The 53705-nt window shown below is 64.2% G+C and carries 55 protein-coding genes and 4 tRNA genes (2 of these 59 only partly in view); 22 read left to right on the forward strand and 37 right to left on the reverse strand.

What is annotated here, in order from left to right:
* Positions 1–199, reverse strand: partial view of a hypothetical protein gene (locus tag HNQ39_RS11985; RefSeq protein ID WP_184195942.1) — the 5' portion only. Its footprint begins 50 nt before the window's first position; the window shows 199 of its 249 coding nt (coding positions 1–199); it begins with the start codon at positions 197–199; its stop codon lies beyond the left edge, outside the window.
* A gap of 65 nt (positions 200–264) precedes the next feature.
* Here HNQ39_RS11985 and polA point away from each other — a divergent pair, with 65 nt between their 5' ends.
* Positions 265–3135, forward strand: coding sequence for a DNA polymerase I (gene polA, locus HNQ39_RS11990; protein WP_184195945.1), 2871 nt, complete (start codon positions 265–267; stop codon positions 3133–3135).
* Between the two features lie 26 nt (positions 3136–3161).
* On the opposite strand, the gene HNQ39_RS11995 is transcribed toward polA, so the two are convergent.
* Together HNQ39_RS11995 and HNQ39_RS12000 are read right to left on the reverse strand one after the other, a co-directional pair.
* Positions 3162–4505, reverse strand: coding sequence for a GAF domain-containing sensor histidine kinase (locus tag HNQ39_RS11995; RefSeq protein WP_184195948.1), 1344 nt, complete (start codon positions 4503–4505; stop codon positions 3162–3164).
* Between the two features lie 21 nt (positions 4506–4526).
* Positions 4527–6218 carry a DUF885 family protein gene (locus HNQ39_RS12000; protein WP_184195951.1) on the reverse strand — a complete coding sequence of 564 codons (1692 nt, stop codon included), beginning with the start codon at positions 6216–6218 and terminating at the stop codon, positions 4527–4529.
* Between the two features lie 123 nt (positions 6219–6341).
* Between HNQ39_RS12000 and HNQ39_RS12005 the strand changes: the two genes are divergently transcribed.
* The gene (locus tag HNQ39_RS12005; RefSeq protein WP_184195954.1) at positions 6342–7133 is read left to right on the forward strand and encodes an Npun_F0296 family exosortase-dependent surface protein; all 792 of its coding nucleotides are present in this window, start codon (positions 6342–6344) and stop codon (positions 7131–7133) included.
* On the opposite strand, the gene HNQ39_RS12010 is transcribed toward HNQ39_RS12005, so the two are convergent.
* The 6 genes from HNQ39_RS12010 to HNQ39_RS12035 form a co-directional block, all read right to left on the reverse strand.
* Positions 7130–7513 carry a hypothetical protein gene (locus tag HNQ39_RS12010; RefSeq protein ID WP_184195957.1) on the reverse strand — a complete coding sequence of 128 codons (384 nt, stop codon included), beginning with the start codon at positions 7511–7513 and terminating at the stop codon, positions 7130–7132. The two genes, HNQ39_RS12005 and HNQ39_RS12010, sit on opposite strands and share 4 nt — an antisense overlap.
* Positions 7498–7728 carry a DUF6304 family protein gene (locus HNQ39_RS12015; RefSeq protein WP_184195960.1) on the reverse strand — a complete coding sequence of 77 codons (231 nt, stop codon included), beginning with the start codon at positions 7726–7728 and terminating at the stop codon, positions 7498–7500. The genes HNQ39_RS12010 and HNQ39_RS12015 overlap by 16 nt, the downstream gene beginning before the upstream one ends.
* Positions 7729–7753: 25 nt before the next feature.
* Entirely contained in the window at positions 7754–8446 is a 693-nt protein-coding gene (locus tag HNQ39_RS12020) for a hypothetical protein (RefSeq protein WP_184195963.1), read from the reverse strand.
* Between the two features lie 157 nt (positions 8447–8603).
* Complete coding sequence (gene ppc / locus HNQ39_RS12025) at positions 8604–11369, reverse strand: phosphoenolpyruvate carboxylase (protein WP_184195965.1); 2766 nt, start codon at positions 11367–11369, stop codon at positions 8604–8606.
* Positions 11370–11441: 72 nt separating this feature from the next.
* Positions 11442–11525: transfer RNA gene (locus HNQ39_RS12030), tRNA-Ser, on the reverse strand.
* Between the two features lie 15 nt (positions 11526–11540).
* A tRNA-Arg gene (locus HNQ39_RS12035) sits at positions 11541–11615 on the reverse strand.
* A gap of 301 nt (positions 11616–11916) precedes the next feature.
* Here HNQ39_RS12035 and HNQ39_RS12040 point away from each other — a divergent pair.
* The 3 genes from HNQ39_RS12040 to HNQ39_RS12050 are packed head-to-tail and all read left to right on the forward strand — an operon-like array spanning position 11917 to position 14015.
* Entirely contained in the window at positions 11917–12144 is a 228-nt protein-coding gene (locus HNQ39_RS12040) for an RNA chaperone Hfq (RefSeq protein WP_184195968.1), read from the forward strand.
* A 54-nt stretch (positions 12145–12198) separates the two neighbouring features.
* A complete protein-coding gene (locus HNQ39_RS12045) occupies positions 12199–12882 on the forward strand; it encodes a Tic22 family protein (protein ID WP_184195971.1) in 684 nt (227 codons plus the stop codon).
* Complete coding sequence (locus HNQ39_RS12050; RefSeq protein ID WP_184195974.1) at positions 12879–14015, forward strand: THUMP-like domain-containing protein; 1137 nt, start codon at positions 12879–12881, stop codon at positions 14013–14015. The genes HNQ39_RS12045 and HNQ39_RS12050 overlap by 4 nt, the downstream gene beginning before the upstream one ends.
* On the opposite strand, the gene HNQ39_RS12055 is transcribed toward HNQ39_RS12050, so the two are convergent.
* Complete coding sequence (locus HNQ39_RS12055) at positions 14012–15691, reverse strand: GGDEF domain-containing protein (RefSeq protein WP_184195977.1); 1680 nt, start codon at positions 15689–15691, stop codon at positions 14012–14014. The two genes, HNQ39_RS12050 and HNQ39_RS12055, sit on opposite strands and share 4 nt — an antisense overlap.
* A gap of 45 nt (positions 15692–15736) precedes the next feature.
* On the opposite strand from HNQ39_RS12055, the gene HNQ39_RS12060 reads away from it, so the two are divergent.
* Complete coding sequence (locus HNQ39_RS12060; protein ID WP_184195980.1) at positions 15737–16420, forward strand: DUF998 domain-containing protein; 684 nt, start codon at positions 15737–15739, stop codon at positions 16418–16420.
* 11 nt (positions 16421–16431) lie between these two features.
* Here HNQ39_RS12060 and HNQ39_RS12065 read toward each other — a convergent pair whose 3' ends face one another.
* From HNQ39_RS12065 to dut, 3 genes are all read right to left on the reverse strand, one after another.
* Positions 16432–17013, reverse strand: a complete 582-nt coding sequence (locus tag HNQ39_RS12065; protein ID WP_184195983.1) for a CHRD domain-containing protein — start codon at positions 17011–17013, stop codon at positions 16432–16434.
* 101 nt (positions 17014–17114) lie between these two features.
* Positions 17115–17603, reverse strand: a complete 489-nt coding sequence (locus HNQ39_RS12070) for a tetratricopeptide repeat protein (protein WP_184195986.1) — start codon at positions 17601–17603, stop codon at positions 17115–17117.
* Between the two features lie 4 nt (positions 17604–17607).
* Complete coding sequence (gene dut, locus HNQ39_RS12075; RefSeq protein WP_184195988.1) at positions 17608–18060, reverse strand: dUTP diphosphatase; 453 nt, start codon at positions 18058–18060, stop codon at positions 17608–17610.
* A 42-nt stretch (positions 18061–18102) separates the two neighbouring features.
* Between dut and HNQ39_RS12080 the strand changes: the two genes are divergently transcribed.
* Together HNQ39_RS12080 and HNQ39_RS12085 are read left to right on the forward strand one after the other, a co-directional pair.
* Complete coding sequence (locus HNQ39_RS12080) at positions 18103–18900, forward strand: TerC family protein (RefSeq protein ID WP_184195991.1); 798 nt, start codon at positions 18103–18105, stop codon at positions 18898–18900.
* Positions 18900–19688 carry a sugar phosphate isomerase/epimerase family protein gene (locus HNQ39_RS12085; RefSeq protein WP_184195994.1) on the forward strand — a complete coding sequence of 263 codons (789 nt, stop codon included), beginning with the start codon at positions 18900–18902 and terminating at the stop codon, positions 19686–19688. Before HNQ39_RS12080 ends, HNQ39_RS12085 begins: the two co-directional genes overlap by 1 nt.
* On the opposite strand, the gene HNQ39_RS12090 is transcribed toward HNQ39_RS12085, so the two are convergent.
* Positions 19650–20885 carry a GHMP family kinase ATP-binding protein gene (locus HNQ39_RS12090; protein ID WP_184195997.1) on the reverse strand — a complete coding sequence of 412 codons (1236 nt, stop codon included), beginning with the start codon at positions 20883–20885 and terminating at the stop codon, positions 19650–19652. The genes HNQ39_RS12085 and HNQ39_RS12090 overlap by 39 nt on opposite strands.
* Entirely contained in the window at positions 20875–21495 is a 621-nt protein-coding gene (locus tag HNQ39_RS12095; RefSeq protein ID WP_184196000.1) for a 2,3-bisphosphoglycerate-dependent phosphoglycerate mutase, read from the reverse strand. Before HNQ39_RS12095 ends, HNQ39_RS12090 begins: the two co-directional genes overlap by 11 nt.
* Before the next feature lie 307 nt (positions 21496–21802).
* Here HNQ39_RS12095 and HNQ39_RS12100 point away from each other — a divergent pair.
* Positions 21803–21874: transfer RNA gene (locus tag HNQ39_RS12100), tRNA-Val, on the forward strand.
* On the opposite strand, the gene HNQ39_RS12105 is transcribed toward HNQ39_RS12100, so the two are convergent.
* Entirely contained in the window at positions 21848–22120 is a 273-nt protein-coding gene (locus HNQ39_RS12105) for a hypothetical protein (protein ID WP_184196003.1), read from the reverse strand. The two genes, HNQ39_RS12100 and HNQ39_RS12105, sit on opposite strands and share 27 nt — an antisense overlap.
* 67 nt (positions 22121–22187) lie before the next feature.
* Between HNQ39_RS12105 and HNQ39_RS12110 the strand changes: the two genes are divergently transcribed.
* A complete protein-coding gene (locus HNQ39_RS12110) occupies positions 22188–22919 on the forward strand; it encodes an SDR family NAD(P)-dependent oxidoreductase (RefSeq protein WP_184196006.1) in 732 nt (243 codons plus the stop codon).
* Between the two features lie 125 nt (positions 22920–23044).
* Here the strand turns inward: HNQ39_RS12110 and hisG are convergent, their stop codons facing one another.
* A complete protein-coding gene (hisG, locus tag HNQ39_RS12115; RefSeq protein ID WP_184196009.1) occupies positions 23045–23917 on the reverse strand; it encodes an ATP phosphoribosyltransferase in 873 nt (290 codons plus the stop codon).
* A gap of 142 nt (positions 23918–24059) precedes the next feature.
* Between hisG and HNQ39_RS12120 the strand changes: the two genes are divergently transcribed.
* Positions 24060–24281, forward strand: coding sequence for a hypothetical protein (locus tag HNQ39_RS12120; RefSeq protein WP_184196011.1), 222 nt, complete (start codon positions 24060–24062; stop codon positions 24279–24281).
* Between the two features lie 6 nt (positions 24282–24287).
* On the opposite strand, the gene HNQ39_RS12125 is transcribed toward HNQ39_RS12120, so the two are convergent.
* On the reverse strand, positions 24288–25502 hold the full coding sequence (locus HNQ39_RS12125; RefSeq protein WP_184196014.1) for an MFS transporter: 1215 nt from the start codon (positions 25500–25502) through the stop codon (positions 24288–24290).
* A gap of 45 nt (positions 25503–25547) precedes the next feature.
* Positions 25548–25621 (reverse strand) — tRNA-Arg (locus tag HNQ39_RS12130).
* Between the two features lie 73 nt (positions 25622–25694).
* Here HNQ39_RS12130 and HNQ39_RS12135 point away from each other — a divergent pair.
* Complete coding sequence (locus HNQ39_RS12135; RefSeq protein ID WP_184196017.1) at positions 25695–26849, forward strand: GNAT family N-acetyltransferase; 1155 nt, start codon at positions 25695–25697, stop codon at positions 26847–26849.
* A gap of 2 nt (positions 26850–26851) precedes the next feature.
* On the opposite strand, the gene HNQ39_RS12140 is transcribed toward HNQ39_RS12135, so the two are convergent.
* Positions 26852–27166, reverse strand: coding sequence for a hypothetical protein (locus tag HNQ39_RS12140; protein ID WP_184196020.1), 315 nt, complete (start codon positions 27164–27166; stop codon positions 26852–26854).
* A 31-nt stretch (positions 27167–27197) separates the two neighbouring features.
* Positions 27198–27734 (reverse strand): hypothetical protein, encoded by a 537-nt coding sequence (locus HNQ39_RS12145; RefSeq protein ID WP_184196023.1) that lies wholly within the window; start codon positions 27732–27734, stop codon positions 27198–27200.
* Between the two features lie 134 nt (positions 27735–27868).
* Here HNQ39_RS12145 and HNQ39_RS12150 point away from each other — a divergent pair, with 134 nt between their 5' ends.
* From HNQ39_RS12150 to HNQ39_RS12165, 4 genes are all read left to right on the forward strand, one after another.
* Positions 27869–28249 (forward strand): BlaI/MecI/CopY family transcriptional regulator, encoded by a 381-nt coding sequence (locus tag HNQ39_RS12150; RefSeq protein WP_184196026.1) that lies wholly within the window; start codon positions 27869–27871, stop codon positions 28247–28249.
* A complete protein-coding gene (locus tag HNQ39_RS12155; protein WP_184196029.1) occupies positions 28242–29987 on the forward strand; it encodes a M56 family metallopeptidase in 1746 nt (581 codons plus the stop codon). Before HNQ39_RS12150 ends, HNQ39_RS12155 begins: the two co-directional genes overlap by 8 nt.
* Positions 29988–30080: 93 nt before the next feature.
* Positions 30081–30716: a metallophosphoesterase family protein gene (locus HNQ39_RS12160; RefSeq protein ID WP_184196033.1), complete on the forward strand. Its 636-nt coding sequence runs from the start codon at positions 30081–30083 to the stop codon at positions 30714–30716.
* 69 nt (positions 30717–30785) lie between these two features.
* Positions 30786–31547, forward strand: a complete 762-nt coding sequence (locus HNQ39_RS12165; protein ID WP_184196034.1) for an MTAP family purine nucleoside phosphorylase — start codon at positions 30786–30788, stop codon at positions 31545–31547.
* A 12-nt stretch (positions 31548–31559) separates the two neighbouring features.
* Here HNQ39_RS12165 and HNQ39_RS12170 read toward each other — a convergent pair whose 3' ends face one another.
* The 10 genes from HNQ39_RS12170 to hemA form a co-directional block, all read right to left on the reverse strand.
* A complete protein-coding gene (locus HNQ39_RS12170) occupies positions 31560–32279 on the reverse strand; it encodes a 3-keto-disaccharide hydrolase (protein WP_184196037.1) in 720 nt (239 codons plus the stop codon).
* A gap of 12 nt (positions 32280–32291) precedes the next feature.
* Positions 32292–33317: a ferrochelatase gene (locus HNQ39_RS12175; RefSeq protein ID WP_184196040.1), complete on the reverse strand. Its 1026-nt coding sequence runs from the start codon at positions 33315–33317 to the stop codon at positions 32292–32294.
* Entirely contained in the window at positions 33314–34420 is a 1107-nt protein-coding gene (locus HNQ39_RS12180) for a chlorite dismutase family protein (protein ID WP_184196043.1), read from the reverse strand. Before HNQ39_RS12180 ends, HNQ39_RS12175 begins: the two co-directional genes overlap by 4 nt.
* On the reverse strand, positions 34417–35712 hold the full coding sequence (hemL, locus tag HNQ39_RS12185; RefSeq protein ID WP_184196046.1) for a glutamate-1-semialdehyde 2,1-aminomutase: 1296 nt from the start codon (positions 35710–35712) through the stop codon (positions 34417–34419). Before hemL ends, HNQ39_RS12180 begins: the two co-directional genes overlap by 4 nt.
* A 160-nt stretch (positions 35713–35872) precedes the next feature.
* Positions 35873–37231 (reverse strand): protoporphyrinogen oxidase, encoded by a 1359-nt coding sequence (gene hemG, locus HNQ39_RS12190; RefSeq protein WP_184196049.1) that lies wholly within the window; start codon positions 37229–37231, stop codon positions 35873–35875.
* A complete protein-coding gene (gene hemE / locus HNQ39_RS12195) occupies positions 37228–38265 on the reverse strand; it encodes a uroporphyrinogen decarboxylase (RefSeq protein ID WP_184196052.1) in 1038 nt (345 codons plus the stop codon). The genes hemG and hemE overlap by 4 nt, the downstream gene beginning before the upstream one ends.
* 106 nt (positions 38266–38371) lie before the next feature.
* Positions 38372–39352 (reverse strand): porphobilinogen synthase, encoded by a 981-nt coding sequence (gene hemB, locus HNQ39_RS12200; protein WP_184196055.1) that lies wholly within the window; start codon positions 39350–39352, stop codon positions 38372–38374.
* A gap of 124 nt (positions 39353–39476) precedes the next feature.
* Positions 39477–40250: a uroporphyrinogen-III synthase gene (locus tag HNQ39_RS12205; protein WP_184196058.1), complete on the reverse strand. Its 774-nt coding sequence runs from the start codon at positions 40248–40250 to the stop codon at positions 39477–39479.
* Positions 40251–40437: 187 nt separating this feature from the next.
* Entirely contained in the window at positions 40438–41334 is an 897-nt protein-coding gene (gene hemC, locus HNQ39_RS12210; RefSeq protein ID WP_184196061.1) for a hydroxymethylbilane synthase, read from the reverse strand.
* Complete coding sequence (hemA, locus tag HNQ39_RS12215) at positions 41335–42612, reverse strand: glutamyl-tRNA reductase (RefSeq protein WP_184196064.1); 1278 nt, start codon at positions 42610–42612, stop codon at positions 41335–41337.
* A 130-nt stretch (positions 42613–42742) separates the two neighbouring features.
* On the opposite strand from hemA, the gene HNQ39_RS12220 reads away from it, so the two are divergent.
* Together HNQ39_RS12220 and HNQ39_RS12225 are read left to right on the forward strand one after the other, a co-directional pair.
* Positions 42743–43330: a glycerophosphodiester phosphodiesterase gene (locus tag HNQ39_RS12220; RefSeq protein WP_184196067.1), complete on the forward strand. Its 588-nt coding sequence runs from the start codon at positions 42743–42745 to the stop codon at positions 43328–43330.
* A 140-nt stretch (positions 43331–43470) separates the two neighbouring features.
* Complete coding sequence (locus tag HNQ39_RS12225) at positions 43471–44421, forward strand: ankyrin repeat domain-containing protein (protein ID WP_184196070.1); 951 nt, start codon at positions 43471–43473, stop codon at positions 44419–44421.
* Here the strand turns inward: HNQ39_RS12225 and HNQ39_RS12230 are convergent.
* On the reverse strand, positions 44418–44765 hold the full coding sequence (locus HNQ39_RS12230) for a DUF1493 family protein (RefSeq protein ID WP_184196073.1): 348 nt from the start codon (positions 44763–44765) through the stop codon (positions 44418–44420). The two genes, HNQ39_RS12225 and HNQ39_RS12230, sit on opposite strands and share 4 nt — an antisense overlap.
* Between HNQ39_RS12230 and HNQ39_RS12235 the strand changes: the two genes are divergently transcribed.
* Entirely contained in the window at positions 44764–45474 is a 711-nt protein-coding gene (locus HNQ39_RS12235) for a fasciclin domain-containing protein (protein ID WP_184196076.1), read from the forward strand. The genes HNQ39_RS12230 and HNQ39_RS12235 overlap by 2 nt on opposite strands.
* On the opposite strand, the gene HNQ39_RS12240 is transcribed toward HNQ39_RS12235, so the two are convergent.
* The 3 genes from HNQ39_RS12240 to HNQ39_RS12250 all read right to left on the reverse strand — a co-directional run bounded on the left by HNQ39_RS12240 (position 45443) and on the right by HNQ39_RS12250 (position 47691).
* A complete protein-coding gene (locus tag HNQ39_RS12240) occupies positions 45443–45925 on the reverse strand; it encodes a MarR family winged helix-turn-helix transcriptional regulator (RefSeq protein ID WP_184196079.1) in 483 nt (160 codons plus the stop codon). The genes HNQ39_RS12235 and HNQ39_RS12240 overlap by 32 nt on opposite strands.
* Positions 45926–45950: 25 nt before the next feature.
* Positions 45951–46823 (reverse strand): hypothetical protein, encoded by an 873-nt coding sequence (locus HNQ39_RS12245; protein ID WP_184196082.1) that lies wholly within the window; start codon positions 46821–46823, stop codon positions 45951–45953.
* A gap of 88 nt (positions 46824–46911) precedes the next feature.
* On the reverse strand, positions 46912–47691 hold the full coding sequence (locus tag HNQ39_RS12250) for a sugar phosphate isomerase/epimerase family protein (protein ID WP_184196085.1): 780 nt from the start codon (positions 47689–47691) through the stop codon (positions 46912–46914).
* A gap of 40 nt (positions 47692–47731) precedes the next feature.
* Here HNQ39_RS12250 and HNQ39_RS12255 point away from each other — a divergent pair, with 40 nt between their 5' ends.
* Positions 47732–48676, forward strand: coding sequence for an ROK family protein (locus tag HNQ39_RS12255; RefSeq protein ID WP_184196088.1), 945 nt, complete (start codon positions 47732–47734; stop codon positions 48674–48676).
* Complete coding sequence (locus HNQ39_RS12260) at positions 48673–49947, forward strand: PP2C family protein-serine/threonine phosphatase (RefSeq protein ID WP_184196092.1); 1275 nt, start codon at positions 48673–48675, stop codon at positions 49945–49947. Before HNQ39_RS12255 ends, HNQ39_RS12260 begins: the two co-directional genes overlap by 4 nt.
* On the opposite strand, the gene HNQ39_RS12265 is transcribed toward HNQ39_RS12260, so the two are convergent.
* Positions 49944–50732 carry an SDR family NAD(P)-dependent oxidoreductase gene (locus HNQ39_RS12265; RefSeq protein ID WP_184196095.1) on the reverse strand — a complete coding sequence of 263 codons (789 nt, stop codon included), beginning with the start codon at positions 50730–50732 and terminating at the stop codon, positions 49944–49946. The genes HNQ39_RS12260 and HNQ39_RS12265 overlap by 4 nt on opposite strands.
* A 236-nt stretch (positions 50733–50968) precedes the next feature.
* Between HNQ39_RS12265 and HNQ39_RS12270 the strand changes: the two genes are divergently transcribed.
* Entirely contained in the window at positions 50969–53326 is a 2358-nt protein-coding gene (locus HNQ39_RS12270) for a hypothetical protein (protein WP_184196098.1), read from the forward strand.
* On the opposite strand, the gene HNQ39_RS12275 is transcribed toward HNQ39_RS12270, so the two are convergent.
* On the reverse strand, positions 53309–53705 hold the end of the coding sequence (locus HNQ39_RS12275; protein ID WP_184196101.1) for a sugar phosphate isomerase/epimerase family protein. The gene runs 596 nt beyond the window's last position; only the last 397 of its 993 coding nucleotides appear in the window; the start codon falls outside the window, past its right edge — the gene reads right to left on this strand; the stop codon is at positions 53309–53311. The two genes, HNQ39_RS12270 and HNQ39_RS12275, sit on opposite strands and share 18 nt — an antisense overlap.

Here is a 53705-nt window from a genome sequence, read left to right on the forward strand (position 1 = left end):
CGGCCCGATTGTGGGGCCGCACCTTCCCGGCTGCTACCTGAGCCAGCGCCTCGTCTACTTTATCCCAATCATCCTGGGTGAGCTCAATGTCATCCTCAGCAAAAGCTGCGTCGATAAGCTCACCTGCGCGACGGAGCGCTTGTGGATCTCCTACAAGCCGTCGGGCGGTCTCTGGGGAAACATTTATCATCAGTGTCATGATCGTTTTGCTCTTTCTCTTGGCTCTCGCTGACATTTTATCAGTAGCAGGTAAAATACCCGCAAATGGCTAAAACACTCGTTCTCCTCGACGGTAACTCGCTGCTCTTTCGGGGCTTTTTTGCGGTGCGCTCCCTGACCAACTCCAAGGGCCTGCCCACCAACGCGCTCTTTGGCTTCACGCAGATGCTCCTCGGGGTTGTGGAGAAGCACCACCCGGACCTGATGTTCTGCGCCTGGGACACGCACGATCCCACGTTTCGCCATGAGCTGTTCACGGAGTACAAGGGGACGCGCCAAGACACACCGGATGATCTGATCCAGCAAGGCCCGTATGCACGCCGCCTCGCTGATGTCTTCCGGGCGATCTCGCTGGAGGCACCGGGCTACGAGGCCGACGATATCATCGGAACGCTGACCATCCAAGGCGTGGCGGCAGGCTATGAGGTGCTGATTGTCACCGGAGACTCGGACATGCTGCAGCTGGTGCAGCCGGGCGTCACGGTGCTGACCATGATCAAGGGCATCACGGACACGGTGATCTACGACGAGGCCGCGGTGGAGGCGCGCTACGGGCTCAAGCCGGTCCAGCTCACCGACTACCGCGCGCTGAAGGGCGACTCCAGCGACAACATCCCCGGCGTCCCCGGTATCGGTGAGAAAACGGCCACGACGCTGCTGCAAGCGTTCCCGACCGTGGAGGAGCTGGAGGCACGCCTGAGTGAGGTGACTCCGGTGCGCATCCAGGAGAAGATTCGCGAGAACTTAGAGAAGATGCGCCTCTCCAAAGACCTCGCGGTGATCCGCAAGGACATCCCGCTGCCGGAAGCCGCCGCACTGCCTAGCCCCACCGAGTGCCCGGACTACTCCCCAGACTACGCCGCCATAAAACTCTTCTTCGATGAGCTGGAGTTCCGCACCCTCGCGCGCCGGGTGGAGGCGATGAGTGCAGGTTCCCCGACCAGCCCCCCCCGCCCCCACCCAGCGGGGGAGCCTGAAGTGGAGGTTGTGGCGGAGGCGAAGGCGGTCTTGCTGACCATCACCGAGGTCGAGACAGCTACCGATGTGGCCGAGCTTCTTGCCGCCGCAAAGGCGGCCGGCAGAGTCGCGCTTCGCCTCCACACCGATGAAGCCTCCGCGCTGGATGCACGGCTCTATGGGGTCGCCATCGCTACCGGAGCCGGGCGCGTTTTCTACTGCCCCCTTGCCCCCCCCCCCCTCGCCCCCCCCGTCCCCGCAAGCGGCGGAGCCGAGCTAGGCGGCCTCTTCGACACCCCCCCAGCCCCAACTCCCCCTTCCTTCGTCCCGACGAAGTCGGAAACAGAGCGAAGGAAGGGGGCCGGGGGGATGGATGCTGGGATGGATGCCCTCCTCACCGACCCCACGATTGGCAAGCTCACCTACGACGGCCGCACCGATATCACGATCTTGCAGCGGCATGGCTTCACGCTAAGTGCCCTTGCCTTTGATGCAGAGCTCGCGGCGTATCTGCTCTTTGCTGGTCAGCGGGCGACCTACCCGCTGCGGGACATCGCGCAGAACCTTGCAGGGCGTGAGCTGCCGCCTGCGCTGGAGAAAAAAGAGCGTGCGACCCTCGACGCAGCGACGGTGTTTGAGCGCGATAAGCAACTGGCGATTGCCGCGGCGGAGACGATCTTCGCTTTGCACGAGACGCTGGAGCCGCGCCTGGAAAAGGATAAGCTCGACGGCCTCTTGCGAGAGCTGGAGCTGCCCTTGGTGCCGATTTTGGCGGAGATCGAGCGCACGGGGCTGCTCTTGGACAAGTCACTCTTAGAGAAGATCGCGGCAGGGATGGGCGAGCAGATCACGGCGCTGGAGAAGTCAATCCACGCGCTGGCGGGGGAGCCGTTCACGGTGAACTCACCCAAGCAGCTGGCCGAGGTGCTCTTTGAGAAGCTGAAGCTGCCGTCGGGGAAGAAGACCAAGACGGGCTACTCGACCGATGCGGATGTCCTGGAGCCCCTTGCGCTGGAGCACGAGATTGTCGCGCAGGTGCTGCAGTACCGGGAGCTGGCGAAGCTCAAGAGCACCTACGCCGACGCGCTCCCGGCGCTGGTGCGAAGCGATGGGCGGGTGCACACGTCGCTGAATCAGACGGTGGCGGCGACTGGTAGGCTTTCGTCGTCGAACCCAAACCTCCAGAACATTCCCATCCGAACCCCCGTGGGACGGGAGATTCGTAAGGCGTTTGTGGCGCCGCCGGGGCGGATTCTGCTCTCGGCGGACTACTCGCAGATCGAGCTGCGGATCTTTGCCCACGTGGCGGAGGACAAAGATTTAAGAGACGCGTTCTCGTCGGGCGAGGACATCCACAAGTACACGGCGGGGAAGGTGTATGGGATCGAGCCGAGCGCGGTGACGGGTGATATGCGGCGCGCGGCTAAGACGGTGAACTACGCGGTGCTCTATGGCATCTCGGACTTTGCGCTGGCGCGGCAATTGAAGATTCCGCAGAGCGAGGCGAAGGCACTGAAAGAGTCCTACTTTGCACGCTTCCCCGGCGTGAAGGCCTATCTCGATGGCACGATTGAGTTTGCCCAGAAGAACGGCTATGTCCAGACCCTGATCGGCCGTCGGCGCTGGATTCCCGATATCAACAACCGGGTCTTTAACTTCCGCCAGGCAGCGGAGCGTGCGGCGGCGAACATGCCGATCCAAGGGACGAGCGCGGACATCATGAAGCAGGCGATGCTCTCGGTCTGGGCGATGCTCCACGAGACGCAGCTCCCCGCACTCCTGCTCTTGCAGGTGCACGATGAGCTTCTGTTTGAGGTAGACCAGGACGCGGCAGGGGAGCTGGGAGCGAAGGTCAAGGCCTGTATGGAGAGTGCCTACCCGCTGACGGTCAGCCTGGATGTGGATGTGAAAACGGGACCGTCGTGGGGGGACACGACCGTGGTGGAGCTGGCCCCCTGACCCCCATGCATGGGGGCTGGGGGGCACTACCCCGGCGACTCAGGGACGGGGGGAACCGGCGGGACAGAGATAATAAAGGTCGAGCCCACGCCGACCGTGCTCTCTACGGAGATGCTCCCACCGTGCTCACGCGCCACCCGCGCGGAGACACTGGTGCCTAGGCCCGTGCCGCCCACCTTGGTAGAGACCGCTTGGTTGGTAAAGAGCTTCTTGCGAATCTCCTCGGGGATGCCGCGTCCGGTGTCCTGCACCTCGATAAGGAGGTTGCCGCCCGGCGACTTGGGGCTGCGTGTGCGGACGGTCACCGTGCCACCGGCGGGCGTCTCCGGGAGCGCGTTGTTGACCAGGTTGTACAGGCAGTCATAGAAGCGGTCGTAGTCGAAGGGGGTGTGGGGCAGGGCGCGGTCTAGGTCGGTCTTGAGGCTGATGCCCTTGTCCGTGGCGGTGCGCTTGAGGGTCTTGACGACGTCGTTGACCACATCGTTGAGACAGCCCTCTTCAAAGACCGGCGGAGGCAGCGTCCCTTTTACCATCCCCGCGATGTACTGGGTGCGGCGGCGCACACGCTTGGCCGCGGTCAGGAGATCGTCGAGGAGCCAGGAGTACAGGCCCTCCACGCCGCCCACCGCATCGGCCACCTCCGCGCCCCAGGTCTCGCCCTCGGGGCACTTGCTGGTGATACTGGCGACCTGCTGGAAGAGATCATCGAGCATCGGCTGGAGGGTCATGACACCGGTCTCGATGGGGGTCATCATGTTCTTAATGTCATGGGAGATCTCCCCGACACGGTTGCCAATCTCCGCGTTGCGCTGCGCCTCCAAAAGCTGGGCGTGCTCAATGCCCGTGGCGGCCTGGGCACAGAGAACTTCAAGGACTTCAAGATCGTGCTGGGTGAAGGGGACCGTCGGGTTCATCACCTGCATCACCCCAATCGGGGAGCCCCCCGTGCGCTTCACCGGAACCGTCATCATCGACTGGGTCTGGTAGCCGGTCTGCTTATCGACATTAGCGTTGAAGTCCTCGCGCTTGCTCACATCGCCGATCAGCACGGGGGTTCCGGTACGAAACACCGTCCCCGCCACCCCCTGCGATGCCGGGATCGACTTGCCCATGAGCTGGTCCGCGATAGGGCCGATCACGTAGCGAAAGACCAGCGTGTCGTTCTGGGAGTCGTAGAGGTAGACCGTCCCCGAGTCCGCGCGGAGCACCTCCAGCGCGATCTTCAGGGTGGCCTGCACCATCGTGTCCACACTGGGGTGTGAGAAGAGCGCATCGCTCGTGCGCCGAATCGCCTCGATCTGCCGCTCCCGGTGCTCCAGCTGCGCCTGCATCTCCTGCGGCGTCAAGACTCCCTGTGTGACACTTTCCATCTGTGGGCCATTATACCCGAGCTAGAACCTCCAAAAAGGGGCATTTTTCACAGGGCGGCTGCCGGTCACCGCGGCGCGGAGCAGCTCGATGGGGATCGGGCCCTCGTGGAGGAGGGAGTCGTGGAGCTGCTTGAGAGTCTGCCTTTGGCTGTCCCCTTGCTCCTTGGCGAGTGCCCGAAGCTGGAGCCCACCGATCATGTAGGCACACTGGTAGAGCGGGGAGTAGGCCCCGCCGATAAAGCGCCGTACCTCGCTCGTGGCGGAGAAGCGCTCGTGCCCGACCCGCTCGACCAGGAAGTCGATCATCTTCTCGGGAGTCATGGTCTTGAGGTGAAAGCCCAGCGAGACCAGGATGCGGGCGCAGCGGTGCATGCGCCAGAAGAGCATCCCCACCCGGTCCTCGGGGCTCCGTGCCCAGCTCTTATCCCAGAGCTGCATCTCCCAGTAGAGCGCCCAGCCCTCGACCAGAAACGGGGTGGCGAAGCGCTGGCGGTAGGGGCGGTAGCGCTCGGACATGTAGGACTGCAGGTGGTGGCCGGGGATGAGCTCGTGCGGGGTGACAATGCGGGTGAAGTGCTCGTTGTTGGCGCGCAGGCTCATCTCCTTATCGGCGTGGTCCATCTCCGCCAGGGGGTAGGCTACCAGCATCTTCTGGCCTCCGTAGGCGGCAAAGGGCAGGTTGCGCTGCACCTGCTTGCTGCTCATCTCCAGCCGCCAGGTCTCGATACAGAGCGGCTCCAGGGTGACCAGATCGTTCTTCTGCAGGAAGGCAATCGACTCGCGCACCTGCCCGGCGACCAGGGTGTCCTGCTCCCCCGGCGCGGCATGGAGCGTCTTCACTCTCTCCAGCGCCGCCTTGGTATTCTCACCGAGGCCCATTTCTTTCGTGGCCTTCTTGAGCTCCGTCTCACACCAGGCAAACTCCCGCTCCGCGAGCTTCATCAGCTCCTCGGGGGTGTAGGGAATGCGCTCGTAGGCCAGGTCTGCCAGGAGGGCATCGCGCCCGATCGGGTCCCCGATCAGCGGGTCGTCGTCGCGGCCCTTTACCTTGGCGGTCTCCTCTCGCAGCGCCCGGCTGTAGTCGGCGAGCTCACGGCGGAGAGCTTCGTAGGGAGTCTTGCACCACCAGGTCACCAAGGGATGGAAGCCATCGTAGTGGGCGTACCAGGTCGCCAGGGTGCGTGCGAGGCCATCGAGGGCGCGCGCCGTGCGCAGGGCAAGGGTGGGGGAGATATTGCGTTTCTGCGCTCGCGCTGCCTTGAGCTCTTTTGAGAGCGCATCGAGCGTGGCGGCAAAGCGCTCGCCATTGGGTGCCTCCACACGGCCCCGCGCCTCCTCCAGCGCGACCAGCTTGGGTGCAAAGGGAATCAGGGGGAGCATCTCCGCCTCGCGCTGGGCCGCCAGGGCCGCCTGCGCGTCTTCGTGCTTCAGGTAGCCATCCAGGAGCAGCCAGTCGATCCTTGCCCCGGTGCCCAGCTTGTCGTAGTCCAGCGCATCGAGTGTCTTGCGCCACTCCGCACGAAACGCGGCCATGCGCTTCTGGAGGGTGGGGGAGAACTCCGTGTCGTAGAAGCGGTTGAGACCCGCCTCGTCGGTCTGAAAGCGCCGGAGCAGCGGCTCCAGGCTGTCGTCGGTGGCACGGGAGGGCTGTGCGTAGGCGGGCGAGAGCACGACAAGGGCAGCGATGGCGGCAAAGAGGGCTTTGGAGAGCATGCCCCATTATACTTTCCTGGTAGTTTTACTGCCTAGTGCTATTTTGAGCCGCTCCGAATAATCCAATTGTTCGTGCAATGGAATGAAAGAAATTGATATTTAATGATTAATAATGCTCGTTTAATGGTCGCTCTCTCTGCTCTCTTCTCTGTTCTCCTGGGAGGCAGTGCGGCCCATGCCCAGATTGGGATCTACCTGAATGCTCCCCGGACCTCCAACTCGATCTTCTCCAACACCAAGGTGGAGACCTTCAACGCGCTGGCGACCGGGAATATCACCAGCGACTACACGTCGGTGATCGGCACCTACCACGCGACCGCCTCTGCGCCGCTCAATATCGAGCGGGGAAATGTGGCATGGGCGTTCGATGGCACCAAGCACATGGCGGTGGGGGCGCAGTCGGGCTCCACGGGGGCGGTGAGCCTTCTCTTTGCCAACCGGCAGAGCTACTTTGGCTTTGGCTGGGCCGCCGGCGATAGCCAGAACCGCATGGATTTTTATCGGGGCAACACGCTGCTGGGCTCGTTCTCCACGGCGACCATCCAGAGCATCCTGGGGGGCTCCACCGTGACCGCTATCAATGGCTCGACCTACAATACCTCGACCTACCGAGGTCAGCCTGCCAGCCCTAGCACCAATAGCGGGGAGAACTATGCCTTTGTGAACTTCTTTGCCAAGAACGGCTTCCAGTTCGACCGCATCGACTTCTGGAACAACAACCGTAGCAGTGGCTTTGAGTCGGACAACCACACGATCCTGACCTCGGGGAGTGCCAGTCCTTCGGGGAGCCTGGTCTATGTCACCTCCACCGTGAACCCGGTCGGCCTCTCCGCCCCCGAGCCCTCCCTGAGCCTGGGGCTGCTGCTGGTCCTGCCCATCGCTCTGGGATTTACCAAGCGCCGCGCGGTAGCCTAGCGCTGTGTGAACGCATCGCAGACATCGACCTCTTGCCGCCACTCCGGCGGCGGCCAGAGGTGCATGCGTGCACGGCGGGATGGGGCCGCGAGGAGTGCGGCTTGCTGGGTGCGGAAGCAGCCAAAGTTCCCATTGAGGCCATAGGTTGGCTCCACCGCTCCCCAGCGGCAGCTAAAGCAAAAGCGGAGAGTCGCCCCCACAGGAAGCTGCGCGACCAAGCGCTCTAAGACGGTATCAAAGTAGATATCGCCGTCTTGCGCGACAAGCTCCCCGTGTGCCGTTTTCAAGGTCACGGTCAGCGACGACGAAGCCGCGTGCTGGAGCGCGACCGTCAGCGTCACTTCCTCAGACTGCCCGTCTTGGATCAGGGTGAGGGGCACGGAAAACCCATACTCGCAGTGGCGGGCGTGTTGTGAACGAGCGAGAAGCCCGCCAGCCGCTCGGGAAGCGTGTCTTCGTCGGGCTCCAAGTCCTCCAGCGTGATGTAGGAAAACCGCACGCCCCGGATTGTCACCGCGTAGGTCGTTCCCTCCAGCTCAAAGAACACCGCCTCCTCGCCGTGGGCATCGCGGTAGTATCCAGGAAAGCGCTTCACAGAGTCAGTCTACCCAACGAAGCTTTCACCGAATGTGCTGAAGATACTCTTCCCGGCTGGTATAGCGTCGGTGCGTCAGGGTGAGTCCAAGCGCTCGTGCTTCTTCTGTGAGCTCCGGGACCTCTGCGGCGTGGAATTCGTGCTGGAGCAGTAAGGGCTCCCCGGACCGAAGCGTCTCTCGTAGAGCAAGCGTGCTGAAGAACGAAAAGTCCGCGAAGCGGCGGACGAACTTGAGCTGTGCGGCGGTGACGGGCTGCGTCACTGCGGTGAGCGAGAGTGCTCCTACGCTGTCGTAGTAGGAGCGAAATGGGACAAGCTCAACCTGCGAGCCATCATGCCAGCCTCTCTGGGATTTCCACCAGCTCACGTCGTAGGCAATCTCTGCGAGGTCATCCGGGAGGGTGCGTGCGATTGGCTCGGAGCAGACATGATTCACGAACGCATCGGGGAGGCGGACGTGATGCACTTCCAAATAATGAGCGAGTCCGCTCGGCCACTCATAATAGCCATCCGTTTGATTGTAGCTTCCGTTAGGAGTGCCACAGAGACGGCAAAAACTAAACCCTGCACACGCGACCCAGCACTCCCCCTTCTTGAGATACTCCACCACCTTGGCTTGGAGTGTGGGGTCTTGACTTAGGTCCACAAAACAGATGGGATGGGGCCATGTGAGATTGTCGTCGCTCTTCCAGTAGCCGAGGGCACGAAGCTCTTGCATGGCCTATTTTACCCGGCGCGTTTTCCGCCGGTTGGAAACCGGCGTCTGCAATGGCCTTCGGCCGCAAAGCCCGTGCCGGGCTGGAGATTTTGTAGCCCGGCACGGGCTTTGCGGCGGAGGAACGACGCCACTGTTGACGCCTAATTCTATTGGGCGCCTACCCCGTGCTCTGCATGGCGGCGGCGATTCCGGTGATGGAGAGGAGAATGGCCTCGCGCAACAGATCGCTCTCGCCTTCTTTTTCCTGCCGCTCCATCAGCGCGACTTGCAGCAGGGAGAGCGGCAGGACGGCGGGGTTTCGTAGGTGAACGGTGGCGCGGACAACCGGGGCGTGGCTCATGAGCTCGCCGTCTTGGCCGGTGATGCGCTTGACCCAGCTAACGGTGCGCTCGTGCTCCTCGGCGATTAGGTTGTGGAACTTATCGCGCAGTGCTGGATCGTCGCAGCGGTCCGCGTAGAGCTTGGCGGTGGGCAGGTGCGTGCGGGTGAGCTCGAGCTGCGCGTTGTCCACGACTGCCTTGAAGAACGCCCAGTCCTTCCAGAGCGACTGCATAAACGCCAGCTTGGTAGGATCGTCGCCGCTGTACCACTCCAGCGCCGTGCCCAGGCCAAACCAGCCGGGGACAATGTAGCGGCTCTGAATCCAGGCAAAGACCCAGGGAATGGCGCGCAGGTCATCGACACTGGCGAGGGCCTTCCCCGAGCGCGAGACCGGGCGCGATGCGATAGGGAGCTTGCTGATATGGGCGATGGGAGTCGCTTGCGCAAAGAACGTCCAGAAGCTCGGGTCCTCGTGGACCATGGCGCGGTAGAACTCCCGACTCTTCTGTGCCATCTGTACCAGCGCGGCCTTGCCCTCCTCGCTCTCCTGTGCCTGGCGGCGCGGGTTGGCGGCTTGGAGCGCGGCATTGACAATCTGCTCCAGGTGCCGGTGCGCGATCGGGGCGAGGCCGTAGCGGAAGGAGATCACCTCCCCCTGCTCGGTGAAGCGGATGCGGCCATCGAAGCTACCGGGCGGCTGTGCGAGGATCGCCTTGTTGGCGCGGCCCCCGCCCCGCCCGACTGTCCCGCCGCGCCCGTGGAAGAGCCGCAGAGTGATCCCCGCCTCGTGGCAGACCTGCGCGATCTTCTCCTGGGTCGCTTGCAGTGCCCAGTTCGCGGCGAGAAAGCCACCGTCCTTGCTGGAGTCCGAGTAGCCTAGCATGATCTCTTGAAAGTTCTTGCGGGTGGCCAGGTGCGCCTTGTACTCCGGGATCTTGAAGACCTCGGCCATGAGCTCCCCGCAGTGGTGCAGGTCGTCGATTGTCTCAAAGAGCGGGACGATATCCAGCTCCCCAGCAAGCCCCACTTCTTTGGCGAGGAGCAGGGGCTCCAAGAGATCGCTGGCACCGTGGGTCATGCTGATGATGTAGCAGACCACGCTCTGGGGGGAGAGCTCGCGGCGGGCGCGGCGGATCACCTCGAAGACATCGAGCACCTCGCGGGTCTGGGCCGAGAGGGGGGCATCGCGGCTGACTAGGGGCCGCGGCGAGCGCAGCTCCCAGCGCAGGATGGCGACTTTTTCCTCCTCGGAGAGGGCGGCGTAGTTGGCGGTCACCCCGGCGAGCGAGAGGATCTCGGTGACCGCTTTTACATGGACATCGCTGTGCTGGCGGACATCGAGCGGGGCGAGGTGGAAGCCAAAGGTGCGCGCCTGCACTAGCAAGTCCGCCACATCGCCCGCATCGGCGACCGAGCCCGCGTGGTTGCGGCGGAGCGCGTCTTGCAGGAGAGTCAGATCGGCCAGAAACGCATCGGCGCTCTTGTAGGCATGGGGCGCCTCGCTGAGGGTGGCCAGCAGGCGCTCGCGGATACAGAGGAGCTTGAGCACGTACGGCTCTCCGATATGGCGCAGGCGGCGGCTCTCGGGGAGGGGGACCTCGGCCAGATCGCGCTCGACCGACCCCAGCAGCGGGTCTCCGGCGGCGATACGCTTGACCGAGAGGGTGAGGGCACGGCGGACACTCTCCACCCGCTCCACAAAGAACTCCAGCGCGATCCGGCGGTGCTCTTTCAGGGTCTCCCAGGTGATCTTGGCGGTGACATTCGGGTTGCCGTCGCGGTCGCCCCCCACCCAGGAGCGGTAGCTGACAAAGACCGGGATCGTAAACTCGACACCCGGGTAGCTCTCGTCGAGGGCGCGCCGCAGGTCCGCATGGAGCCAGGCCACCACCTTAAAGATCGTCTTCTCAAAGAAGTAGAGCGCGTTGCGTGCCTCCTCCGGGACCGTGATGGGGGTGATGCGAATCTCATCGGTCTGCCAGAGCTCGGTGAGGGCGCGGCGGAGGTTCTCATCGGCGCGGACACTGGGATCGCCCTCTAGCGGCTGGTCCAGGTGCGAGCCATCGGCGGTCTGGGCGCGCAGGGCCAGTCCCTCGGCCACCCGGAGCAGCTTATCGAGCACCGCGCGGCGGCGTGCCTCGGTGGGGTGGGCGGTGAGGGTGGGGCAGATCTCGATTTGGTTGAGAAGCTTCTGCATCTCCGGGGCGGTGAGGCCCTGCTCTTTTAGCTTGCGAATCCCCTCACGGATCGACTCCGAGCGCGGCTCGGTGCGTCCCCGATTGACCCGGACGATCTCTTTCTGCTCGGCGGTATTGAGGAGCTGAAAGAGCACGGTCACCGCGCGCAAGAGCCGCGCGCAGGTCGCGGCATCGGCGAGCTCGGGGAGGGCTTCGAGGAGCTTGGCGGGGGTCATGGCCTCCTCGTGTGCGGTCTCCATCAGCTTGCGGGAGAGGGCAACAAACGCGCCGCCTTCCTGCTCGGTCAGCACCTCCGAGAACAGCGCCTCAAGACGCTCGATATCCGCGGAGAGGGGGGCGGGAAGCCCGCAGGCACGTGGCTGAAGCCCGGCGATGGTGGGGGAGGGCACGGAGGGGGACGACATGCCGCTATTGTATCGCGGCTTGGTTTCGTCCCGGTTTCGGTCGTAGGAAAGAGGCTTGGGAGTGGGGTGAAACGGAGAGGGTGGGATTCGAACCCACGGAGCTTGCGCTCATCCGCTTTCGAGGCGGACGCACTAGACCAACTATGCGACCTCTCCAGGTCTAAAGTTAAATCCCGTCGGAGGGATTCGAACCCCCGGCCGTTCCCTTAGGACGGGACTGCTCTATCCGGGCTGAGCTACGACGGGAAAACACCGACGAACACTACAAACACCAACGAACCGACAGGCTTGCAATTCTATCGCGAAATGCTCAGAGCGTCAAGAGTGTTCCCCAGGAAAGCCCAAGGTGCGGTAGAATACACTGCATTTCAGTAGCCTATAAGGTGAGGAGGAAATTACAATGCGAATTCGAGCAAAAGAGTTGCGTCAGCTATGGAAGCGTAAGGAAGAAGTCTACAAGGCCCGTACGAAGACGACCCCGGGAACGACCGTGGAAGCGAAGGCTGCCAAGCCTGCCCGCTCTGCCAAGAAGGGCGAGGAGTAAACCATGGATTTTGGCCCCAGCCGGGATCGGATGCCCACCATTCAGCTAAGCTCCGCCGCGATGATTCGCCTTCGGGACGAGCATGCTACTCTGGCCTTTCTGCTGGTTAATGGGCAGACGCTGACCGGTCAGGTGAAGTGGTTTGATGACTTTACGATCAACGTGCTGACCACGGAAGGGCGCGAGATTACCCTCCAGAAGCACGCCGTCATCTACTACCACGTCGCCTAATCTCTCCCTGTCCTACCCCCACCGCTTCGTTGGGGGTAGGGCGCTGGAAAAAGAATGATCCTTCCCCCTCAGGCTCTCTCCAATCTAAAGCTCCCCGTGGTGCTGACCAAGGCCCAGGTCGTTGAGCGGCTCAATGCGGTCCCCGGGTTTATCCTCGTCAATCCCATGGGCAATGCCCTGACCGCCAAGGGCAACGAGGAAAAGGCCCGCCCCAGCGTGGGGGTGTTTCTGCGGCAAAAAGGGGCCACAGACTTCCTGGCGAACCTGAAAAAACGTGATGCAAGCCTGACCGAGGGGCTCAAGCTCAAGGTCGTGGGGCTGGGGGAGCTCTACCAGCGTGCCTCGAACCCGCAGGAAGGGATCGCGCTGGCCTTTGTCCCCGATCCCGCGGAGATGGAGCAGGCACGCCAGCTTCTCAAACAGCAAGGCAAGCCCGAGACGATCGCGGGGGTGCCGCTGTTTATGGGAGAGCTCACCGGCAAGGGGCTCCTCAATATCACCCAGAATGGCAAGACCATTGTCCCCGCCTTCTTCTCCCTCGCCGACCTGACCAGCCTGCTGGAGCGCTACAACAAGTCCCGGCCCGAGGGAAGCCCCGAGGCGCGGCCCGTGCTGACGACCCTGGAGTTTCTGGTCGACTCGTGGCAGAAGACCCCTGACCCTGGCCTGATGCAGATCTACCCGGTCGCCCCGAAGCTTGCCTTTGACGAAGCCAAGGCCGTCACGGGCGGCTCGTGACCGAGGAAACAGCCGCCTTTTTAGTCTCGGAGGCGGGCGCGGCGCTCCTTGCGCGGGGAGCCCGGGCGCTCACCAACGACCGCGCCCTCGACCCGGTCTTACGTGCGGGTGCACTGGCGACTCTGGAGGGGCGCGAGCGCGCCGCGCGGCGCGGCTGGAAGCACGCAGACCAGCTCTTTCTCACCGCAGACTCGCTGGCCCAGGCAAGCTCCGAGGGAATCGCCGCCTTCCATGCCCAGTGTTTCGCGTCCTGTGAGACCGTCTTAGATGCCTGCTGCGGGGTGGGGCGCGATGCCTTAGCGCTGGCTGCGGCGGGCAAGCAGGTCACGGCCGTGGACACCGACCCCGCACGGCTTGTCTTTGCGCGGGCCAACGCCGCGGTCTACGGGCTCTCCGAGCGCATCACCTTTCTCTGTGCCGATGTGACCACCCTGAGCGGGCGCTTCGATGGAGCCTTCTTCGATCCGGCGCGGCGCGACGGCACCACCCGCTTCTCCGCCGATGCCGAGCGCTACCAGCCCGCCCTCAGCTTTATCCAGGAGCTGCAGGCACGGTGCCCCGTGACAGTCGCCAAGCTCTCCCCCGCCCTGCCAGATGAGACCCTCGCAAGCCTGGGGGGAGAGCTGCTCTTTCTCTCGGAGGAGCGCACCTGCAAAGAGGCGTGTGTGGTGCTGGGGAGGGAGCCAGGGCCGCCTCAGGCACTCTTGCTTCCCCAGGGCGAGCGCTACGCCGCCACCGACGAGCCCCTCGCCGTCGCGGGGGAGCCGGGCGCGTTTCTGCTCGATCCCGACCCGGCGATCCTGCGGGCGGGGGCACTGACCACCCTGGCGCAGCGCACAGGGGCGGCGCTGCTCTCGCCCGACGATGCCTACCTCACGGCGACGGAGGCTCTCCCCGATCCGGGCGCGCGGCTCTACGCCATCCGCACGGTCTTGCCCTACCGCGAGCGGACTCTGGGGCGCTGGCTCCGGGAGCAGGGGGTGGGGCGGCTGGTGGTGAAGAAGCGGCGCTATCCCAAGGAGCCCGATGCGGTGCATAAAGAGCTCGGCCTCAAGGGCAAGGGCAGCGAGGCGACCCTGGTGATTGTCGCCGACGGCAAGAGCTGGCTGGGGGTGGTCTGCGACCCGCTCTAGAGCGCTTGGGCACTCACACAGCGGTTGCGCCCCTGGCGCTTGGCGGCGTAGAGCGCCTGGTCCGCCTCGCAGAGAAGCGCCGCGGGGCTCGCGGTCTCGGACGTGCGTCCCGCCGCGCCGATACTCACGGTCACGCCACGCGGCTCCCAGGGCTGGCCGGCAATCGTGCTTCGAATCCGCTCGGCGAGGGTGAGGGCGTGGGCGAGCGTCGTCTGGGGCAGGGCGAGGGCGAACTCCTCCCCGCCGTAGCGCGCCAGGAGATCGCTCTCCCGCACGAGGCCCTGTAGCTGCTGGGCGACCTGCTTGAGGATCGTATCACCGACCGGGTGCCCGAAGTCGTCGTTGAAGCGCTTGAAGTGGTCCACGTCGATCAGGAGAAGCGTGAGCTCCCCATCGGCCTGAAAGAGCTCCTGAAAGCGCCGCTGGAAGGTGGTGTGGTTGAAGAGCCCCGTCATGCCATCCCGTGCCACTTGCTCCTGAAGGAGGGCATTGGTCTGCTCCAGCTCCAGCTTTGCACTTGTCAGGGCGGCGTTGTGCTGGCGAACCTTCTCCAGCTCGATCTCCTGCAAGAGGTGGTGGCGCTGGCGCTCGCTGGCCTCGGTGACCAAGAGGCGGTCGAGCTGGTGGAAGCGGCGGTGGTGGCTGAGGGCACGGCCAAGGTCTTGCCGTCGCTCCCAGCCATCGGTGAGCTTCTCGTGGCAGTTTCGCTCTAAGCTCCGGAGCCCATAGCGCTCGGCGTGGCGTGCACAGCGCGCCAGGCTCCGGCATGCTGCGGTCAGCTCGCCTTGCTCAAGACAGAGCGTCCCTAGCGTGTAGAGAGCCCGGGCGAGCTCGGGGCGGTTGCCCAGTGTGCGTAGGATACGGAGCGTGCGTGCGAGTGCCTGGCGCACGACGGCCCACTCTCCTTGGAGCGCCGCGAGGCAGGCTCGCTCGTAGAGCACCTCCGCTTCGTAGGTGGGGCTGGCAAACTGTGGGAGGAGGGCCTGCGCTCGCTCGACAAAGGAAGCCGCCCGCTCGGGCTGGTGCACCAGGCGGTAGTACTGGCTCAGCGCAAGCAGGTTCTCACAGAGGAGAGCCGGGTGCCCCAGGCGCTCCGCGAGGGTCAGCGAGTCGCTCAGGTAGGGGAGGGCACAGCTGTACTGTCCAAAGAAGATATAGATCCCCCCCAGGTTCTTCAGGCTGATCGCCTCGCCATAGGTATTCTCCGTGAGCCGCCAGAGCTCCAGAGCGCGCTGGTGTGCACGGAGCCCCGCATCGTAGTCGCCCAGGTCGTTGTAGATCAGGCCGAGGTTGTTTTGGGTGCCCGCCTCAAGCGCGTGCTCCCCGAGGCTCTGGCGAAGGAGGGCCGCCTCGCGGTAGGTCGTGAGGGCACGCTGGAGCTCGCCCTGCTTCTGAAGAAAGAAGGCCTTGGTATGGAGGCAGAGGGCGAGGCTGCTGGGATCGGCGGCGTCTTTTGCCTGCTCCAGCGCATTGTCTAGGATGGTCTCAGCCTGCTCTAGGGCACCGCTGGCGTGGTAGGCATAGGCGCGATTGCGGAGTGCACGAACACGGCCAACCGGGTCGCCTAGCCTATCGCAGAGGGCGAGCGCTTGCTCCGCGAGCAGTGTTGCCTGCGCGGGATTGGTTCGCTCACACTTCAGTCCTTCTAGCAAGAGGGTTGCAAGATCCATCGACATATCGGTTACTTCTATGTTCGGTCTGTCCTGCGATACACTGGAGTCATGGCACGGCGAGCGCTCCGGCTGGGGGCAGTGAGTATGGCGCTGGCGAGCGCGGACCTAACCCTGTTGCACCTCCTTCCTGCGCCACGGCTCTACGCCACCACGGGAGCGGTCTTTGCCTACCATCCCTGGAACTTCCTCAGTGAGCTGGTGCGGAGCGACTACGGGCCACTCATGACGGCCTGCTTTTTCCTACTGGCGCTGAGCGCACTGGCAGTAGGGCGAGCCCTCCACAAGCACGCGTGGAGGTGGGAGAGTGCTCTGCTCACGCTGGCAGGGGCAGCGCTGCTCCTCCTGGGGTTCTTCCCGACCGACCTGGCCGATCTCTCCACCGATGCGCTCACTTGTGGCCTGCCCACACGCCCCGAGCCCTGCACGCTGGTGGGGCGTATCCACAACCCGCTCTCGACCCTGGTCTTCGCCCCGATCTTTGTGGCGATTGCGCTCTGTAGCGTGCGGAAAGAGCGCTTTCTCACGGTGCTGGCGGTGCTCTGCGGGGCGCTGATGCTGGGGGGAGTGGGGGGAGCGACTCTCTACCTGCACGCGATCGGCTGGCACGGGCGCTGGTGGACCGGGCTGATGCAGCGAAGCCTTGTCTTGCCGGCGCTCCTCTGGCTGGCGGGGCTCCTCTGGCACTTGCATAAAAAATCCCTGCACGAGACACCTCGTGCAGGGACTTGCTGAGACTAATCTAATTAGGCGCGCTTGCGGCGAAGCGCCAGAGCCCCTAGGCCCAGGAGCGCGAGCGCGGCGGTTCCTGGCTCGGGAGCGGTGGTCAGGAAGCCACGGATCTCACCGCCGGGGAAGGCCGACGTGTGGATATTAAGGTAGGCCTTGCCCGCAGCGGCGGCGGCGGCTAGTGCGGTCTCGGCGGACGCGGCGGTGCCCCCATTGGCGGTGATATAGGCCGCATTGAACGATGCCGTCTGGGTCATGTCAAAGGTCTGGGTGTAGGTGCCCGAGGTCACTCCCAGAGGAAAGCCAACAAAGCTCGGGGTCTGGGTGGCAACACCTGCCGTGCCCGTGAAGGCGGTCGCGGTGGCGGCGTGGATGTGCGAGGCGGTGGTATTGCCCGTCAGGCCACTGAAGGTGACCGTGAGAAACATCGTGTGGGCGGTCGTGTCGAAGATGACGGTTCCTGTGCCCAGGCCGGGGGAGGCATTGGCCGGCGACTCACTGGGGCCGTTGAGGTAGACATTGTACTTGACCTGGGCGTGGCTGGTGGAGGCGACAAGGACAAGGGGGATAAGAGAGAGGGCGAGCTTGAGAGATTTCATCGTTTCTGCTTTCATTTGAGAGAATGGCACACAGCAATTGTGTGGGGATCCTATGTCTCTAATCGTCGCAGAGCAGGTAGAAAGTTGGGCGGCGTTCGTTATTAATTTTCCCGCCCGACGGTGGCAGGGGTCTTGATGGGGACAAGATCGTTGCGGTGGGCCAGGGTGGTCCCGAGCCAGATTCCCAGCAGGAGCATCACGATACCCCCAACCCCCACGAGGATCGCGATCAGCCAGCGGGGGCGAGGCGGCTTTTTCTCTGCGACGGGGGCGGCAGGGGGCGGTTTTGGGGCCTGCACCTGGGCCTGCTGGGCGGCTAGCAGGCGGCTATGGCGTGTCTGCACGGCCTTGTCACGCTTCTCCCGAAACGACGCATTTCCCGGCTTGAGCTCGGTGGCGAGGCTGTAGCAGTGCAGGGCTTCATCGTGCTTCTCTTGCGCGAGAAAGAGGTCCCCCAGCAGGCTCTGGGCATCGGCGGAGGTAGGATCTAGCTCGATTGCCGTGTGGCAGATGGTCTCTGCCTCGGCGAGGTTGCCCCGGACGCGCGCCAGGTTTGCCCGTGAGAGCAGTGCATTGATCTCGTCTTCCATAGGGCTACTTCACGCCCGTGTGGCCAAAGCCGCCCGCCCCACGCTCGGTCTCGTCGAGGCTCTCCACCACCTGCCACTGGGCCTGCACGACCGGGGCGACCACGAGCTGCGCGATCCGATCCCCTCGATTGACCGTAAAGGCCTCCTGGCCCAGGTTGATCAGAAGTACCATGATCTCCCCACGGTAGTCGGCATCGATCGTACCCGGGGAGTTGACCATGGAGATTCCCGCCTTGCGTGCCAGCCCGGAGCGGGGCCGCACCTGCGCCTCGTAGCCGTCGGGGAGGGCGATCGCAATGCCCGTGGGAACCGCGTGGCGCGCGCCCGGAACAAGAACAACAGGCTCGGTGACCGCGGCGCGCAGGTCCATCCCTGCCGCCTGCAAGGTCTCGTAGGCCGGGAGCGGGAGATCGTCGCTACCAGGCAGCCGACAAAGTGAGACGGAGACGGTTTGCATGAGGTATCTATCTTACCCTTCCCAGCGGGTAGAATAACAGCGATGCCTTTTGATCCCCAAACTTTTGCCAATTCGGATCTGCTGATTGTTGGAACGCTGGTGCTTCTCGAAGGCTTGCTCTCCGCCGACAATGCCCTTGTGCTCGCCTTGCTCGTGCGCCATCTCTCTGAGAAAGAGCAGCAGCGCGCGCTCTCGCTTGGATTGATCATGGCGTTTGGCCTGCGCGGAGTCGGGATTCTGCTGGCGGGCTTCCTCATCAAGCTCTGGTGGCTCTGCGGGCTGGGCGCGGCCTATCTGATCTTTCTGGCGGTCAAGCACTTTGCCAGCAAGTCCCACGACGAAGACGACGAAGATGCACTCGCGGCGGGGAAGAAGCAGCTCTCGTTTGGCCGGACGGTCGCGCTGGTGGGCTTTACCGATGTGGTCTTTGCCGTGGACTCGATCCTGGTGGCGGTCTCGCTGGTCAATCGGCCTGAGAAGCTCTGGATTGTCTACTTAGGGGGGCTGCTGGGGATGATTCTCCTGCGGCTGGGGGCGGCAGCGTTCTTGCGCCTGCTCCGAAAGTACCCCGCGCTCGATAGCACCGCCTACGGCCTAGTCGCCTGGGCCGGTGTCAAGCTCGGGTTTTCGTCGCGGCACCTCTACGGCAAGAACAACGGTGCCGACTACGCGGAGATGCACGATCTGGTGTTCTGGGGGGGCTTTGCGCTGATTATTGTCCTAGGCGCGACCTGGGCCGTGCGCAGTGCGCGCTCCCACACGCTCACCCCTGGCGAGGAGCTCACCGACGACTGTATCGAGCGGATGGAAAAAGTGATTGAGGAGCGTAAGGTAATCTGATGCGATTTGGGGTCTGTGCGGGGCTGAGCAAGGCACCCGCAGTGGCGGCGGCGGGCTGGGACTATATCGAGCTGGGGGCATCGGGCGAGCTAATCCCCGAGTCCGACGAGGCGCTCTGGGTGGAGAAGCGGGCGGCACTCCTGGCACTGCCTCTCCCGTGCGAGACCTTCAATCTCTTTGTGCCGGGTAAGCTCAAGATCACCGGCCCCGATACGGACCGTCCGGCGCTGACACGCTATGTCCACACGGCACTGGCGCGCTGCGCCGAGGTTGGGGGCAAGGTGATTGTCTTTGGGAGCGGTGGGGCACGGCAGCTCCCCGATGGCTGGAGTGCGGAGCAGGCCCAGGAGCAGCTTCTTTGGTTTCTCAATCAATGCGCCGATGCCCACGAGACCACGGGCGTGACCGTGGCTATCGAGCCGCTCAACCGCCACGAGTGCAACCTCCTCCACACGGTCGCGGAGGGCGCGGCGCTGGCGCGTGCGGTGGGGCGAGCGGGTGTCGCCAACCTCGCCGATACCTACCACATGGAGCGCAACGGCGACGAGACCCTGGGGGATATTCTTGCCAGCGCGGACTGCCTCGCCCATGTCCACACCGCCGATACGGGGCGCAGGTCACCGGGGACAGGCAGCTACGATCACGAGGCGCTCTTTCGCACCCTGAGCGCCGCGCAGTACACGGCGCGCCTCTCCATTGAGTGCACCTTCACCGACTTTGAGGCGGAGCTTGGCCCCGCCCTTGCCCATCTAAAGCAGGCGTACCGGCGTGCTCAGAGCGCCGGGTGACGTCCCCTGGATAATGCGCGGGACCGTGCCGGTGTGCTTCTCGTAGGAGTCCGCCACACTCTCGGCGATAGCGGCCTCGCGCTCGGTGGGGCAGAGCAGACAGACCGTCCCCCCCGAGCCACCACCCGTGATCTTGGCACCGACCACGCCACTCTGGGCCATGGCGAGCTCGACCAGTAAGTCGGTCTCTTTGGTGCCGAGGCCACAGCGGCTGTAGCTGGCGTGCGCGGCGAGCATCTGCTCTCCCGCCAAGCGAAAGTCACCGGCGTCGAGAGCACTTAAGAAAGTCGCCACGCGCTGGTTCTCGAAGATCGGGTGCTCCGTGGCCGCCAGAACGGGGTAGCTCTGGTCGGGGAGGACCTGGGTGACACTGTCCCAGGTCGGGCCGTGCTGGCGCAGAAACTCCGCGCCGGAAAGAGTCTCGGGTAGGGCTATCCCGAGCGCCTTGTAGCTCTCCGGGGTGAGGTTGCAGAGGTAGTCGGTGGGGGTAAGGCCCAGGAGCTTGGCCCCCATGAAGGCCGCGCAGCGCACGCCGGTGTAGCCCGTTCCCCCGACACTATGCTTGACACACGAGTCGATCCCAAAGACCGTCCAGCCGTCGGGGATGGTCGTGTAGCCGTCGATGGTGTGCGGCTGGCAGCGGAGCAGGAGGAGCTTGCCCTCCTCGCCGCAGGCACTGGTCACCTGGTCCATGATCCCACACGGTGCGCCCACCCACTCGTTCTCGACCCGCTGGCAGAGCCGCGCCAGAGTTAGGCCGTCGAGCGTGAGGTCGAACGCCGCCGCGAGCGCCCGCATGGTCGCCACCTCGATCGCCGCCGACGACGACACGCCCGCGCCGAGGGGGACATCGGAGGAGAGCAGGAGCCGGACGCCCGCCGTGGGAGCCAGCAGGCCCTCGGCCTTGAGCAGCGCCACGCAGCCCGCCAGGTAGATCGCCCAGCGCTCGGTCTCGCGCTCGCCGCCGGTTGGGACCGTCACCGTGCGCCCGATATTAACCGAGCGGATGGTCAGGTTGCCTGAGGGATCGACCTGGGCACCACAGAGCGCGGCCTGCCCGATGGGCATCTCCGCCACGAGAGAGCCCGAGTAGTCCGCGATCCCGCCCATGACATCCAGGCGTCCCGGGGCCCGAGCAACGAAGATTGGGGCTCCTTCGGCAAAGAAGCCCCCATGGTCAGGAAAGTCAAACCTCACGGACGTAGCTGTCGGTTTCTTTTTCGTAGCGGTAGACACGGAGCTCGCCATTGCCGATCTCGACGCCAGGGACGACATCATCGGCGAGGTTCTCCAGCTTCTTGACCAGTGCGCGCAGGGAGTTGCCGTGCGCGGCGATCAGGATGGTCTTCCCCGCGGCCAGCTCGGGCTCGATGGTCGTGTCGAAGTAGGGCAGGACACGCTCGGTGGTATCGGCGAGGCTCTCGCCACCGGGCGGGCGGTCGCCAAAGCCACGGCGCACGGCCTGAATCGCGGCCTCGCCGTACTTTGCCTTCATCTGGTCCTTGTTGCGCCCCTGCCAGAGCCCGTAGAAGCGCTCGTTGAGCTGCCAGTCCTGCACCACGGGGATGCCGGAGATCTCTGCACCCTCCATCACGAGCTGGAGGGTCTGCTGGGCACGCACGAGGCTCGATGTGTAGCCTTTGTCGACCGCGTACTTGCCCTTCATCTCCTGGCCCACCTGGAGTGCGTGCGCCTTGCCCGTCTCCGAGAGCTCAACATCGACCCAGCCCGTGAACAGGTTCAGGCTGTTCCAGACCGACTGTGTATGACGAATTAAGAGAAGTCGTCCTTTACCATCGCTATGCATTAGAGGGATCCTTCACAAACAAAAACAGCGACCTGCCGGACGGGCATAGTCGCTATCTAAAGGGTTTTCGTTTCGATTACGGATAGATTCTATCACAAGCGGCGAGCCTCTTGCAATCTAAAAACAGGCGATTTCTTGTACCAAAGAGAAGTTGATTCCTCGGTAGGTATTTAATAAATTCTCTTAAATAATTGAAGGGTAGCGCAAGAGTGCTGTTTTTAAGAGGTTTCACTGTCTCGTATTTGTCTCTTTGGTTTTCGGTGGGTTTGACGTCTTTGTACGGGGGTGGTATACTCTCTCTCGCTTCGGTCGGTTGGCTCAGTGGTAGAGCACCGCCTTCACACGGCGGGGGTCACTGGTTCGAATCCAGTACCGACCATTCTTCTTCTTCCCCCTCTATCACCTGAGAGAGCTCCCACTCCTCGGGACACTCCCAAGACACCGGGTCACTCTCCCGCAGCTCGTCGTCCTCGGGCTCGGGCACCCGGAACAGGCACGCGGGAATCATCTCCCCCTCGACCCGTGCCCGACGGTACAGCCAGACAAGCGGCACCCGCTCTCCGGAGGGCAAGTGTGTCGCCTCACGTCGCTGCCGATCTACAATCCAGTCTTCCAGAACCAACATGGTCGTCTTTTGATAGTTTGCTTTTTGTTTGCTATTGTATCACAGCTTGCCAGGTACACTGGGAGGCATGCTAAAAGGGAAAAAAGCGCTGGTCACGGGGGCGGGGCGTGGGGTGGGGGTGGCGATCGCACGGCTCCTCGCCGCGGAGGGCGCGACGGTCGCGGTGGCCTACCGGGCCTCGAAAGAGAGCGCGGAGCTGCTCGCTCAGGAGCTTGGGGGAGTCGCGCTTCAGGCTGACCTGACAGACACCGCGCAGGCAGAGCGGCTGGTAGCACAGAGCCTCGGGGAGCTGGGGGGGCTCGATATCCTGGTCAATAACGCCGCAGGCTTTGGGCCGCTCAAGCCGCTGGCGGAGTACACCTGGGACGAGATTGACGCTGAGTGGCACGCGGTGGTCAAGCCGGTGGTGACCGTGACTCGTGCCGCGCTGCCTCACTTTCAGGCACAAAAGTCCGGCAAGATCGTCTGCCTCTCCGCGACTCTCCTGCAGCGACCCGCACCCGGCCAAGGTGCCCACGCCATGGCCAAGGCCGCAGTGCTGGCCTACACCCGCTCGCTGGCCCGCGAGGTCGGCCCCGACGGGATTACGGTGAACGCGGTCTCCCCAGGGATGGCCCTCACCGAGTTCTCCCAGAACCTCCCCGAGAGCCTCAAGGCCGCGGTCGCCGAGCGCACCCCGCTCCGGCGCCTCGCCACCCCCGAGGATGTCGCTCGCGCCGTCTTGTTCTTCTGCTCGCCGCTCTCGGACTTTATCACGGGGGCAAACCTCGCCCCCGATGGCGGTTTGGCGGTTTTATAAGTCGGGCATTGGAAATACCCGCCTCCGAAAAAGAGAGCGTCCCGGGGACGCGCAGAGCTTTGAGGCTTCTGCGTCCCCGGGACGCTCCTTCCCTATATGCCGGGGACTTTTAGCCCCCGGACAGGTTAGTAGACCACTTTGTTGAGCGGATACTCGACCAGGCCGCTGGCACCGGCACGCTTGAGGCGGGGGATGAGGTCGCGGGCCTGGTGCTCCTCAATAATGATCTCGATCGCAAAGCCTTCATTGCCCCAGAGCGGGCTGACGGTCGGCTTCTTGAGTGCGGGAAGCTGGGCGATCACGGACTCAAAGTCCTCTTTGGCGACATTGAGCTTGAGCCCCACGAGCGCTCCGGCGTTGAGTGCGCCGGTCAGGAGCATTCCCATCGCCTCGATCTTGGCACGCTTCTCAGGGTCGGCCCAGGCGGTCTTATTGGCGACAAAGCGGGTGGTGGAGATAATGATCGGGTCCCCGACAATGCGGAGCTTGTGGGCCTTGAGGCTAGAGCCCGTCTCCGTATTGACCACGATGGCATCGACTAGCTGCGGGACCTTCATCTCGTCTGCGCCCCAGCTAAACTCGACATGGGCCGTGACCCCGTTTTCCTCCAGCCATTTAGTGGTGAGGCGGACGTACTCGGTGGCGAGCCGCTTGCCCTCCAGGTCCTTGACCGACTGAATCTCGGAGTCACCGGCGACCGCGAGCACGATACGCATCGGGTTGCGGGTCGCCTTGGAGTAGGTAAGCTCACAGACCTCGACAACATCGGCACCGTTGTCCTTGATCCAGTCCCAGCCCGTCAGGCCGGCGTCGATCACCCCGTCTTCGAGGTAGCGGGGGATCTCCTGCGGGCGCATGAGAATCGGTTCGAGCTCGGGGTCATCGATCACGGGATGGTACGAGCGAGAGTCCACGCGCACGGTCCAACCGGCCTGCGCGAAGAGCTTAAAAGTGGCGTCCTGAAGGCTGCCCTTAGGCAAGCCGAGCTTGAGTTTCATGGGCTTTTGGGGGAGAGGGAGTGCGATGCACCCCAGATTTTGAACGTCGCCAGCATATCAGCTTAGCAGGGGCTTTGCCAGTCGGCTTACCCTAGAGCCATAGATACATCCTCTGGCATGCGAAATGCGATAAGCTCTAAACATGTTTACGATTGAGATTCACTTTGCCAATACCAGTGGGCTTGGCATCTCCTCGCTCCTATGCGAGATGGAGGGCAAGAGCGCCACGGATGCGATTCTAAAGACCCTGGCCAGTATCAAAGAGGGGCGTCCTCTTGCTCGGCTCGATGGCACCGGGTTCTGGCTACCGGTCGAGCAAGTCGGGCTGATCTCCGCGACTCCCTTTCAGGCCCCGCTCGCCTAGCGTTACTTAGAGGCGCTTGTCTGTCAGCGAGCGAGGGACGAGCGGAAGAACCAAGAGCATGCACAGTGTCGTGCCTGCATTCAAAAGCACGAGCTGGGGAAAGTGAAAGTGCTTGTGCTGGTAGAGCCAGGAGCCGAGCACATCGGAGAACTTCCAGGCGACATTGGAGGCACTCACCATCAATGAGAAGCCGAGGGCCTCGTTGCCACGAGGAGTCGCCCGCGCCGTCAGGTCCGCTACCGGGAGGGTGGCGAGTGCGCCTGTAAAGCCCGTTGCGAGGGTCACCAGAACGGCATGAGGCAGAGTATCGTAGCGCAGGAAGCAGAGAATCGCCCCCACCGACGCCAGCGTGCCGCCTACGAGCAGGGGGCGCAGGGCAACACGGTGGCAGAGGTATCCGTAGACGAGAGCCCCCACAAGCCCTGCAGCGCCATTGAGCAGGGCGAGGTTGCCGATGAGCTGCGGGGAGAAGCGTAGGGTGTCCTGCTGAAGAAACAGCAATGGGGTGCCAAAGCCCGGCGCGAGCATGAACAAGAAGCTCATCAGCAGGCCCCACCAGAGCGAGCGGGAGCGCAGGAGCTCCCGAAGCGGGTTCGGCGACCCTCCCGTGCGCTTTTCGGGGCGCGGTGTGGGTGCCTCGGGGAGGAAGCGGTAGCAGGCGGCCCCCAGAAGAAAGGCGCAGAGCGCACTGGCAAGAGCGGCCCAGCCAAATGCCTTTCCTGCAAGAAACCCCGCCACAGGCCCCGAGATGAGAGTCACGGCGCTGGTTACCGCACTGCGCTGCGAGCTCAGGCGCCCGGTCGTGCCAAAGCGGTGCCCGGTGTCGACCAAGATCCCGCCTAAGACCGCATTGGAGAGGGTCTTGCCCGCGTTGATCAGGATCAGCGCGCCCAGCAGGATGCCGTAGGTGAGCGGGAGCACCGCCAGAGCACACCACACAATCCCCGAGAGAGTCGAGCTCAGGAGCAAGTAGTGCCGTCGCCGCGTCCCAAAGAACCGCACGGAGTCCGAGAGCCAGCCACAGAGAGGCTTCGTGTACCAGGCGATTCCCGTCACGAGTCCAAAGATCGCGATATCTGCCGCCCCCAGCTGGAAGTGGTTTTTTAGGAGGAGCTTAACGGGGAGGTCGCTGACCTGTAGGCTGAGCCAGAGCAAGAGCCAGCCCGCGAAGAGAAACTGAGAGAGGCGGCCTTCAGAGGGAGAGTCGGCGGAGACATTCATGAAGCCCGGTCTATGTTTAGAGGGGGAAACTAAGTAAAGAGGAAGTGCACTCGGCAGGACTCGAACCTGCGACCTTCTGGACCGCAACCAGATGCTCTAATCCGCTGAGCTACGAGTGCAACGGGAGGTATTGTATCATGAGTTCGGGGACTGTCAAGGGAAATGGGAGATTCTTGTCGAACTAGTAGGGTTATGTCTGAACTGCGCTTGTTGACTGCTGCCGACTACCTGGCCCACCGCCAGCTGATGAGTCATGCCTTTGGCCGTGGAGGAGTCGTGGAGGCTTCGGCTGAGCCTAAAGACCCTCCAGTCGAGACCCTAGGAATCTTTGTGGACGGCGAGCTGGCCTCGTCGCTGACGACGTGTCCTTTTACGGTCTACTGGCCGGGGAGCCAGGTCGGAACCTTGGCGATGGGGGGGATCGCGGGGGTGGCGAGCCATGCGGAGGCGCGCGGTCAGGGGCATGTGGATCGGCTCTTGGTGGAGTCGCTGGGGCGGATGCGGGCGGCGGGACAGGTGATCTCGGCGCTCTACCCCTTCTCCTTTTCGTTCTATGGTCGCTATGGCTGGGGCTGGGTGGGGGAGAAGTACGGGGCCACCCTGCCGCTACGGGAGCTCCCCGCCAGCAAGCGCCTGGCACGGCGGCTCACCGGTGAGGCGGCCCAGACGCACGTGACGGAGGTCTATGCCGCCAGTGGAGCACGCTACCGGGGGGCATTTGTGCCGGGCTCACGCAATCTCGCCGGCCTGCTCTCGGAGAGTGACCGGCGGCTGACCTATGCCTACACCACCGAGGGGGGCTACCTGCTCTGGCGCTACCCGAGCGGCGAGGGGGCGGGCGAGGTTCGGGAGTGGATGACCGATAGCCCTGAGGCGGAGCGGGCACTGCTGGCGCTTCTGCGGGATTTGGGGGTGCAGACACGGCAAGGGCGGCTGACCCTGCCCGCGGACACAACCCTCTTCTGCCAGACGGTTCTCAACGAGATGGACGTCCGTGTCGAGCCGGTCTTTATGGGGCGCGTGGTCGATGTCGCTGCGGCGCTAGGGGCGCTTAAGACGTCGCTGCCGGATGGGGCACTCACCCTGGCCATCGACGATCCCCATGCGGACTGGAACACGGGAACTTGGCGGGTGACTCTGGAGGGGGGAGCGGTGCACGTCGCACCAACAACCGACGCGGCGCAGCTCTCGCTGGGGATTCAGGCTTTCTCGCAGGCCTTCTGGGGCACGCCGGGGCTAGAGCGGCTGCGGCGTGCCGGGAAGGTGGGAGTGCAGAGCGAGGCGGCGTTTACGCAGCTACTGGCACTTCTCCCCACAGCGCCGGTGATGTGCTGGGACCATTTCTAGGCCTACCCACGGAGCGGAAGGTCTAGGGGCTCTCCTACGGCGGGCTTGAAGCGGGCGGTACGGAAGTGCAGCCCGCGCAGGTTCACCCGGATGATCTGGGGGAAGACACCCAGAGCCTCACGCGCCATCAAGGCATAGTCATGGGCATCGTCGAGGGCCTCGAACAGAAAGACAAAGTCCTCTGCGGCTACCTCGTCACGGTGGACAACCAGCTCGTCCTGACCCCGGCGGCGCAGGCGCAGGCAGAGCGCGGTGCTCGGGATGAGGAGGTCCCTCTCTTCGGTTGACTCGTGACGGGGGTCGTTAAAACGCGGCATAGCTTCTTTCAAAAATTCGCAGATTCAAAGTTTAGAGCGACTGGCTCGGGCTGAGGCTCAGCGCGCCGGGCTGCCCCTTGGCGGGGCTCCCCGCGGGCACGAAGGTGGGCTCGTAGCGGGTCAGGGCCTCGTTGCGGGAGCGCATCTGGATGCTGGCAAGGCGGACCTGGTAGCGGAGCTGCTCAAACTCGGCCTGCTGCTGGGCATCGGGGGGCGGTGGAGGCGCAAAGAAGCTCGCAGGGAGCTGTGGCATGGCGGCCAGCGGTGGAGGTGCCTGCGCCATGCGCGGGGCGGAGAGTGGACCCACCGGAGGCACAAAGCCCGAAGAGAGAGCGGGCGAGCTAAACACTGTCGGCGTGCTGGAGCTACCGCCATGGTGCGATGAGCCCAGCGCGGGATCGGGCTTGGGGGGAGTGAGCGCCGCGACAATGCCCACGAGGAAGACGCAGCAGATCGCCAGCGCGGGGCCTCCCACCTGAATCAGCGGCGATGTCCACCACGGGTCGCAGTTGATACAGCGCCCATCGGCTCCTCGTCGGCGCCCGCAGGTGGTGCACCAGCCAGACATATAGGGATTCGCATTCACTCTGCCCCATCTTACTACTAGGGAGACGCGCTTGTCAACGCGACAAAAAACGCTAAATGCTAAAAATTTAGCCAATCGTTCTTGACAGGCTCTCTGGGATGTGCTAAATTTCTAGCATGAAGGATGCACTAAGCCGACGCGAGCGGCAGCTGATGGATATTCTCTTCGCACGGGGCTCGGCCAGCGTTGCGGAGGTCTGCACCGCGCTCCCCGACCCCCCAAGCTACAGTGCGGTGCGGGCACTGCTGCGAATCCTTGAAGAGAAAGGGCATCTCGCCCACCGTGAGGAGGGGAAGCAGTACATCTACTTCCCGACCCAAGAGCGCCCGGTCGCCGCGCAGAGTGCGCTGAAGCGGGTGGTGCAGACCTTCTTTGGTGGCTCGGTGGAGAGAGCGGTCACGGCGCTCCTCACGGAAGAAGAGACACAGCTCTCCGACGATGAGCTTGCCCGGCTCTCCGAGCTAATCGCACGGACAAAGGAGAAAGACGATGCTTGAGCTTCTTGTCAAGATGACCTTGCTTCTTGGGCTGGCGCTGATGCTGGTGGCGTGCCTGCCACGCACTCAGGCAAGCCTGCGTCATGGAGTGCTACTCACGAGTCTCTTACTCCTGCCCTTGCTTCCTGTCTTGCAGCGTCTGCCTACTCTCATTGCCGTGCCGCTTATCGTAAAAGCGCCCGCACCCACTGAGTATGCACCCTCAGATATCCTTCGTGCAGGCACTGACATTGAAAAATCACCCGTGCACATTGAAAGAGCACCCGTGGAATCTCAACAAGCACCGGTGCATAGAGAAAAATCAAGGCTGCAAATCGAAAGTGCAGAGGTCTGCATTGGAGTTTATAGTGTCGTTGTTTTTGTCTTACTCGTGCGCTTGTTTTGTGATCGGATGGCACTGCATATCTTGCTCAAGCAAACAACATCTGCCGAGCTGGTTGCCCTTTTTCCTGTCTTGCTAACCACACGCTCTATTGTCCCTCTTGCCTGTGGCACACTTCGTCGGCGCATCTTGCTCCCCCATACCGCGCTGGGCTGGGAGCCAGAGCGCCTACGGGCTGTGCTGCTACATGAGTCTGCCCATCTCTCCCGCCACGATCCTCTCTGTCAGCTTCTCGCAGAGCTGGTTCGTGCTCTCTTCTGGTTTCATCCTCTTGTCTGGCTGGCGGTTGCCCAGCTACGACGAGAGGCAGAGACTGCTTGTGACCGTCATGTTCTTGCGAATGGGATCGCCCCTGATCGCTACGCCCACTACCTTTTGGAGATTGTCAAGATGCTTAAGAAACAACCGTCGGCCCCTGCCATGGCCCGCACGCCTCGTCTAGAATCGCGCGTGCACTCCATTCTTTCCTACCTGCCCACTCGACCCACACGCAGCGCCACGCTCACGCTGGCCCTGATCGGTGTGGCGACCGTCCCACTTCTCGCCGCTCGCCCTGCCACACTTCCTCAGAGTGAAGCACCGGTAAAACAAGCGCTACCCGCAATCGAACAAGTGAAGCGCCGCGAGGAGCTCCTGGCACAGGATCAGGAAAAAATGCGTCTGGATCAGGCAAAGGCCGCCGCAGAAAAGAAAGCCACGAAGCTCGCCACGACAAATAACAAGGCAAAGCTTGCCGATGAGAAAGCGCTCCAGGAAAAATGCCAGCGTGAGCTCGTGGCACTAAAACAGCGAGCGAGAGACCTAGACCTGCAACAAGCCGAAGCAGATCGCCAACTCAATAAGCGACGTGTGGAAGAGGACATGGCTCAGGCACGAGAGCGCCAAACACGGAACTTTGCAACAGAGCCCCTCGACGAAGAGCTAGAGGAGCTTAAGCTCAAATTACGCAACCTTGATAACCGGCTTACGGATAAGCAGCTAGAGCTTGCAGATTTCTTGGTAAATTTTGGAGAGGATCATCTACGTGTCAAAGCGGTTCGGAACCAGATGGAAGTCCTCACCAAGATGATAAATGAGGTGCGCCGGAACCGTGACCAGATTCGGGCCAAGCTTCAAGAGGTCACGCATGTCCAAAGAGCACAACAGCAAAAGCTCCAAATTGACGAGCAAGAGCAAGTTCTGGTTGCGCTAAGAGCGGAGCTCGAATCTCTGGAGCGTGCTGTTGAGGAAAAAGCCAAGCAAGTACAGAATGGACTCACGAGCGTCGACGAGCTCAATAAGGAGCAGGCTAAGCTCAAGGAGATGAAGGCTCGCTATCAAGTTGCAGAGAGCCGCCTCAAGCAGCTCAAAGGGTAGTCAATTGCCCGAGGAGCCCGAGGAACAGATAGCCCGGACACTCGTTGTCCGGGCTTCTTCGGTGTCTAGGCTCCCAGGAGCTATAATAGAGGCATGCGCCTCTTGCTTCTCTCGGACATTCACTGTCAGTGGCGAGACTTCGACCCCACACGCTACCCCACGGTCGATGCGATCCTCTGCGCAGGGGATATCACCGATGCAGGGAAGCCGGGGCAGGAGCGGTTTATCGAGAGCCGTGCGTGGGTCTATGGGCAGGCGGCTCACGCACCGTTCTACTGGGTTCCCGGCAACCACGATATCGGCTTCGATGGCACGGAGTACGCCGATATCCCCAACACGCACTGTCTCCTCAACAAAACCCTCACCCTCGGCCCGTTCTCGATCCATGGGGTCAGCTGCTCGCCCTGCTACAACGCGCCGCAGCTCGCCCGCTACTGGGACTTCATGACCGCCGACCCCCAGACCGAGCAAGCCGCCTACGATTTTGAGCGCGTGGATATTGTCGTCTCCCATAGCCCACCCCACGGTCTCTGCGATGCAAGCTGGGACCGCTGGAACGGGGACACCAAGCTCGGCTCCGAGGCGCTGACGAACTATTTGGTTGCCAATGGGCCCAAGCTCGTGGTCTGTGGCCACATCCACGAAGCCGCCGGGGAGCGCACGCTCGGGACAACGCGGGTGATCAATACCGCGCAGTGCTGGACTTTGGTTGAGCTGTCTGCCCCCTGACCCCCACAAGTGGGGGAAAAATAGGGTATTTTCTTGTTCTCTCCCCCATTCATGGGGGCTGGGGGGCTTATGAGCATTGCAATTATCGGAGGGACGGGAGTCGGGCAGTTTCCGCTGGAGGGCGAGCCGGAGCGGGTTCTGGTGAGCACGCGCTGGGGGGACGCCGAGGTGGTGCGTGGGGTGCTCTCGGGCAAGACGGTGTACTTTCTGGCGCGGCACGGCGGCGGGCACAAGATTCCGCCGCATAAGATCAACTTCCGCGCCAATATCGCCGCGCTTGCCACACTGCGGGTGAAGGCGGTCTTTGCGACCACAGCCGTGGGGAGCCTGCGCGCCGACTGGGGGCCAGGAACCCTGGTGGTCCTCGACGATCTCATCGACTTCTGCCTCACGCGCACCGGCAAGACCTTCTTCGACGAGACACCCGTCCACACCGATGTGACGCGCCCTTACTCCGAGCCGCTACGGCAAGCGCTGCTTACCGTGGGCGAGGATGTGCGCGATGGGGGAACGTACCTCTGCGCCGACGGGCCGCGCTACGAAACATCGGCGGAGGTGCGCCTCTTTGCATCGTGGGGGGCGCATGTGGTGGGAATGACCGGCATCCCGGAGGCAACCCTGGCGCGTGAGGCGGGGTTGCACTACGCGGGCATCTCGCTGGTCACCAACTTGGGCGCGGGGATTGGCGAGGGAGAGATTAGCCACGAAGGAGTCGAGGCCGTGATGGCCGAGACCGGTGTACGCCTCCGTCGCCTGCTCACCGGAGCCGTGGAGCGCCTCAACACCGAAGCGCTCCCCAAGATCGGACCCGGCGCGTTTTCCGCCGGTTGAAACCGGCGGCGGTTATTTCGGGTCGTAGCTCTTGGAGCCCTCGGTGGGCAGGGGGACGACCCAGACCTGGCGGAACTCGGTGGGGTTGTGGTGGTCTTGCAGGAAGATCGGGCCGGGCTTGTCGATGGGGCGGTCGGCGCGAATCCCTGTGGGGCCTTGAATCTCCGTGTTGTTCTGCACCAGAATCCCGTTCTGGAAGACCGTCACGCGCGCCTTCTCGGTGAGCTTGCCGTCTACGAAGCGGGGGGCGCGGAAGATAATATCGTAGGTCTGCCAGGAGAGCGGGGGCTTGCAGGCATTGACCAGCGGGGCGGACTGGCTGTAGACCGCGCCGCAGTCGCCGGTGCCGGGGATCTTCAGCCCCGACGAGTCCAGCACCTGAATCTCGTAGCGCCCTTGCAGCCCGACCCCGGAGTTGCCGCGACCCTGGCCCTTCTCATTGGGGACGTAGGGAACCTTGAACTCGACATGGAGCATAAAGTCGGTGAACTCCTGCTTGCTGACGATATCCCCGGCCTGCGAGACCAGCGCGCCCTTGACCACCTTCCAGTGACCGTCTGCATCCGAGCCGTTCTTGCGCCAGTTCTGGGCCACTTCTTCCTCTTTGCCGGAGAAGAGCACGATCGCGCCGGGGGGCGGCGGGACGGGCTTGGGCTGCTTGGCCTTTGGGTCGGGGGGCAGGTAGGGCGACTGTGCGAGCGCCGCCAGGGCGAGAAGAGAGAGTACGTTCATCGTGGTCGTATTTTACCTGGAATTCTCTGGTGCCGGGGGACGGCCCTCGCCGCGGAGACAGCAGTTGACGGGGCAGACATCGTGGTTGGGGCCACGACCGCCGAGCGCGAGGGGAATGGGGGAGTCGCTGGTGCGCTCCTCGACCAGGGTGTGGATCAGGCGCACCATGCGGGGGTGCGTGCCCGCAGTCCCCGCGCGCACGAAGGCGAGCCCCAGCTCCTCCGCGAGGTTCTTAGCCTCGTAGTCGAGGTCGTAGAGGACCTCCATGTGGTCGGAGACAAAGCCCAGAGGGACCACGGCGACGCCGGGAACGGCCCCCCCGGCCCCCGCGGAGCGGGGGAGACTCTTGAGGTAGTCGAGGATATCGGGCTCTAGCCAGGGGACCTGGGGCGGGCCGCTGCGGCTCTGGAAGGCCAGGTCCCAGCGGTAGAGGTTGCAGGCGCTGGCGATCAGGCTGGCGGAGTCGCGGAGCTGCACCTCGTAGTCGCAGTTGCGTGCCATGCCCTGGGGGATACTGTGCGCCGTAAAGACCACCCGGGAGCCGTCGGGGAGCTGCGCCAGAGCCTCTTTGACCCGCTCGGCCATCACGGCGACAAACTCGGGGTGGTTGTAGAAGACCCGAAGCTTATCAAAAGTAGGGGCGCCGGGGCCGACCGCCTCACAGGCCTTGGCGATATCCTCGCGGTACTGGCGGCAGCCGGAGTAGGAGCTAAACGCCGAGGTCACAAACACCAGCGCGCGCTCGACCCCATCGGCCTTCATCAGCGAGATCGTGTCGGTAAGAAACGGGTGCCAGTTGCGGTTGCCAAAGTAGATCGGCAGAGGAAAGCCGCTCTCTCTGAGGGCCTCGATCAGGGCGCGGTTCTGGCCGTTGATGGGGCTGACCCCGCCGAAGTGGTGGTAGTGCTCCGCCACTTCCAGCAGGCGCTCGGCGGGGATATTGCGCCCCGCGGTCACGTTTTGCAGAAACGGCAGGACATCGTCGGGGCCTTCTGGGCCGCCAAAGGAGAGCAGGAGCAGGGCATCGTAGTGGTTCATAATAGCTTCGTTCCGACCCAGATCATCTCATTCTCGATCTTGGTCTGGAAGGTCTCCACCGGCTTCTTGACCACGCCGTCGATTGCGGCGCCGGTCCTCAGGTCGAACTTACCGTAGTGCCAGGGACAGACAACAGAACACTCGTCGCTGTTGATAGTTCCCTCACAGAGCGGGCCGCGGGCGTGGCTGCAGCGGTTGTTGATGGCGAGGATCTCGCCCTTGATGTTGAAGACCCCGACCATCTTGCCCTCCAGAAACACCGTCCGCGCCTGGCCCGGAGCAAGGTCCGCGAGGGGGCAGACCTCCACCCAGCTCTCTCGCGCCTCGCCGGCAGCCAAGGCCTCGGCGATGGGAGGGCCACCAAGCGTGTCGAGGGCTTCGTCGAGGCGAAGATTGACACAGGTAAAGAGCGGCGTATCTTGGAGCGTGTAGCGGCTGGACTCGGTCTCGCGCAGCTCTTGCACCAGGTCCAAGAAGTCCGCGGGCTCGTCGGTCTCGAAGGCCAGGATAAACTCGTAGTCGTCGATCCCGAAGCTGTAGGTGGTGTTGAGGCGAATCGACGGGTACTTTTTCCCCACCTCGATGTGCTCGTCCATCACCCCCTGCCGCGTGTGCTTGGAGAGCTGGTACCAGTCGCGGGTCTTGATAAACGGGTAGACAAAGACATACTTGGCCTCCGACGGATCGATGACCAGCCGCTCCTCTTCCTCGCTGCTATCGGCACCGCCCACCCGAATCTCGTAGACCGAGCGCTTGGTCTGGGAGAAGTAGGAGTAGGCGATCTGGAGGTAGCTGCCCATGCGGGTGCGTAGCAGGGCGGTGGCTAGCTCCTGGAAGACCAGCGGACTCTCGGTGATCTGCCAGAGAAGCAGCTCGCAGTCCGCGCGGGTGCCGACCGTGCTGTAGGGGCGCAGGAGCATGCGCCGGTTGAAGTTCTGGATGACACTCGAAAGCTCGCGCTTCTGCGCTGCTTGCTCGTCCTCGGGCAGGCGACGCCAGGCCGGGTCGAGCTTGTAGAAGGCGAAGCGGACATACTGGCGGCGGCTGAGCTGCCGTCCTGCCGGCGGCGCGGCGGGGGTATCGGTGGTGGATCGTGGTCTCATAGCTCTCTCATACTTTCTTGGATCGCGTCTAGCGTGCTCTGGATGATCTCGGGCGTGTGCGCGGCGCTGACAAAGCCGGCCTCGAAGGCGCTGGGAGCCAGGTAGACACCGCGCTCCAGCATCTTGTGGAAGAAAGTCGCGTAGCGCGGGGCATCGACATACTGCTTTGCGGTGGCGTAGTCGGTCACCTGGACGCCGTCTTCTTTCAGGAAATAGAACCCAAACATCGTCCCGATGGTTCCTGCTTGGAGCGGAATCCCGGCCTGCGCGGCGGCATGGGCGATCCCCTGAGTGAGCAGGTGCGTGTTCTGGACAATCTCGTCGAAGACCCCAGGTTTCTGGAGCTCGGTGAGGGTGGCGATTCCCGCCGCCATCGCCAAGGGGTTGCCCGAGAGCGTTCCGGCCTGGTACATCGTCCCCGCCGGCGCGACCTGCTGCATGATGGCCTTCTTGCCCGCATACGCCCCGACCGGAAGCCCGCCCCCGATCACTTTCCCGAGGCAGGTGATATCGGGATCGAGGCCCCAGTACGCCTGCGCCCCGCCCGGCGAGACCCGAAAGCCCGTCATCACTTCGTCGAGGATGAAGAGGGCTCCGTGCTGTTTGCAGAGGTCGTGGAGGCCCTGGAGGTAGCCGTCTGCGGGGGGGACAAAGCCCATGTTGGCCGCAATTGGTTCCACAATCACGGCGGCGATCTCGGTGCCCAGCTCGGCGAAGAGCGACTTTGCTCCCTCTAGATCATTGTAAGAAAGCGTCAGCGTGCTCGCGGCGGTGGCCTTGGGGACGCCAGGGGAGTCGGGGAGGCCTAGGGTCGCGACCCCGCTGCCTGCTTGCACCAAGAGCATGTCGGCGTGGCCGTGGTAGCAGCCGGAGAACTTGACGATCTTCTCGCGCCCAGTGACCGCGCGGGCGAGGCGCAGGGCGCTCATGCACGCCTCGGTGCCGCTGTTAACAAAGCGAATCTGCTCGATACTGGGCACCATCCCAACTACCTGCTCGGCGAGCTGGTTCTCCAGCGCGGTGGGGGCCCCGTAGCTCGTGCCCTTAGCCGCGGTCTCCGCGATGGCTTTCAGAACGACCTCCGGTGCGTGGCCCAGCACGAGCGGGCCCCAGGAGAGGACGTAGTCCGTATACTGGTTACCGTCGGCGTCCCAGATAAAGGCACCCGCGCCGCGCTCGATAAATCGGGGTGTTCCCCCAACTCCGCGGAAGGCACGGACGGGGCTATTGACCCCACCGGGGATGAGCTCCTGCGCACGGGCAAAGAGCCGCTCTGATTCTTGTGTGTTCATGGTGATAGGATACCCGGCTGGCCCCCCGGTTGGCTCGCCCCCGTTGGAGGGGGGCGTCAACGAGCCTGCGGCTGGGAAGGCCTTCGGCCATAGGGATCTCTGATGGCCGAAGGCCTTTGCGGCGGAACGCCCGTTGACGCCCCGCTCTAACCGGGGCGGGCTACAGCCGCTCGACCGTCTCCTCCGCTTGGTGGATGCAGTCGGGGATACCGACACCGCGGTAGGCGCAGCCGGTGAGGTGTAGGCCGGGGGGGAGGGATTTTTCCAGGACAGCGATTCGGTCTAGGTGTCCGGCATCGTACTGGGGGTTGGCGTTGTGCCAGCGGAAGATGCGGTGAAAGAGCGGCTCGGCGGTGATGCCTAGGATATCTAAAAGCTGCTCTCTTGCCATCGCGAGAATCTCGTCGTCGGTTTTTTCCAGGGTCTCAGGGGTGCGCGAGCCGCCGAAGAAGACCCGGACGAGTGCCTGGCCCTCGGGGGCGCGCGACGGGAACTTCACCGACGAGATCGTCAGGGCATTGATCGGGCGCTTCTCCCGCAGGGGGATCACCATGCCAAAGCCGTGTAAGGGGCGCTTGATCTCGTCGGTGCGGAAGCCGAGGGAGAGCGTCCCCGTGCTCACCGCACGCATCAGCTCCAGCTGCTCGGCGACCCGTGGTGCGAAGGGCTCGACCAGCGTGGCGGCGACCGAGGCGGGCGTGGTCACGATCACCTGCGCGGCGTCGAGTGTCGTGCCATCCGAGAGCGTGAGCGTGTAGCCTGTTGAGGTTTGCGTGAGCGCTGTCACCGCCGTATTGAGCTTGAGGGGGCCGGTGAGCTTGCCCACAAGCGCGTCGACTAGCTCTTGCGTCCCGCCGGGGAACGACTGGAACATCGAGGGCCGCTTGCCGCCTTTACTGGCCTGTGCCAGCTTGGCTTTCTGCGCGAGCGTCCCACGGATCAGGCTCCCAAACTCCGTCTCCAGCTCGCGGTAGCGTGGGAAGGTCGCCAGCAGGCTCTGGCGCTCGGACTCGCCGCTGTAGATCCCCGAGAGCAGGGGCTCCCCGAGGCGCTCGAGAGCTTCTTGCCCGAAGCGGCGGCGCACAAAGCTGCCCACGGTCTCGTCGGCGGGATCGGTGCGCGCAGGGAGAAGCCAGTCTAGGCCCATGCGGAGCTTGCCGGGCCACGAGAGCAGGGGGCTTTGGAGGAAGGGCCAGAGCTTGGTGGGGACGATCAGCTGCATGCCGTCGGGGAGGGCGACCGGCTGGCCCTGGTGTAGGATGTAGATCGTGCGGAGCTGGTCGTTGGTGCCCAGGAGCCGCTCCCCAAGACCCAGCTCCCGTGCGAGCTGCGCCGCCCAGGGCTTGGTTGCCAGAAACGAGTCCGCGCCGCCCTCGACCACAAAACCGTCGATTTTCTCTGTCTGGAGCTTCCCGCCCCAGCGCCCCGACGACTCAATCAAGGTGTAGTCAAGGCCGCGCTTCTGGGCGAACCACGCCGCGCTCAGCCCGGAGATACCGCCCCCAATAATGGCAATCATGGTGTTTGGGTGTACTCATGGACAAACTCCACGAGGCGCTTGACCGTCTCGACCGGCGTGTGCTGCAAGATGCCGTGCCCCAGATTGAAGATGTGCCCTGGTCTGCCCTTGACACTATCCAGGATCGCCTCCACCTGCGGTTGGAGCGCGTCCCAGTTTGCAAAGAGTGCTACCGGATCGAGGTTCCCTTGCACCGCCACACGGTCGCCGAGTGTCTCCCACGCCGACGCCAGATCCGTGCGCCAGTCCACCCCGATCACATCGCCGCCGGCCTGGGCCATCTGCGGCAGGATTCCCCCGGTGCCCGTGCCAAAGTGGATCAAGGGGACGCCCGCCGTGCCCGCAATCTCCAGCGCGAGCTTGCTGTAGGGGAGTACAAACTTCGTGTAGTCCGCCGGGCTCAGCTCGCCCACCCAGCTATCGAAGAGCTGGAGCGCCTGCGCACCCGCCTCAGCCTGCGCGACTAGGTACTCTCCGGCGAGGGTGGCGAGCTTGGTCATCAGCAGGTGCCAGGCATCCGGCTGGTTCCACATCAGGGTCTTGACCTCGATCCGGTTCTTGCTCCCCCCGCCCTCGACCGCGTAGCTGGCGAGCGTGAAGGGCGCGCCGCTAAAGCCGATCAGCGGAATCCCCCGCGGGTCGAGCTGCTTGCGGGTGAGGCGAATCGCCTCCAAGGTGAAGCCCAGCGCTGCACGTGGGTCTGGGACGCGCAGCGCTTCGATATCGGCGAGGGTGCGCACGGGGTTGTGGATGATCGGCCCCTCGCCCTTGGCAAACTCCAGGCTCAGGCCCATTCCCTCCAGTGGCGGGAGGATATCGGCGAAGATAATCGCGGCATCGAGGTCGAAGGCGTTGATCGGCTGCATCGTCACTTCGCACGCCAGCTCGGGGCTCTTGATGAGCTCCAGGATCGTGTTCTGTGCCCGCAGGGCGCGGTACTCGGGCATGTAGCGCCCTGCTTGGCGCATCAGCCAGACCGGCGTCGCATCGACAGGCTCGCGGCGGCAAGCGCGTAAAAATCGGCTATTTTGCATAGATAGTCTCTTCCCCCCTAACCCCCGCCTAGCGGGGGGACAAGTCGGAATCGGGTTCCTTGTATCCCCCCCGTTGCACGGGGGATGGGGGGGAGGTGTCGTTAGTTTACCTCTCGGCGAGCCAGCGGACGGCGTCGCGGGCAAAATACGTCAGGATCATGTCGGCTCCGGCGCGCTTGATGCTCACCAGGCTCTCTAAGGCGCAGCGCTGCAAATCAATCCAGCCGTTCTGGGCGGCGGCGTGGAGCATGGCGTACTCGCCGCTGACTTGGTAGGCGGCCAGCGGTAGCTCGTAGGCATCGCGCACCTCCCGGATGATGTCCAGATACGCCAGCGCGGGCTTGACCATCAGAATATCCGCGCCTTGTTCCACATCGAGCGCCACTTCCCGTAGCGCCTCCCGACGGTTCGCGGGGTCCATCTGGTACTGGCCGCGGTCGCCGAACTGGGGCGGACTCTCGGCGGCATCGCGGAAGGGGCCGTAGAAGCCGCTGGCGTACTTGGCGGCGTAGCTCATGGTGACCGTATTGACCAGCCCCGCGCTATCCAGCGCTCCGCGAATCGCCCCGATCATGCCGTCCATCATCCCCGACGGCGCGATGATATCCGCCCCCGCCTCGGCGTGGACCACGGATGCCTTGCCGAGCAGCTCCAGGGTCGGGTCGTTGAGCAGATACCCCGCCTCGTCCAAGACACCGCAGTGGCCATGATCCGTGTACTCACAGAAGCACATGTCCGAGATCACGAGCAGCTCGGGGCAGGCTTTTTTGAGGGCGCGAATCGTGGTGGGGATAATCCCCTCCGGGTTCCAGTTCTCGCTCCCGCAGGCGTCCTTGGTCTCGGGAATCCCAAACAAGATCACCGCGGGAATGCCCTCGTCGAACGCACGGCTCGCCTCCACGACCAGCGTGTCCGGCGACCACTGGCACTGCCCCGGCATCGAGCGGATGGGGATTTGCAGGCCGCTGCCGTGGCGCACAAAGAGCGGGTAGATAAAGTCCGCCGCATCGAGCGAGGTCTCCTGCACCATGCGGCGCAAGAGCGGCGTGCGCCGCAAGCGGCGCGGTCGAAAGATCAAATCATTCATAACTAATTTTTTCTTGCCCTCATGGAAATCATGGGGCTATGGGGCCTTCGGCCGCCTCCTCGTTCCTCGTCGGTAAAATTTCGCCGAAGGCGCGGCGGCGGCACGACGCCCCATTGCCCCACGTTTATCGTGCGGGAACGGGAACAAAATAATCCCCCAGTGCCGCGATAAGGCCGTCGAGCGTGTGCGTGGCGGGCATTACGTCCACGGTCAGGCCATGCGCCTCAGCGGCGGCGGCGGTCTGGGGGCCGATACAGGCGAGACAGACTCCGGTGAGGCTGGCGCGGCTCCCGCCCTCGCTCTCCAGCCGGGCGAGAAAGTTATCGACGGTCGAGGCGCTGGTAAAGGTTACCGCATCCACGCGCCTTTGGGCCAGTAGCGCCGCAACATCCGCCCCGCCCGTCCCACGGATTGTTCGGTATGCCTCAACGACAGTCACAATCGCTCCACGCGCTGTGAGCTGCTCTGCGAGTGTGGGCGGGGCAATCGCGGAGGCGGGGATGAGCACGCGCTGGCCAGGCAGGATCGGCAGCGCTTTACCTAGCGCTTCGGCGGTGAATGTCTCGGGCAGTAGAATCGCTTTTCGACCAAGGTAGGCTGCAGAGGCTTTCGCGGTGGCGGGGCCGACGGCGGCTATAGGAATCTCTTCCACCGCATCTTCCATCTCAGGGAAGAGGGCTGCCATTGTTTGTACGGTGTTGGCGCTGGTGAGGACGAGCCAATCAAAGCGGGCAAGATCGGCGAGCGCCGCGCGTAGCGGCGCGTCGTCTTCTGGGGGAGCAATCGCGATACAGGGGTACTCGATCACCTCCGCGCCGTGGGCTTGGAGCAGGGCGGTGAAGCGGGAGTTCTGGTGGGTGGCGCGGGTGTTGACGATGCGCTTGCCGATTAGGGGCATGTGGCCATCTCCGTGTCGGCCATCTCCCTGCCGCTGAGACGGCTTCCCTCTTCCCCTGATGGCTCGCAAGCTCGCCGGGAAGAGGGACTTTCCGGTATGCCCCTCTTCCCAGCGAGGAACGAGCGCACCCAGAGGGTACCCGCGGAAGAGGGGGAGCGCTCTAAGGCGCGGGGAGATGGCACACTATTTACCCCAAGAGCTCCGTGGCTCCTTGCGCCTTGGCGTCGTCGGCGAGCTGGGCTCCGAGAGCTTCGGCGTCGGAGGGGGAGGCGGTGCCGGTGACCTCGATGCAGCGGGTGCCGTCGAGGGACAGAACCCGGGCAGTGAGGGTGAGCGTGGAGCCCTCTAGGTAGGCGTAGGCGGCGAGAGGGAGCGAGCAGCCACCGCCGAGCGCGGCGAGGAAGGAGCGCTCGGCGGTGACCGCCTGCGCGGTGGCGGTGTCGTGGAGCGGAGCGAGGGCCGCGATAATCGCGGCATCGTCGCGGCATTGCACGGCAATTGCCCCTTGGCCGGGCGCGGGTAGGAGCACATTGAAGGGGAGGACCTCAGTGATGGTAGCGCTGTAGCCCAGGCGCTCCAGGCCGGCGTGGGCGAGGAGGATGGCATCGTAGGGGCCGCTCGGGTCGAGGGCTTTCTGGATGCGCGTATCAACATTGCCGCGGATATCGAGCAGCTGCAGGTCCGGGCGGGCGCGCAGGAGCTGGGCGGCGCGGCGGCGGCTACTGGTGCCGATGGTCGCGTGGTGCGGGAGGTCCAGGAGGCTCTTGCCGCTGCGGCTGACGAGCACATCCCCGACCGGGGCACGCTTGAGGATCGCCCCAATTGCCAGGCCCGTGGGCTGCTCGGTGGGCAGGTCCTTGAGGCTGTGCACGGCGCACTGGATGCGGTTCTCGTGGAGCGCGGCCTCCAGCTCGGCGGTGAAGAGGCCCTTGCCGCCGATCAGCGGCAGAGGGGTATCGAGGACGCGGTCGCCCTTGGTCTGGATGACCTCGATCTCGCCGCTCCCTTCTGGCAGGAGCGAGAGGACATGGTCGGTCTGCCAGCGGGCGAGCTTGGAGCCACGGGTGCCAAAGCGCAGGCGCATCTAGTTCTTCTCAGCGAAGGGACAGCGGGCCGCCTCCAGGCCAAAGACATCGCGCACCGTGTCGGCGTAGTTGACCCCGTTGCCCTCGATGGCGTTGGAGCGCAGGCGCAGGGTGGGCTCGTGCATCAGGCGGTTGACCAGGCTATGGGCCAGGATCTCAATCGCCCGCTGCGTGGCTTCATCGGCGTGGGGCAGCCGGGCAAGGGCCTTCTCGACCTCGCTCTGCGCCAGGCCCTGCGCCCAGTCCCGTAGGTCCTTGATGACCGGAGTCACCTCGCGGGTCTGGAGCCACTCGGTGAAGCGGGCGGTCTCTTGGCCGATAATCTGCTCGACGGCCGGGACCGCGGCGCGCCGTAGCTCGAAGTTGGCGTCGATCACTTGCTGGAGGGCGTCGATATCGTGGTACGCCACGGACTCCAGGGTCGCGACTGTCTCCTCGATATCTCGGGGGACTGCGATATCCACGAGGGTGAGGGGGCGGCTTTCACGGGCGCGCACGGCGGCGGCGACCTCGCTGTAGTAGATCACGGTGTGGGGCGCACCGGTCGCACAGATCACCGCATCGGCCCAGGTGAGTGCCTCTTCGAGCTGACACCAGCTCAGGGCGCGGGCGCTGAGCTTCTGCGCGAGGTCCTCGGCATGGACCAGCGTGCGGTTGATGACGGCCAGCTCGACCGACTCGGTGGCGCGGAGGGTCTGTGCGGCGAGGACGGCCATCTCCCCGACTCCCACGACCAGCACGCGGCGCGGTGCGGTCTGGAGCACGAGCTGCGCTCCCGCATGGCTCACCGATGTCGTGAAGCGGCTGATCTCGGTCTCGGTGCGGGCGCGCTTGCCGGCCTGGGTCGCCTGGGCAAAGAGGCGCGAGAGAACCGGCCCGACTGACCCCGCGGTCTGTGCTTCCTGAAACGCCAGCCCGACCTGGCCGAGAATCTGGTCCTCCCCTAAGATCATCGACTCCAGCCCACACGCGACACGGAGCAGGTGGGTGGTGACGGTCTCGCCGGTCTTGAGGCTGAGGTGAGGAACGAGCTCGCTCTCAGGCAAGCGGTAGAGCGCACTGAAAGCGGCGACCACGCTGGCATGGTGGACCTGTGGGCGGAGCACGGCGTAGAGCTCCAGGCGGTTGCAGGTCGAGAGCAGGACGGCCTCGGAAAAAAGCTCGGTGGCCCGTAGCTCCTCCAGGGCGGTGCGCAGGGCGCACCCCGAGAGGGCAAGGCGCTCACGCAGGGCGACCGGCGCGGTGTGGTGATTGACTCCTAGCAAAACGACTGACACGTTCTTGGTTCTCCTGGGTAGTATACCGCTCCTTGCGACAGCAGTTCCCTAGCGTACTTCCCAGAGATGAAGAGCGCATGAAGCTCGCCCAAAGGTTCCCTCGCGCACTCTTGTGGCGTAAAATACCCGCATGACAATCTTTGCCCACCGCGGGGCCTCCGCCGATGCCCCCGAGAACACCCTCGCCGCCTTTTTGCTCGCCGCAGAGCAAGGGGCCGATGGGATCGAGCTGGACGTGCGCCTGACCGACGATCACCAGCTCTTGGTCCACCACGACCCTATCTCAGGGAGCCGCGCGGACTACCCCCGCCACCCAACCCTCGACGAGGTGTTTGCAACCGTGGGGGAGAAGTTTGTCTGCATCAATGTGGAGCTGAAAGAGAGCGGCAATGGGCTGGAGCCGCTGGTCTTGGAGTGTATTGCGCGGCATAAAATCTTGGAGCGTGTGCTGATCTCGTCGTTCTTGCCCGAGGCGCTCAAAAACTGCCCCGGCCTGCCCTGCGCCCGCCTCTTTGCCCGCACGATCCCCGACGACTGGCCGGAGTGGCCGGTGCTCCACCCGCACTTCGCGCTGGTCACCGACGAGACCATGGCGCTCTGGCGGGAGGCGGGAAAGATTGTCAATGTCTGGACGGTCAATGACCCCGCGGAGATGAAGCGCCTCGCCGCACTTGGGGTCGATGGGCTCATCACCGACGTGCCCGCCCACTGGAAGTAGGCGTCTGCAGTGGCCTTCGGCCGCAAAGCCCGTGCCGGGCTGCAAAGTTACGCCCCCCTTCGCGAAGCCGGAGGGGGTGCCTGAGTGGTGCGAAGGCGGGGGAGGTAATAATGCGGGGCCTGGGAGAGTATCGGTGAACGATGAAAAGTCACTTTAACGAGAGGTCGCTTGCCGGTATCTACGAGGCGGTCGGGGGGATCGAGGCGCTCCGGCGCATCTCCCAGCGCTTCCACCACAGGGTGGAGCAAGACCCGGTGCTGCGCGGGCTCTTTCCCAAGAACATGGTCGCCTTGGAGGAGCGCCTCGCGCTCTTTCTCGCGGAGCGGACCGGCGGGCCTGCCGACTACACCGCGACACGTGGCAAGACCAGCCTGCTCTGTCGGCACGCCCACCTCGCCATTGGGACGCTAGAGGCGGAGCACTGGCTGGAGCACCTGCGCACCTCGCTCGTCGAAGAAGGGGTTCGTGACGATGCTGCAGCGCTGCTTCTCGCGAACCTGACAGAGCTGGCGGCGACCCTGGCGGACCCGCTGATCTTGCTCTACGAGCTCCCGCTAGACGAGCTGCGTGCGAGGCTCCAAGCCGATCCCGCGCTGGCGCTTGTCAACGACCACGGCCGGAATCTGCTCTGCGCCGCCGCGATTGCCTGGGATGTGCCCCGCCTGCGCCTCCTCCTAGAGTTTGGCGCCGATATCGAGACGAAAGACACCGGTGGCCACAACGCGCTCTACCGGGTTGCCAATGGCAGTGGCCGCGAAGAAGACGGTCGCGCGGCGCTGGAGCTGCTGATCGCGCACGGGGCGAGGGTGAATCAAACAACGGGTGTGGGGGGCATGACCCCCCTGCACATGGCCGCCCGCCGCGGAACTGTCGCTCTCGCGGAGGCGCTGCTGGGCGCCGGTGCCACCCCCGATGCCCGCGATACCAAGGGCGAGACCCCGCTCCGTCGCGCTGTGAACTGTGGCCACGAGGGGATCGTCCGCCTGCTCCTCGCCCACGGTGCGAACCCGCTGAGCCAGGATCGCCAGGGCCGCACTGTGCTCGACGCTGCCCGCCACGAGCCAATACGCGCCTTGTTGCAAACCCTTTAGCCCCAGCGCTTTGTCTCAGCGGCGTGTGCCAAGGCGGCGAGGGTGAGCGGGCGAAAACCTTCTCCGTGCCGTAGCGCGAGCCAGAGCCAGGTGAAGGGGTTGAAGGGAACCTGCGGCCCGAGGTAGTGCGCACTGCGAAAGGCGCTCATGTCCACCTGAAAGTGCTCCGCAAAGGCATGGATCAGGCGCTCGACCTCCTCGCGTGTCATCCCAAGATCCTGCACAAGCCGTGTCTGTGGAGTAAGCGAGATGGCAGTGGTCGTACGGTGTGCCTGTAAAAACGCGATGACCTCTCGCTCTTTTTCGTTTTCGTCGCCCATGGTTCTTGGTAAAATACCAGACATGGACACCAACTTCCGCTCTCGTCTTCTCCGTGTGCTCCTCGCCAGCGCGATCATCGGTAGTGTGGCAGGCTGGCTCTATCCTCATCGCTCTAACGCACAGGCAGCGTGTTTTCCGTTAGGCGCGGACAGCTACATAGATCAGGCGGGGTGTCTTGATCTAAGCCAGGCGGAGAAAAACCAGCGGCTTGCAGGTGCAGCGCTGGCCGCTTATGGGGTCTACCGAGCGAGTACAGGAGGTATTCATCTCCCCGCTCACACCGGCTCTGTACGAACGGGTAGCGCGTCGCTGTGGGGGCTGACCCAGAGCAAGCCCGACGAGTTTGGGGCGCTGATCAAGATCCTACGCAACACCGGCGAGACCGAGACCTACCAGAGCAGTGGCCCCTACACGGTCTTCTGGCCCACCGATGCCGCGCTCACCAAGGCACTCGGGGCCGAGCGTGTTGCGGCGCTCCAAAGTCCAGCCGGCCAGCAAGACGCTCGCCACTTTATCGCCAGCCTGACGGTCTCGGGGAGCTATAGCCTCCAGCGCCTGCGGGCACTCGCCACTGAGGGGAAGACTCTCACGACCCTGACCGGCGACGAGGTAGTCCTCAAGCTCGAGGGAAACACGCTCACCGCCAACGGGGTCGCCCTGCTCCAGAGCGAGTACCCTGCTCAGAATGGCTTTGTGCTGGTCACGGAGGGGATTGTTGCCCGTGAGCCGTAGCATCGTCCCGGAGCCGCTTCTCCAGAGCCTTGAGGTGCGCCTCTAGCTGCTGGAGCTCTTGTGCGGAAAAGCTGCTGAGTGTCGTGTCCGCGAGAGCGGTCGCCTCCGGGCCGAGGCTACGCAAGAGATTCCCACTCTTCTCGGTCAACGTGAGCTTGTAGCTCCGCCGGTTCTCGCCGGGGAGCTTTGCCAGCAGCCCCTCGCCCAAGAGCCGGTTGATCATCACAGAGACAGTCGCACGCTCCAGAAAGAGATACTCGGCCAGAGCACTCGATGTGGCTCCACTCGTGCCGCCACAGTTCCAGACCGCGATCAGGAGCCGAAACTGTGCCTGGGTGATCCCGAAGTGGGCAAAGTGCTGGTCAAAGCCCACCGCCATACGGGTTCCGACGCGCATAAGGGCAAGGCACACGCGCGAGGCGAGCTCGGGATCACTAGGCTTCTCTGGCATATCGCCCTACTGTACCAAAAAGTGGCTACTTCTTGCCGGGGCCGAAGCCCCCGCCGCGTGCAAAACCGCCCGGCGCGGTGGTGTAGAGCTCCACCGAGATCTGCGAGAGCGCCATTCCCAGCGTGGGATCGACCTCTTTGGCGTTGGTTATCGTCGCGATCACGACAATGGGCTTCGTGTCCGCGCTCACCTCGGCGAGTGGGGGACGGGTGGGGGGAGCCATCTGTGCCATCATCTCTCCGTGTGCTGCACCGTTGTACCAGGCGAGGGTTGCTTTCTTATCCGCAAACCAGGCGACAATCACCAGCTTGCCGCTCTCACACTGCATAGCGGCGACCCCGAGGCAACCGGGGCTTTTCTGGAGGTCGGCAATCATCGTATTGCCTCGTGGAAGGGGCTTGGGAGCGGCGTCGCCCTGTGTCGGCTTACTCGGCTTGGCGGTGCTGCGCGGCACCGAGATCAGGCCCGGCACCTTCACGGTCTCGGGGGCGAAGCGTCCGCCATAGGCAAACCCACCCGTCACCGGAGTCATGCGCTCGAGGGCAAGCTGCGCAAGGCCCATCGGCTCTTGAGGGTTTTTCGAGGGCGTAAACGAGGCGATCACCAGCACAGGGCCCTTGACCGGCGTTGGCTTCACGACAGCCGTCTCGGGGATCTTGGCCAGCTGGCGCATGCCCTGACAGATCGGGCCCTGGATAAAGGCATCGGCGCTGGCGGCGCTCTCAAACCAGCCAAAGAGCGCGAGCCGTCCGCCTTGCACTTTCGCGTTTTCCAGGCCCAGGCAGCCTGGCGCACTCTTCATCGCGGAGACAAAAAAGTCGAGTCCTTGGGCCTTTGCGGAGGGCACTGTGACAGCTGCAACGGCAGCGAGAGCGAAGATTGTTGTGGTTGCTTTCATGGTTAGTATTCTAATTGTTAGAATGCTAACTGTCAAGAGTAAAAAATCACAGCGCCCTGAAAGAAGCAAAGAAGCGCTGTGAGTTTTTCTAGAGCTTGGCGCTGAGGTACTCAAACGAGGAGCGCAGGCAGTCGAAGGGGTCGCGGCGGCAGGTGTCTTGCTCGACCGCGTACCAGTCCACGCCGCTCTCCTCGCAGGCGGGCAGGATCGTGTCCCAGGGGAGATTGCCCTCGCCAATCGCCGCGATCACGGGGCCGTCTTTGGGGACAACTTCCTTGTCTTTCAGGTGGATCACGGGGACACGGCCCTTGCAGCGGCGGATCAGCGCGGCGGGATCGACCCCCGCGTGCCAGACCCAGTAGAGGTCGGCCTCCAAGTAGTAGTCTGGGCCGCCTTCGTCGATCAGGATATCCCAGAGAGTCTGCGGGCTCTCGGGGGTGACCCGCACGAACTCATGGCTGTGGTTGTGGTGCCCGAAGCGAACCCCCCCGGCCTTGAGAGCCGCGATCACCGGCGCGGAGTCGGCCAAAAAGCGCCGGTAGCCGTCGGCGTGGTCCGCCCCGTAGCTCTGGGGAATCCCCCCGATTGCCACGTAGTCGCAGCCCAGGGTGTGGTGCAGGTCGAGCTCCTCGCTCGTGTTCTGCGCGAGCCGGTCCCACGAGCGGTGGGTCGCGATGCACTTGAGGCCATTGTCATCGAGCATCGTGCGGAGCGTGGCGGCATCGAACTCCGTTTCAAAGGCCTTGACCGCCGAGACCTGCACGGCACGGTAGCCGATCTCGGAGATACGTTTGAGCGACGATGCGACATCTGCCGTCGTGGTCAGGTGGTCGCGGAGTGTGTAAAGCTGAACAGCGAGCTTGGTCATGGGGCTATTTTACCAAGTAGGGAGATACAATACGAGCGGCGTGATTTTAGGGATCGATCTTGGGGGAACAAAGTCGGCGGCACTGGTGCTGCACGAAGACGGAGTCGTGGTACGTCGGGTTGCGGCTCCCACCCCTGCACACGCCGGTGCTGAGGCGCTCTTTGCCTTTCTCGTCGGCCTTGCCCAGCAAGTGCGCGGCCCTGAGACACTCACCGGTGTCGGGGTCTCGGCGGGCGCTCCGGCCGATGCGCAAAACGGCCTTGTCTTTGCTGCGCCCAACCTTCCGGGGTGGGGGCCAGAGGGCTTCCCACTCGCCGCGCGCCTCGCCGATGTCCTCCATCTCCCGGTTCAGCTTGAAAACGATGCCGATGCCACGGCTCTGGCGGAGTGGCGCTTTGGGGCGGGGCAGGGCACGAAGAACATGGCTTTCCTGACAGTTGGGACGGGCATTGGCTCGGGGCTCATCCTTAACGGCGCGCTCCACCGGGGGCGGCGTGGTGCGGGCGGCGAGGTCGGGCATATCGCTGTGGTCACCGGCCCCGAGGCGCGCTCCTGCTCCTGTGGGCTGCGCGGCTGCCTGGAGGCCTACGCTAGTGGGCCGTCGGTGACCCGGATCGCCCAAGAGCGCGGTTGGCAGGGCGAGGCAAGCGGCCGCGCCGTGGTCGAGGCCGCCCGCGCGGGCGATCCCATCTGCCGTGGGGCACTTGCCCAGGCCGCCGAGCACCTCGGGGCGGGGCTGGCGACCCTGGCGATGCTCCTTGATCTGGAGCGGATTGTCCTAGGCACCCTCGCGGTCCATGCCGCCGACCTGCTCCTAGAGCCGATTCAGCAGAGCCTGCGCGCCCGTGCCTGGCCGCGCCTCACCGAGGGGCTTGAGGTCGTCCCCGCCGCGCTCGGCGATAGAGCCCAAGACCTCGCCGCCCTCTGCGCTTTTGCCCCCTCCGCCCCAGCCCCCTCCGCCCCCACAAATGGGGGAACTCTATGAACCTGCTGGATACCGACGAGTTTCCGCTCTTGCTGAAGCGGGGGCGCTGGGCACTGGCGCTCACGGAGACCGGCATCTCGCTCTTCCTGGCTGTCTGGTACCGGGACCGCCCGACTGCAGCCTGGGTCGCGATGATCCTCTTGGTGGCCTACAACGCCGTGGTTCTGCTCCAGCTCTCGCGGCTCAATAGTAAGCGCATTCGTATCCGCCTGCTAGTGATCCTGGACCTGCTCTTTCTGGGCAACGCGGCCTTCTACACCGGAGGCGCGACTAGCCCCTATCTAGGGCTGTGCTACTTGATTGTCTTTGTGGCGGCGCTCTTTGGGGACCTGATGGGGGGCCTGAGCATGGGCGCTCTGGCGGGGCTGATCACGGTGGGGCTGGGGCTCATGGCACCCGCGCCCGACCAGTGGAAGGTGATCCGCGATACCGCGCCCTACTTTGTGATTGTCGGGGGCTTCACGGGCTACCTGGTCGCCCAGATGAAGACCTGGTTCACCCGCTACCAGACCAGCTTTGCCCGCGAGCTGGAGCAGCGTCGGACCGAGGAGGCGCACCAGCGGGAGCGCGAGCTGGCGCGGGAGATCCAGCGCTCGGCGATGCCCACCCTCGCCCCGGAGTTCCCTGGGCTCACCCTCACCCTCCATAGTGAGCCGTCGCTTGAGGTGGGCGGCGATCTCTCGGTCTTTATCCCCGACCTGGCACGTGGGCGGCTGGGGCTGGCGATTGGGGATGTGGCGGGCAAGGGGATGGCGGCGGCACTCGTGGCGACCAGTATCGGCTACCTGCTTCCCTACTTAGACCCGCACCGAAGCCCCCACCAAGCGCTGGTACGGCTCAACAAGGACCTCTGTGAGCGCCTGCCGGACACGTCGTTTGCGACCCTGCTCTACGCCGAGCTGGAGCCTGCCGTGGGACGGCTGCGGCTCTGGAACGCGGGGCACCCGCCGGCCTTGGTCTGGCGGGCGCGCGACGGTCACATCGAGACGGCGGCCTGTGGGCAGGCCCCCCCCTTAGGGCTCTTTGCGGTCTGGCACGCGCCCGAGCAAGAGCTCACCCTTGCTCCCGGCGACTTGGTGGTGTTGCACTCCGATGGCATCACCGAGGCACGTGGCATGGACGAAGCTCAGCTCTTGGGGCTAATCCGGGAGCACGCTCCCCACGGCCCGCGTGCGCTGGTCGAGGCGATCCTGGCACGCGTCCAGCCTGTGGGCACCGATCCCCTCGATGACCTCACTCTGATTGTCTGCCAGCGGGACCGCGCGTTCTAGGCCCCGCCGGGGTTTCCGGGCCAGCGGACACCCGCCGCACGGAACGCGCCGGTCTCCGGGCAGAGAATGCTCATGCCACCGTCCACGGGGACAGTCGCGCCGGTGATAAAGTTGGCGGCATCGGAGGCGAGAAAGAGCGCCACGGCGGCGATCTCCTCCGGGTGCCCGACTCGATCGAGCGGGTAGTGGGTAAAGAAGACCCGCTGCTCGTCCTCCGAGAAGCGCTCTTTCCAGGCCGCCTCCCCGCTGGTCATGATGTGCCCCGGCGCGATACAGTTCACCCGCACTCCGTAGCGCCCGATATCCGCGGCCAGCGCACGGGTCAGCCCCGCGAGCGCGGCCTTGGAGGTCGAGTAGGCCACCCGCTCGGGGATCGGCTGGTTGCCCACGAGCGAGCCCAGGTTGACGATGCTCCCCTTCGTGGCCTTGAGGTGCTCCAGACCGGCTTGGGCGAACAAATACGGCGCGCGCACATTCACCGCCTGAATCTGGTCGAAGAGCGCCACGGGGGTCTCTTCCAAGCTGGTCCCGCGCTGGTCGGCGGCGTTGTTGACGATGCAGTCGAGCCGCCCGAACGTCTCTACTGTCGCCGCAACGACACTTGCGGGAAACGAGAGCTCGGTCACATCGCCTTCCAGGCAGAGGTGCCCCTCGCCCAGAAGCGCCTTGGTTTCGTCGATGCGCCTCAGGTCGGTCGCGCACACGCTCCAGCCCACTTGGGCAAACCCGAGCGCAATCGCCCGCCCGATTCCCTGGCCCGCGCCCGTCACAATCACTGTTTTCATGCTGCAAGTGAGTACGGCGAGTCACGCGGGAAATCCTGCTTTAGATCGCTCCCGTTGAGCTCGCCCCCGTTGGAGGGGGGCGTCTTGCTATCCTCGTGCCTCGGACACAAAGGGCTGCGCCCATAATTCGGTATGGCCGGAGGCCTTCGTGTCGGAGCCTGCGACGACAGCGAGACGCCCCCCTCCAACGGGGGCGGTCTAAACGGGGGCGATCTCTTCCGTATAATGGTGTAGACATGATGCAGACTGCGCTTCGCTCCCTCCGCGACTATCTCACGAACTTAGACTGGGACGCCTCGCGGCGGGGGAGCCTGCTGGTGGTCGCACCGGAGCAGCTCACGACCAGCCCACCGCGGCCCGAGCAGGACGTTGAGGAGGAGAAAAAGGCGCTGGCGGAGGGAGCTGCGGCGTTTGCACGGCGGATCGGGCCGCCGGGGCGCTATGGCTACAACCCCGCGCTCTTGGAGCAAGCCTTCGAGCTGCGACGGCTACGAACCAGAACCTGCGCTGCTTTAGCGCCGTCGCTCATGGTGATTCCGGCACGCCGCTTGCCCAAGCCTGACTTCCACGCCGAAGACGAGCGCCCGGAGCTGATGGAGCTCCTGCTACGGACCTGCACCCAGACCCAGTGGGAGAAGCTCGGGAGCCGCACGGGCTTTGGGCTCCCTGACTGTGAGACCCGCGCGCAGCGTCGCCTCTTTGAGCGCATTGTTCCCAGCCCCTTGGTCGTGGGGCGCAACTATAGAAGGCAACCCAACGACCGGCTCTACTCGCCGAGCGAGCGGCTCCGCGCCCGTCTTCGAGTGGTGCTCTATGTCAGCTCCGATGCTGTCGGCTCCCAAGGTGCCGAGGCGCAGATGCTCTATTTCAACGGCGACAAAAACACGGAGATCACGCTGGTGGGGGACAACCCCTACGCGCCGCATGACACCACGTTTGGCGCATCCCTGACCGAGAAGGTGCCGCGCAAGCAAAAGCCTGCCGCCCTGAGCTATGGCGCACTGACCACCCCGGTCCATCTTGTTCCCACGACCACGGTCGGTGAGCTTGTGGGACAGATCGCGAGCGCGACACGCTTGCCCCTGACGGTGGACTACCGGCTGAAACGCCACTCGGTTCTCACGTGGGGCACCCAGGTGGCGGCGGGCGATTTGCTAGAGGCGCTCTGCTGGTCGCTGGGGGGGAGCGTGCGAAAACTCGACCCCGCGGCCTTTGTTCTCACCTGGGATAAGGAGCCCCTGACCCTGCACCTCCTGCGCCACGATACCTGGGAGGCCGATGCATGGCTCGAGAGTGTCTACGGAGAGAAAGAGCCCTATAAAATAGACAACGCCTTGCCCTACCTTGCCCTCGCCGACGATGAGCCGCAGCGCTTCTCGCGGAGCTGGGTCGAGCGGCTGGCGGGCGGGCCACGCATTGTCAAGTCCGACGCGCTCCCGGCTAGTGTCCAGAACCTGCACGCGCTTGCCCTGGCGGAGCGCTTTCGCGACCAGGAAACCCCACCCGGCCTCGACTCGGTCCGCCTTGTACTCTCGGCCTGGGCGCAGCTTCTCTTGCCCGATGGCCCGGCCCTTACCCTGGAACCTCTGAGCGTCCCGCTCGGGGCGACATCGACGACTCAGGACGAGCCTGCGCTTGGCTGGGAGGGGATCGGGCTTACCCTTCGTGCCGAGACACCCGAGCAGGCAGAGCAGCTCCTCGCACTCACCGACAAGCTCCCGCTGGCGCGACTCTTTCTGGAGGGCGATGCCCCCACGCTTGCGGCGGCGCTGAAGATGACCAAGAAGCCGCTCTGTGGGCTGGAGCGCCTGCTGACCGTGCCACCGGGGAGCGACCCACGGGTGGACCGAAATATTCTGGGACAGAGCACGTCGGAGTACGGTAAGAGCCGAGGGCGACGGGGCTCCGACTGGCTGATCCCCGATGCGCCGGGTGTACAAGAGCACTGTCGGTCAAAGGTCCAGGCGCTCGCGGCGCTTCCGGGGCTGGCGGGCTTGCGCCTCGCCGACGATACCCCGCCCGGCTACGATGCCGAGCTCTCTCTCCAAGGAATCTACTCACCGGGGGATGCGCTGGGGTACTCACGGGAGAACCGGCTGGCCTACTGGCGCGAGACCGGCACCGATCCCGCCGATATTCTCGGCTACCGCTCACGTATCACCCTTCCGTACTTCGACGAAGGGCGCGGCGTCACCGTCTCCCCGACCTGGCAAGGCTGGCTCCGGCAGAGAGTGGTTCGGCTCCGGCGCGAGGCAACTGCGGGCCTGACCCTCCCGCTCTGGCGCACGGAACTCCTCGATATCTTCTGGCTGGGCTACGGCCACTCTGCCCCAACGATCCATCTGCTCACGACCTGGAAACCCGCCGACGATAAGACGCCCTTGGTCGATCGTGGCTGGAACGAGGGGGCGGCAGCCTACCAGAAAACCGGGCAGGTGCTCTACTTCTCCCTCGCGGTTCCCGCGCCCGTGCCCGCCAGTACGCTACAGGGCTACCTGGAGACGGTACGAAACTCCGCCAAGGGGATGGAACTAGCGCTGGATCTCTCTTCTTGGCCCGTCGAGGCGGTTCTGAAGCTACTCAAGTCCGAGTGAGCCAAAGTACGCCACGCTCCTGTCCACGAGCCGCCATTCTTCTGCACAAACGGCCTCCGAGCTCTCGCCACGCTCCCAGGCGCTGGAGTAGGGCTGGTCTTGGGGGCGACCCTTGGCCCAGAGAATCTGAAGGGCAGGGATCAGGGTGCGGACATCGCGCTCGGGGTACTCTGCCCACCACGACACTTCGAGCAGCGGGATGGTGCGGGTTGCCTGCGCGGCGATCTCGATTCCGGGGAGCAGGTGTGGGAAGCCATTGCACCGCACGATCTCTAAAATTCTGGGAAAGTCCACGACCCCGGTTCCAGCGGCGCAGCGCACCAAGCGATAGCCCTCGGGCGCGAAGTGGATGGTGTAGTCCTTGCAGTGGATATGGCGG

Source organism: Armatimonas rosea (assembly GCF_014202505.1).
Lineage (GTDB): Bacteria > Armatimonadota > Armatimonadia > Armatimonadales > Armatimonadaceae > Armatimonas > Armatimonas rosea.

Excerpts from the sequence above, each read along its gene's own strand:
- HNQ39_RS12135 (WP_184196017.1), top strand. The coding sequence starts at position 25,695 with ATGTCTGAACTGCGCTTGTTGACTGCTGCCGACTACCTGGCCCACCGC.
- dut (WP_184195988.1), bottom strand. The coding sequence starts at position 18,060 with ATGCAAACCGTCTCCGTCTCACTTTGTCGGCTGCCTGGTAGCGACGAT.
- HNQ39_RS12155 (WP_184196029.1), top strand. The coding sequence starts at position 28,242 with ATGCTTGAGCTTCTTGTCAAGATGACCTTGCTTCTTGGGCTGGCGCTG.
- HNQ39_RS12060 (WP_184195980.1), top strand. The coding sequence starts at position 15,737 with ATGGCACGGCGAGCGCTCCGGCTGGGGGCAGTGAGTATGGCGCTGGCG.
- HNQ39_RS12095 (WP_184196000.1), bottom strand. The coding sequence starts at position 21,495 with ATGCATAGCGATGGTAAAGGACGACTTCTCTTAATTCGTCATACACAG.
- HNQ39_RS12165 (WP_184196034.1), top strand. The coding sequence starts at position 30,786 with ATGAGCATTGCAATTATCGGAGGGACGGGAGTCGGGCAGTTTCCGCTG.
- HNQ39_RS12250 (WP_184196085.1), bottom strand. The coding sequence starts at position 47,691 with ATGACCAAGCTCGCTGTTCAGCTTTACACACTCCGCGACCACCTGACC.
- HNQ39_RS12140 (WP_184196020.1), bottom strand. The coding sequence starts at position 27,166 with ATGCCGCGTTTTAACGACCCCCGTCACGAGTCAACCGAAGAGAGGGAC.
- HNQ39_RS12080 (WP_184195991.1), top strand. The coding sequence starts at position 18,103 with ATGCCTTTTGATCCCCAAACTTTTGCCAATTCGGATCTGCTGATTGTT.
- hemC (WP_184196061.1), bottom strand. The coding sequence starts at position 41,334 with ATGCGCCTGCGCTTTGGCACCCGTGGCTCCAAGCTCGCCCGCTGGCAG.
- HNQ39_RS12220 (WP_184196067.1), top strand. The coding sequence starts at position 42,743 with ATGACAATCTTTGCCCACCGCGGGGCCTCCGCCGATGCCCCCGAGAAC.
- HNQ39_RS12175 (WP_184196040.1), bottom strand. The coding sequence starts at position 33,317 with ATGAACCACTACGATGCCCTGCTCCTGCTCTCCTTTGGCGGCCCAGAA.
- HNQ39_RS12270 (WP_184196098.1), top strand. The coding sequence starts at position 50,969 with ATGATGCAGACTGCGCTTCGCTCCCTCCGCGACTATCTCACGAACTTA.
- HNQ39_RS12230 (WP_184196073.1), bottom strand. The coding sequence starts at position 44,765 with ATGTCTGGTATTTTACCAAGAACCATGGGCGACGAAAACGAAAAAGAG.
- HNQ39_RS12170 (WP_184196037.1), bottom strand. The coding sequence starts at position 32,279 with ATGAACGTACTCTCTCTTCTCGCCCTGGCGGCGCTCGCACAGTCGCCC.
- HNQ39_RS12045 (WP_184195971.1), top strand. The coding sequence starts at position 12,199 with ATGATCCTTCCCCCTCAGGCTCTCTCCAATCTAAAGCTCCCCGTGGTG.
- HNQ39_RS12235 (WP_184196076.1), top strand. The coding sequence starts at position 44,764 with ATGGACACCAACTTCCGCTCTCGTCTTCTCCGTGTGCTCCTCGCCAGC.
- polA (WP_184195945.1), top strand. The coding sequence starts at position 265 with ATGGCTAAAACACTCGTTCTCCTCGACGGTAACTCGCTGCTCTTTCGG.
- HNQ39_RS12265 (WP_184196095.1), bottom strand. The coding sequence starts at position 50,732 with ATGAAAACAGTGATTGTGACGGGCGCGGGCCAGGGAATCGGGCGGGCG.
- HNQ39_RS12240 (WP_184196079.1), bottom strand. The coding sequence starts at position 45,925 with ATGCCAGAGAAGCCTAGTGATCCCGAGCTCGCCTCGCGCGTGTGCCTT.
- HNQ39_RS12040 (WP_184195968.1), top strand. The coding sequence starts at position 11,917 with ATGGATTTTGGCCCCAGCCGGGATCGGATGCCCACCATTCAGCTAAGC.
- ppc (WP_184195965.1), bottom strand. The coding sequence starts at position 11,369 with ATGTCGTCCCCCTCCGTGCCCTCCCCCACCATCGCCGGGCTTCAGCCA.
- hemB (WP_184196055.1), bottom strand. The coding sequence starts at position 39,352 with ATGAATGATTTGATCTTTCGACCGCGCCGCTTGCGGCGCACGCCGCTC.
- HNQ39_RS12145 (WP_184196023.1), bottom strand. The coding sequence starts at position 27,734 with ATGTCTGGCTGGTGCACCACCTGCGGGCGCCGACGAGGAGCCGATGGG.
- HNQ39_RS12070 (WP_184195986.1), bottom strand. The coding sequence starts at position 17,603 with ATGGAAGACGAGATCAATGCACTGCTCTCACGGGCAAACCTGGCGCGC.
- hemE (WP_184196052.1), bottom strand. The coding sequence starts at position 38,265 with ATGCAAAATAGCCGATTTTTACGCGCTTGCCGCCGCGAGCCTGTCGAT.
- HNQ39_RS12105 (WP_184196003.1), bottom strand. The coding sequence starts at position 22,120 with ATGTTGGTTCTGGAAGACTGGATTGTAGATCGGCAGCGACGTGAGGCG.
- hemG (WP_184196049.1), bottom strand. The coding sequence starts at position 37,231 with ATGATTGCCATTATTGGGGGCGGTATCTCCGGGCTGAGCGCGGCGTGG.
- HNQ39_RS12205 (WP_184196058.1), bottom strand. The coding sequence starts at position 40,250 with ATGCCCCTAATCGGCAAGCGCATCGTCAACACCCGCGCCACCCACCAG.
- HNQ39_RS12120 (WP_184196011.1), top strand. The coding sequence starts at position 24,060 with ATGTTTACGATTGAGATTCACTTTGCCAATACCAGTGGGCTTGGCATC.
- HNQ39_RS12225 (WP_184196070.1), top strand. The coding sequence starts at position 43,471 with ATGAAAAGTCACTTTAACGAGAGGTCGCTTGCCGGTATCTACGAGGCG.
- HNQ39_RS12110 (WP_184196006.1), top strand. The coding sequence starts at position 22,188 with ATGCTAAAAGGGAAAAAAGCGCTGGTCACGGGGGCGGGGCGTGGGGTG.
- HNQ39_RS12180 (WP_184196043.1), bottom strand. The coding sequence starts at position 34,420 with ATGAGACCACGATCCACCACCGATACCCCCGCCGCGCCGCCGGCAGGA.
- hisG (WP_184196009.1), bottom strand. The coding sequence starts at position 23,917 with ATGAAACTCAAGCTCGGCTTGCCTAAGGGCAGCCTTCAGGACGCCACT.
- HNQ39_RS12085 (WP_184195994.1), top strand. The coding sequence starts at position 18,900 with ATGCGATTTGGGGTCTGTGCGGGGCTGAGCAAGGCACCCGCAGTGGCG.
- HNQ39_RS12125 (WP_184196014.1), bottom strand. The coding sequence starts at position 25,502 with ATGAATGTCTCCGCCGACTCTCCCTCTGAAGGCCGCCTCTCTCAGTTT.
- HNQ39_RS12000 (WP_184195951.1), bottom strand. The coding sequence starts at position 6,218 with ATGCTCTCCAAAGCCCTCTTTGCCGCCATCGCTGCCCTTGTCGTGCTC.
- HNQ39_RS12020 (WP_184195963.1), bottom strand. The coding sequence starts at position 8,446 with ATGCAAGAGCTTCGTGCCCTCGGCTACTGGAAGAGCGACGACAATCTC.
- HNQ39_RS12005 (WP_184195954.1), top strand. The coding sequence starts at position 6,342 with ATGGTCGCTCTCTCTGCTCTCTTCTCTGTTCTCCTGGGAGGCAGTGCG.
- hemL (WP_184196046.1), bottom strand. The coding sequence starts at position 35,712 with ATGAACACACAAGAATCAGAGCGGCTCTTTGCCCGTGCGCAGGAGCTC.
- HNQ39_RS12150 (WP_184196026.1), top strand. The coding sequence starts at position 27,869 with ATGAAGGATGCACTAAGCCGACGCGAGCGGCAGCTGATGGATATTCTC.
- HNQ39_RS12055 (WP_184195977.1), bottom strand. The coding sequence starts at position 15,691 with ATGTCGATGGATCTTGCAACCCTCTTGCTAGAAGGACTGAAGTGTGAG.
- HNQ39_RS11995 (WP_184195948.1), bottom strand. The coding sequence starts at position 4,505 with ATGGAAAGTGTCACACAGGGAGTCTTGACGCCGCAGGAGATGCAGGCG.
- HNQ39_RS12245 (WP_184196082.1), bottom strand. The coding sequence starts at position 46,823 with ATGAAAGCAACCACAACAATCTTCGCTCTCGCTGCCGTTGCAGCTGTC.
- HNQ39_RS12160 (WP_184196033.1), top strand. The coding sequence starts at position 30,081 with ATGCGCCTCTTGCTTCTCTCGGACATTCACTGTCAGTGGCGAGACTTC.
- HNQ39_RS12065 (WP_184195983.1), bottom strand. The coding sequence starts at position 17,013 with ATGAAATCTCTCAAGCTCGCCCTCTCTCTTATCCCCCTTGTCCTTGTC.
- HNQ39_RS12260 (WP_184196092.1), top strand. The coding sequence starts at position 48,673 with ATGAACCTGCTGGATACCGACGAGTTTCCGCTCTTGCTGAAGCGGGGG.